The following is a 56917-nucleotide window of genomic DNA, read 5'->3' as shown; positions in this document are numbered from 1 at the left end:
GAAGTCCTCAAGGGGCTGCTGACCGGGGGCGCCCTGGCCGGCACCGGCGTCGACATCGCCTTCGAGGCGCCGACCAAGGACTGGGCCGCCCGGCGCAACGCGCCGACCATCGACGTCTACCTGTACGACATCCGCGAGGACATCCACCGGCGTGAGCGGGGCGCCATCGCCGTCCACGACGACCAGGGCATCGTGGTGCGCAGGCGCCAACCGCCGCGCTGGTACCGGCTGTCGTACCTGGTCACCGCCTGGACCAAGCAGCCGCAGGACGAACACCGCCTGCTGTCGGCCGTCCTGGCCACGCTGCTGCCCCGCGAGGTGCTGCCGCCCGAGGAGCTGACCGGCGCGCTGGCCGCGCTCGGCCTGACCATCCCGCTGACCGTCGCCGGCCAGCAGACCGACTCCCGCTCGTTCGCCGAGATCTGGTCGGCGCTCGGCGGCGAGCTGAAGCCGTCCCTGGACGTCACCGTCACCGCCCCCTTCCCGGCCTTCCCCGAGTACGACGCCGGGCCGCCGGTCACCGAGGGCGCGGGCGTGCGGGTGCGCGGCACCGACGGAACCCTCGAGGGCTCCGCCGAGCGCTACCACCGGCCGCACCACGTCGCCGAGCGGAAGCAGGCGGCCCGCGACGCCGCCCGCGGGGTGCGGCGGGACAGCGCGGAATGACCACCGCGACGGCCGCCGGCGCGGCCACCGCCGCCACCGGGCCCGGCACCGAACCCGGCACCGCGCCCGGCCCCGACGACGCCCTCATCGACCGGCTCGGCGCGCTGCGCGACCGGGTCGCGCTGCTCGTCGAGCACCGCAGCGCCACCGACCCGACCGCCGCCGATCCGCTGCGCGGGCTGTACCTCACCGACGAGGCGGTCCAGTACCTGCTGCGGCCGGCGGCCGAGGACGCCCGCCCCGGACCGGAGGCCGCGCCCGACGAGGCGGTCGGCGAGGCGCCCGGGGAGGACCGGCTGGTCCGGCTCGCCGCCCGGCTCGGCCTGTCCGGGCTGGACGCGCGCATCCTGCTCGCCGCGCTCGCCCCCGACCTCGACCGCGCCTTCGAACCGCTCTACGGCTACCTCAACGACGACGTCAGCCGCCGCCGGGCCACCGTCGGCCTCGTCCTCGACCTGTGCGGGGTGCCCGCGCACCACGCCGAGGGCCGCGCCCGCTTCCACCCGTCGGCGCCGCTGGCCGCGCTCGGGCTGCTGGTCGTCGAGGAGCCCGAACGCCCCTTCCTCAGCCGGTCGCTGCGGGTCCCGGACCGGGTCGCCGCCCACCTCGTCGGCGACGACACCCCGGACCCCGCGCTCGCCGGTCAGGTCACCGCGCTCGCCCCGGCAGCCGCCGCGTCCGCCGCGCCGGACGACCCGCTGGTGGCCCGGCTCGCCGCGCGCCTGGCGGCCGGACCGGCCACCGTCTACCTGCGCGAGCACCGCGAGGGCGAGGGCGTCGCCTGCGCCGCGGCCGCGTTCGGCGCGGCCGGGCTGCCCGCCCTGCACTACACCCCGGCGGCCCTGCCCGGCGGCGGCGGAGCCGACGCCGACCCGACCGGAGACCAGGGCGGCGGGCCCGTCGCCGAGCGCGACCAGATCGCCGCGGCCACTGCCGCGCTCCCCCACCTCCTGCGCGAGGCGCGCCTGCGCGGACACGCGATCCTGGTGGCGCCGGTGCCCGTCCAGCCCGCGGCCGCCGCCGCACTCGTCCGCGCTTTGGCGGTCGGCGACGTCCATGTGGTCATGGCCGGCACCCGCCCGTACGACCCGCAGTGGTCGGAACACGACCCGCTCGTCCTCGACGCGCCCCGGCAGCGGGCCGGCGACCTCGCCACCTGGACCGAGGCGCTCGGCGCGGCCGGCGGACCGGCCGACGAAGCCGAGGGGGGCGAAGGGGCCGCGAACGGCCTCGGGTTCGACCTGGCACCGGTCGTCGCGCCCTACCGGCTCGGCGGCGACCGCATCCGCCGGGTCGCCCAGGTCGCCCAGGACCTGGCCGCCTTCGACGGCACCCCGCTGACCCCCGCGCACCTGCGGCTCGCCGCGCGGCAGCAGTCCGCGTCCGGGCTGGAGCGGCACGCCCGCCGGATCAGGCCCGCCGTCGACTGGGACGACCTGGTGCTCCCCGAAGGCCCGCTGGCGCAGCTGCACGAGCTCGCGCTGCGGGCCCGCCACCGCGACCGGGTGCTCGGCGACTGGCGGCTGAGCGCCGGCGGCGGCCGGGGCCGCGGGGTGCTGGCGCTCTTCGCGGGCGACTCCGGCACCGGCAAGACGCTGTCGGCCGAGGTGGTCTCCGCCGACCTCGGCCTGGACCTCTACGTGGTGCAGCTCTCCTCGATCGTCGACAAGTACGTCGGCGAGACCGAGAAGAACCTGGAGCGCATCTTCACCGAGGCCGACCGGACCGACGCGGTGCTCCTCTTCGACGAGGCCGACTCCATCTTCGGCAAGCGCTCGGAGGTGAAGGACGCGCACGACCGCTACGCCAACATGGAGAGCGCCTACCTGCTCCAGCGGCTGGAGTCCTTCGACGGCATCGCGCTGCTGACCACCAACCTGCGGGCCAACGTCGACGACGCCTTCACCCGGCGGCTCGACCTGGTGGTCGACTTCCCCTTCCCCGACCCCGCGCAGCGCCTCGCGCTGTGGCGGCACAGCCTCTCCCACGTGCCCTGCGCCGACGACATCGAACCGGCCGGTGTGGCCAAGGAGTTCGAGCTGGCGGGCGGCTCGATCCGCAGTGCCGTGGTCACCGCCGCGTACGCGGCGGCCGGCCGCGGCGAACCCGTCGGCACCGACGACCTCCTCGCGGGCGCCCAGCGCGAGTACCGCAAGGCCGGCCGGCTGGTCCTGACCGACGACACCACCTGGTAGCCGCGTCGGCCCGCCCCGGGCGGGGCGGGCCGACGCGGCTTGCAAGCGGACAGCCGGACGGTCAGACGGTCAGACGGATGGCCATGACCATCCCCGACGCGTCGGTGGTGCCGCCGAAGATCCAGTCCTGGTTGGTCTTCGTCGGGTCGTTGCAGGACTTGCCGCCCCAACCGCCGACGTGCAGGTAGGTGTTCTGGCAGATGTCGCCGGTGGAGGCGCCGACCGCGTAGCCGGACAGCAGCAGGCCCTTGCCGGTGGTGCCGACGTAGACATCGACCTTGTCGTCCCCGGACTTCCACGGCACGTTGTTCCAACCGCCGACCTGGCGGAAGGCGTTGGCCGAGCTGCCGCCGACCCCGGAGACGGAGATGTTGATCGCCTCGATGGCGTTGGCGTCGTCGTCGGTGGACCCGGCGGTGACGCCGTCGCAGGACGGCTTGGTCCAGCCCTTGTCGCTGACGTAGACGCGGTAGCAGATGTGCCGGCCGGTCGGGTCGTCCTCGGCGAGCTTCTTCACCGCGGTCGCCGCCGTGGCGGGCTTGGCCTTCTTCTTGGGGGTGCTGCCGCCGCCGCCCGAGGGCGCCGAGGTGGTCGGGGGCGGTGTCGTCGGGTCCGGGGTGACGACCGGTGGCGGCGTGGTCGTCGGCGGCGGGGTGGGCAGCGTGGAGGCGGCGGCCTGCTCCACCTTCGGCTGCGCGAGGCTGGCCACCGGCGGCTTGTAGGCGAACCACAGTGCGACCGCGGCGATGACCAGCCCGATCAGCAGGCCGAGGAAGGTCGCCAGGAACCGCGGCAGCACCCCGCGCTGGACGTAGGTGCCGTCGACCTCGAGCGGGTTGGCGCCGGAGCGCTGGACCGCCAGCCGGAAGGGGCGGTTCTCCTTGCGCCCGAACCAGGTGATACGGCTCGGCCGCAGCGTGGCCTTCACGAACGCGGCCCGGCCCGGCTCGATCTGGACGTTCGCCGGGTGGATCTCGTACGTGATCTGGTCGCCGTTGTCGGTGCCGACGATCGAGGCGGTCAGCTTGGTGTTCCCGAGGTTGTCCACGGCGAGCTTCGGCCGGCCGCGGAACCGCCCCTTGACGGTGTGCGGCACCAGCTCCGCGCGCACCTCGGTGAAGGGCGTGATGGTGATGTTGCCCTCGGGCACCGAGGTCGCATCGGGGTGCTCGGTGGGCACGACCTGGACGCCGTACGGGTTCGGCCCGGCGATGGCGTCCGGGGTGCGCGGCGGCGCGACGGTGAGCTCGACCGTGTCCACGGTGCCCGGGTACAGCCGCAGCGTCGGCGGCTCGACCGTGATGTACGGGGCGAGGTTGCCGACCGGCAGGAACCGGTACTCGTCCACCACGTCGCCCGTGTTGCGCAACCGCAGCCGCACGATCGTGGAACTGCCGGCGTCGACCGTGGCGGACGGGGGTTCGAGGGAGGTCCAGATGCTCACACCGCGACGCTACGGGGTCCGCCCCCTGCCCGTCAGCAACCCGCGAGGCAGCGCGGTTGTCCGCGCGGGCGGCGCGGTTGCCCGAAGATACGGCCACCGGGCCCCCGGGGCACCCGAGTTGGGCCCCGCGTCGGCGCTCCCGACCGGGTCCGGCAACCCCGCGTCGAGGACGCGCTCGCCTTCTTACGACGAACTCACGGCCGTGGCAAGGTCTTTGGGGGCAGACTTGAGGGCAGACCCCATGCGCCCCACGGGCGCCACCCGTCCCCGTGGCACGGCGCACCGGCCCGAGGGGCGCTCCGCGCGGCGCCGGACCCCGGCCCCGCACCTCCCATCAGGGGACACGGCATGACAAGTCGGGCACCACACGGCGTGCCGAGAGCACCACGTGGCGGCACCGCCGCGCCGGCGCTGCCCTTCGGGGGCAGCGGAACTGCCCCCGGAAAGGCACCGCAGGACGTTTCGCCCGGCGCTCTGGCGAGCGAGGGTGAGAGTCGACCCTTTTCTCGTACCCCGAGGAGAACAGCGCATGCCGTCGTATCTGTCGCCGGGCGTCTACGTGGAGGAAGTGGCCAGCGGCTCCCGTCCGATCGAGGGGGTGGGCACATCGGTTGCCGCCTTCGTCGGCCTGGCGCCCACCGGTCCGCTCAACGAGCCGACCCTGGTGACCAACTGGACGCAGTACGTCGCGTCCTTCGGTGAGTTCACCGACGGCTACTTCCTGGCGCACTCGGTCTACGGCTTCTTCAACAACGGCGGCTCGGCCGCCTACGTCGTCCGTGTGGGCGGCCAGGCCGGCGGTGTGTCGGGTTCCGCCGTGGACGCCGACACCAAGCAGCCCGCGGCCGTCGGCGGCGGTACCGCCCCGGCCGCGCTGACCGCCGGCGAGGAGGCCGCCCTCGGCACCTTCAAGGTCGCCGCGGTCGCGCCCGGTGAGGGCGGCGCGCTCAGCGTCGAGGTCGCCGACGCCGACGGCGAGGGCCCGGCCGAACGCTTCAAGCTGCTGGTCAAGGACGGCGGCAAGACCGTCGAGACCTTCGACGTGACCGCCAAGCGCGGCGGCCGCAACTACGTGGTCACCCAGGTGAAGGAGCGCTCCAAGCTCATCGTCGTCACGGAGGCCGCCGCGGCCGGGCAGCTGGCCCGCCCGGAGAACCAGACCGTGGCGCTCGCCGCCCCGGCCGCCGCGCCGGCGGCCCCGGTCGCCCCGGCCGAGGCGACCAACGTCAAGGAGTACCTCGGCGACAGCGCCGACCGCACCGGCTTCGGCGGCCTGGAGGCGGTGGACGAGATCTCGATGGTCGCCGTCCCCGACCTGATGGCGGCCTACCAGCGCGGCGCGATCGACCTGGAGTCCGTCAAGGCGGTTCAGCTCGGTCTGATCGCGCACTGCGAGCTGATGGGCGACCGGCTGGCGATCATCGACCCGCCGCCCGGGCTCAACGCGCGCGAGATCCGCGTCTGGCGCCAGGAGACGTCCAACTACGACTCCAAGTACGCGGCGCTGTACTACCCCTGGATCAAGGTCTTCGACCCGTCCGGCGGCCAGACCCGGCTGATCCCGCCGAGCGGCCACGTGGCCGGCATCTGGGCCCGCAACGACTCCGAGCGCGGTGTGCACAAGGCGCCCGCCAACGAGGTCGTGCGCGGCGCGGTCGACCTGGAGCTGCAGATCACCCGCGGCGAGCAGGACCTGCTCAACCCGCTGGGCATCAACTGCATCCGCTCCTTCCCCGGCCGCGGCATCAGGGTCTGGGGTGCGCGTACCCTGTCCTCCGACCCGGCCTGGCGCTACCTGAACATCCGCCGGTACTTCAACTACCTCGAGGAGTCGATCCTCAACGGCACGCAGTGGGTGGTGTTCGAGCCCAACGACCAGGCACTGTGGGCCCGTATCCGGCGCAACATCTCCGCCTTCCTGGTCACCGAGTGGCGTGGCGGCGCCCTGTTCGGCGGGCAGCCGGACGACGCGTACTACGTGAAGTGCGACGCCGAGACCAACCCGCCGGAGTCGGTCGACCTCGGCCGGGTGATCTGCGAGATCGGCGTCTCCCCGGTGAAGCCGGCCGAGTTCGTGATCTTCCGGCTGGCCCAGTTCTCCAGCGGCGCAGGCGAGTTGGAGGAGTGATCCGACGGCGGCCTGACCGCCCGGACCACCGCGAACAGCAGCAGGACCAGCACGGCATGACGTACGAGCAGCGCGAAGCGAAGGAACAGCGGCGATGAGTCTCCAGCCAGGTGATGCGCTCACCTCACACAACTTCGGCCTCCAGATCGACGGGGTGATGGTCGAGTACCTCCAGGAGGTCAACGGCCTGGACATGACCCAGGACGTCATCGAGTACCAGCAGGTGTCGGCGAACGGCCAGCCGGTCACCAAGAAGATGCCGGGCGTGAAGAAGGCGGGTGAGGCGACCGTCGTGCGCGGCATGACGCAGTCCACCGCGTTCAACGACTGGATCAACGCCTCGGTCCGCGGCGACATGGGCTCGGCCCGCAAGAACGCCAGCATCCTGGTGATGGACTACATGAACAACCCGGTGAAGCGGTACCACCTGCGGCAGGCGTGGTGCAGCAAGGTCTCGGCGAGCACCGTCAAGGCCGGTGAGGCGTCGGCGCTGACCGAGACCGTCACGATCACCTACGAAGAAATGATCATGGAGTAATGCGCCGAGGAACGGCTCCCCGGTCGGGGCCGATGCCCGACGGCGCCGCGACGGCCCCCGTGGCCGCCGCGGCGCCGGCGGCGCAGCCGCCGGCCGCCGAACCCGCGCCCGTACGGCGCCAGTTGCGCACCGAGTTCGCGTTCGAGCTGCCGCGCGGCTACGTGGACGAGGCGGGCACAGTGCACCGCGAGGGGACCATGCGCCTGGCCACCGCCAGGGACGAGCTGATCCCGCTGCGGGACCTGCGGGTGCAGGAGAACCCGGCGTATCTGTCCGTGGTCCTGCTGGGCCGGGTGATCACCCGGCTCGGTACGGTGCCGCACATGCACGACGGCGTGGTGGAGAACATGTTCGCCTCCGACCTCGCCTTCCTCCAGGACTTCTACCGCCAGATCAACGCCGAGGGCCACACCCGCGCCGGCGTGACCTGTCCGCACTGCGAGCAGCCGTTCGAGGTCGAGCTCGGCGGGAGCCGCCTGGGGGAATCGTGACGTACGCGACCGACCGGGTGCACGAGGAGATCGCGTACATCGCCTACCACTTCCACTGGAGCCTGGAGGACATCCTGGACCTCGAACACCGCGACCGCCGCAGGTACGCCGAGCAGATCGCCTCGCTCGTCACGCGTGCCACGGCCGAGCGGTGACCGGGGCGGGGTAACGGCCATGGGAATCCTTGACCGGTGGGCCGGACGGGCCCGCGCACGCGCAGGCACGCAGACGGGCGGCACGCGGCCGGCGGACGCCGCGGCAGCCGGGGCAACGGCCGGCGGCACGCCGGCTGCCGCCCCGGGCCCCGGTGCCGGCACCGGTACGGCGGCTGCCGCCGCGGCACCGGCCGGGCCGCCCGGCTGGTCCGTGCTGCCGCCGATCCAGCGGGCGTTGGCCCGCCCGGCCGGGCCCTCGGTCGCGGCCGCGCACTTCGGCGGCACCCTTTCGGCGTGGCAGAACCCCTCGTTCACCGGGGAGTTGGCGCACGTCGTGCTCGACGACGCCCCGACCGGGGTGATCCGGGACGTGCTCACCCCGGCACCGGCCGCCGCGCCGGGCAGCGGCCATCCGCCGATCTCGCTGCCGGTGGCCGTGGTCGGCGACCACGACCACGGTGGTGACGCCGGCGGCGGCCCGCCGCGGGCCACGCCCGGACCCGCCGTGCAGCGCACGGTGGCCGCGACGCGCGCCGCCGGGCCCCGCGTGGTGCCGCTGACGGCGCCGGCCGCGGCGCCCGCCGCACCCCCGGCGCTCACCCGGGCGCCCGCACCGCCGGTGGCGCGCCGCGCGCTGCCCGCGGTGGCGAAGGCCCCGGCAGCTCCGGCCGCCCCGACTACTTCGGCCGCGCCTCCCGGCGGCGGTACGAGCGGTGGGACCAGCGGCGGGTCGGACGGCAACGGGCCCGGCGCACCGGGCGGTTCGACGGGATCGGGCGGGTTCGGCGGTCCGGGTGGGAGCGCTCCGTCCGGGCCGGCACCCGCACCCGCACCCGCACCGGCTGCCGCACCGGTCCAGCGGCAGGCCACCCGTACGGGCGGTACCGCGGCCCCGGCATCCGGCTCGTCCGCCGTACCCACGGCACCCTCGACACCCGCGGCACCCGCGCCTGCGAGCGCCCCGGCTGCCCTGCCGGTGGCGCCCGTTCAGCGGCAGGCCGCGCCTGCCACGGCGTCCGGCATCCGCCGGGCGGGGCTCGGCGCGCCCGTCTCCGGTCCGGGGGCCGCGCCCGCGGCGCCCCAGGTCCAGCGACGCACGGCCGCCGCCACTTCCCCGGCGAAGCCGACGCCTCCGGCGTCCGCGCCCCAGCGCACGACGACGGCACCGTCGACCTCGGCGTCGGCTCCCGCCGCCGGCCCGCCGGTTCAGCGCAGCGCCACCGCGCCTGCGGCACCCTCCGCGTCCGGCGCCGCGGCATCCGCTCCCCCTGCGGCCACGACGCCGACGACGCCCGGCCGCCCGGCCGCCTCGGCTCCGGCCGGGACCGGACCGACTCCGGCCGTACCTCCGGCGGTCCAGCGCAGCACCACGGCGCCCACGGCCCCGGCGACCAGCCTGGACGCACCCAAGCCCGCGGCGACCGAGGCGACTTCCGCACTCCCCGTCTCCCCGCCGCCCGGCACCCCGTCGGCTCCGGCGAGCCCGGCGGCTCCTCGGGCAGCAAGGGCACCCGGTCTCGGCGCGCCCACGTCGTCGTCCAGGCCCGGCCCGGCTCCCGCCGCGTCTCAGGCGGTCCAGCGCAGCACCACCGCCGGGCCGACGTCCCCGCCGCCCCGGGCCACCGGCCTCGGCGCGCCCACGTCCGCCGCAGCCGCGCCTGCCGCACCGTCCTCGGCCGCGACCGGCTCGACTCCGGCCGTACCTCCGGCGGTCCAGCGCAGCACCACGGCGCCCACGGCCCCGGCAACTGGCCTCGACGCGCCCAAGTCCGCCGCAAACGGGCCGACTTCCACGCTCCCCGTCTCCCCGCCGCCCGGTGCCCCTTCCAACCCTTCGACTTCTTCGACCTCTTCGACCTCGGCAGCAGCGCCAAGTTCCGCCGTCCCGCAGCCTGTTCAGCGTTCCGCCGCCGCGCCCGCCGCACCCAGCGGTGCCGCGCCCCGGCAACGGCCGCTGCTGGGCGCCCCCCTGTCCGCGCCGCCGGCCGGTGCGAAGCCGCTCACCGGCCGTACGGTGCAGCGCTCCGCGACCACGGCCGCGCCCGCGGTCCGGCCGTCCGCGACGCCGCCGGCCGCCCCCAACGCGGCTGCCGCGCAGGTCCGTTCGCCGGGCGCGGCGACCACATCACCCACCGCGCCCGCGCCCGTGACCGCACCCGTCCAGCGCAGCGCCGCTCCACCCGCTCCCCCGGCCCCGGCCTCGGCCGCCACAGCTGCACCGGCCGCCCCAGCCGAACCAGGCACCCCGGCGACTGCGGTCAGCGCCCCGGCAAGCCCGGCGCCGACCACCCCGGTCGTCCAACGCGCCACCGTCGCACGCCCGTTGGCGTCCGCCCGGCCGGTGCGGACCACGCTCCGCCCGATCCAGCCCGCCGGACCAGGGCAGCCGACCGCGCCCGCGGCCGTGCCGCTGCGCCCCACCGGACCGGCCAGCGCCCCCGCAGCAGCCCCCGCCCCTGCGGTCCAGCGCAGCACCACCGCACCCGCATCCGCACCCACCCCCGCACCGGCCGTCGCGACGCCCGCACCGGCCACCGGCCCGGCCGGGCCCCGCACGGTGGTCCAGCGCGCGGCGTCGGCCGCGGCGGCCGCCGCCGTGGCGCTCCGCGCGCCCGCCACCCCGGCCTCCGCGCCGAGCCCGAGCCCGGACCCGCGCCCCACCAGCACCGGCCCGGTGCGGCACGGCGCCGACGCGCTGCCCTTCACAGGCGTCGCCGAGGCGTTCCCGACCGCGGCCCCCACGGCACCCGCAGCACCCGCAGCCCAGCCGCAGGCCCGGTTCCAGGTCCAGCGCACCCCGGCCGCCCCCGCGGCGCCCGGCGCCGCCGTATCGCCGGCCGTGCCGCTCGGGCCCGTACGCACCGCCGCCGCGGCCGCGCAGCCGTCGGTCCAACGCGCCGCCGCCGTACCGTTGCGGTCCGCGCGCCCCGCACCGGCCGCCGTACCCGCGGCGGCGCCCGCGCCCGTACAAGCGCCCACCCAGCCCGGCCGACCCGGTCAGCCGGCCCAGCCCCCCGTCCAGCCGCTCGTCCAGCGCGCGATGGCCCCCTCGGCGCCCGCGGCTCCGTCCGCCGACGCCCAAGCGGTGCGGTCCATCCAGGCGCTCCAGGCCGCGCAGGCCGCACAGACCGCGCACGCCGGCAGCGCCCCGCAGGCCACCGCGCCGCTCAGCCCCGTACGGACCGCGCCCACGGCCGAGTTGCCGGTGCAGCGGGTGCCCGCGACGCCGGCCACCACGTCGCTGGCGAAGTTCGTCAGCCCCCAGCGCACCGCGGAGGCGCGGGTCACGGCCGTGACGGCCCACCGGGACGGCGGAGGCGGCGGGAACAAGGGCGGCGGAGGCGGGGGCGGTTCACACCCTCCGTCCGATCCGCCGCCCGCGTACAGCCCGTTCGACACCCGTACCGCCTCCCCGGCCGGGGACGAGTCGGGTGCCGGCTTCGACGCCCGTACGCTGTCCGATGGCCAGGTCGACGAGTTGACGCACCGCCTGATCGGCCCGCTGTCCCGGCTGCTGCGCACCGAACTGCGCATGGACCGGGAGCGGATCGGCAGGTTGCGTGACTCCCGCCGCTGACCGCGCCGCGGCACCGCCACGTCCGCGGCGCACCCGCGCAGTGCCCGTACCCGCGGGCCCGTATCCGGGCCCACCCGACTCGTCCGCAGAAAGGCAGTGATCGATGGCCAGCGAGCTCGACCCCGGCTCAACCATCTTCTTCAACCTGACCATCGACGGCGAGAGCCTGGGCGTGTTCAACGGCTGCGAGGGGCTGGGCTCCTCCGTCGAGATCCACCAGCACCAGGAGGGCGGCAACAACGGCTTCGTGTGGAGCCTGCCGTCCCGGGTGACGTTCTCGAACATCACACTCACCCGGCCGCTCACCCCGGACACCTCCAAGGTGGCGGCCTGGATCACGTCCATCACCACCGGCGTGACCCGGCCCACCGCGCAGATCGCGGCGCTGCGCGCGGACGGCTCGGTCGTCGCGCGCTGGGGGCTGATCGACGTGCTGCCGGTGAGCTGGCGCGGCCCGTCGCTCGACCCGAACAGCCCGTCGGTCGCCAACGAGGTGCTGGAGATCGCCCACCACGGCTTCACGGATGCGGGGGCGGCGTAATGAGCAGCGTCGGCGCGGGCAAGAGCCTGGTACGGGCCTCGCTCGCCATCCACCAGCCGCCGATCGGCTACAGCACCACGCCGGGCGGCCTGATCAAGAACTTCGACTTCGACTTCAACCCCTCGGAGCTGTCGCTCACCCGGCGGGCGCAGTGGAAGACCACGCCGACCGCGGCCGTCCGGGACGGCTCGCTGCCGGAGTTCATGGGGCCCGAGCCGCGGGAGATGTCGGTCGAGATCTTCCTCGACCGGTCCGACGACCCGAGCAGCAACGACGTGCGCAAGAACGTGGAGGCGCTCTTCTCCTGCTGCGAGGTGACGTCGGCGAGCATCGAGGCGAAGCAGCCCTCGACGCCGTGGGTGGTCTTCCAGTGGGGCTCGTTCTCCACCGCCCGGTTCACCGCGTACGTCTCCTCGGTGGAGGCGTCCTACACCCTGTTCAGCACCACCGGTACGCCGATCCGGGCCACCTGCCGGGTGCAGCTCAACGAGATCCCGAGCAACACCCTCGGCCAGAACCCGACGTCGGGCGCGCTGACCGCCCGCCGGGTGCACCGGGTGGTGTCCGGCGACTCGCTCCAGCACCTGGCCTGGCGGGAGTACGGTGACGCCACCGTGTGGCGCACCATCGCCGAGAGCAACGGCATCGACGACCCGTCGCGGCTGGAGCCGGGCACCGAACTCATCCTGCCGGCCGCCGAGGAGGTCGGCCTGCGATGACCAAGATCGGCTACTCCAACGTCCTGCACGTCACGATCGGCGGCGCGCCGCTGACCCCGACCATGGCCACGCTGCTGGTCGGCGGCTGGGTGGACTTCGGGGCGGGCGTGCCGGGCGCGTTCCAGCTGACCTTCCGCGACCCGAAGCGGAAGGTGCTCGGCCAGGTCGGCGCCAAGCTCGGCGAGCCGGTGGTGCTGGCCCCGGTCGCCGACGGGCAGGGGGCGCAGTCGCCGCTGCTCACCGGTGAGATCACCGGGCTGGAGACGGACTACGACGGCACCGGCACGTTCAGCGTGATCCGCGGCTACGACCTCGGGCACCGGATGCTGCGGCAGCGCCGGGTGGTGGCCTACCGCAACATGACCGCCTCGGACATCGCCCGCAAGCTCGCCGCGCAGGACAAGGTCCCGATCGGCAAGATCGAGTCGACCAAGACGCTGTACGAGTTCATCACCCAGGCCAACGTCACCGACTGGGACTTCCTGAGCCGGCTCGCGGACGAGAACGGGATGGTGATGTCCCTGAGTTCCAAGGGCACCTTCCAGTTCGAGAAGCCGGACCCGGCCTCCGGTGCGCCGCCGGTGAGCACGCCGAGCGACAAGAGCCCGTACGTGCTGGAGGCGGGCGTCGACATCCTGCGCTGCCGGTCCGCGGTGACCTCCGCGGACCAGGTGAGCAAGGTGGAGGCGCGCGGCTGGGACGTGACGACCAAGCGGGACCTGGTGGGGCGGTCCACGGCCGCGGACAACCCCGGTATCAAGATCGGCACCAGCCCGGCGGCGGCGGTCACCGCGTTCGGGCCGGCGACGCTCGTCGAGACGGAGATCCCGTACGACAAGCAGGGCGAGGTGACGAACGCGGCCAAGTCGCTGTCGGACGACGTCACCAGCTCCTTCGCCGAGGTGGAGGTGACGGTGCACGGGAACCCGAAGCTGCGGCCCGGGGTCCCGGTGGCGCTGGCCGACGTCGGCGCGCCCTTCGAGGGCAAGTACACGGTGACCGCGGCCCGCCACACCTTCGGCGCGGGCCGGCACTACGAGACCTGGCTGACCGTCAGCGGCCGGCAGTGGCGGTCGCTGTACGGGCTGGCCTCCGGCGGCAGCGGCGCCGCCCCGGCGGGCGCCTCGCGGCTGCCGGGCGTGGCCAACGCGCTGGTCACCGACATCAAGGACCCGCTCAAGCAGGGCCGGGTCAAGCTGCGCTTCCCGTGGCTGGACGACACGTACATCAGCGACTGGACCCGGACCGTGCAGTTCGGCGGGTACGGCGGCGGCGGGCTGATCGGCCCGGACGTCGGCGACGAGGTGCTGGTGTCCTTCGACCGGGGCGCGCTGGACCACCCGTTCGTGATCGGCGGGCTGTACAACGGCAAGGACAAGCCCGGCAAGTCGGATGTCCAGCCGTACGACGCGACCAGCGGCCGGGTGGTGCGGCACACCCTCGCCGACCGCAGCAACAACCGGGTGGACCTGCTCGACCAGCGGGTCGGCGGCAAGCGCGGGGTGCGGGTGAGCTCCGGTGACGACCGGCTGGTGATCAACCTGGACCGGACCCGCACCGAGATCACCGTGGACAGCAAGGGCTCGGTGAGCATCAAGGGCAGCCGGTCGGTGTCGGTCGAGGCGGGCGCCAACCTGTCGCTCAAGGCGGGCGGCCGGATGTCGCTGAAGAGCGGCGGTGTCCTCGACATCGAGGCGGGCACCATCAGTGCCCGCTCGCTGGGAGCGGTCGCGATCAACGCGCTGGCCGCGCTGGAGCTGAACGCCGTGGGTGTCGCCACCGTCTCCGGCGAGGGCGCGCTGATGCTCAGCTCGCCGCTGGATGTCACGGTGGACGGAACCAACGTCATGCTGCTCGGCGTGGTCACCGCCAACGGGATGCCGGTGGTGTGATGGCAGAGCAATTCGTCGGTACCGGCTGGGCGTTCCCGCTGCGGATCGGCCCGGGCGGCGGCATCGCCATGGTCAGCGGCCAGGCGGAGATCGAGGAGGCGATGCGGCTGGTGCTCGCCACCGCGCCGGGCGAGCGCCCGATGCGGCCGGAGTTCGGCTGCGCCATCCACGAGATGGTCTTCGCGCCGGTCAACGAGGCGACGGCCGGCCGTATCCAGCACGAGGTGTACACCAGTCTGGACCGCTGGGAGCCGAGGATCGAGGTGGAGGACGTGGAGGTCACCGCCGGTGACGCGCAGGGCGTGCTCTACATCGACGTGCGCTACTCGGTGCGGGGCACCAACAACCCGCGCAGCCTGGTCTTCCCCTTCTACACCATCCCCTCGCACGACATCCCCGACCTGCCCGCCTCCGCCAGTTCCTCCCCCGGCCTCCCCGGTTCCCACGCCCTCCCCGAAGGGTCGTCCACGGGCTCCCGGCCGGCCACCGAAAGCGACCGCTGATGGCCCTGCCCTCCCCCAACCTCGACGACCGCCGCTTCCAGCAGTTCGTGGACGACGCCAAGCGCTACATCCAGCAGCGCGCCCCCGAGTGGACCGACCACAACGTCTCCGACCCGGGCATCACCCTGGTCGAGACGGTCGCCCACATGGCCGACCAGGTCGTCTACCGGCTCAACCGGGTGCCGGAGAAGAACCATCTGGCGTTCCTCGACCTGATCGGGATCACCCTCTTCCCGCCGACGGCCGCGCGCACCGACGTGACGTTCTGGCTGTCCGCGCCGGTGGACGAGCCGGTCCGGCTGCCGGCCGGCACCGAGGTCGCCACCTCCCGCACCGAGAACGAGGAAGCGGTGGTCTTCGCCACCGAGGCCGAACTGACAGTGGTGCCGTGCTCGCTGGAGTACCTGGTGATGCAGCACGGGGAGAAGGGCGCGGTGGACCGCACCTCGGACCTGGCCGAGGGCGGCGACCTGCTGTGCTTCAGCCAGTCGCCGCGGCCGGGTGACTGCATGCTGCTGGGGCTGTCGGCGGCCGTGCCGAACTGCGCGGTCGCGCTGACCCTGGACAGCCGGGTGGACGGTGTCGGTGTGGACCCGCGGCAGCCGCCGCTGGTCTGGGAGGCGTGGACCGCGGACGGCTGGGTGGAGTGCGAGGTGGACCGGGACGGCACCGGTGGCCTCAACCGGCCCGGCGAGGTGGTGCTGCACGTGCCCGGCGGCCACACCCCGTCCCGGTCCGGGCGGCGCGAGGCGGGCTGGCTGCGCTGCCGGGTCACCGAGCCGCTGACCGGGCAGCCGTTCTACACCACCTCGCCGACCGTGCGGTCGGTCGAGGCGTTCACCATCGGCGGCACCACCGGCGTGGTGCACGCCGAGACGATCCGCGACGAGATGCTCGGCGAGTCCACCGGGCTGCCCGGCCAGCGGCTGCGGCTGGCGCACTACCCGGTGGTCGGCGACGTGCCCGCGATGCTGCTCCAGGTCACCGACGACAACGGCTGGGTCGACTGGGACGTGGTCGGGCACTTCGCCGCGTCCGGCCCGTACGACCGGCACGTCACGCTCGACGCGGCCACCGGCGAGATCGCCTTCGGCCCGGCCGTGCGCGAGTCCGACGGCACCCTGCGGCAGTACGGCGCGGTGCCGCCGATGGGCGCCGCGATCCGGGTCCGCCGCTACCGCACCGGCGGCGGCCGGGCCGGGAACGTCGCGCGCGGCGCGATCCAGGTGCTGCGCAACTCGGTGCCGTACGTCGCCGAGGTGGTCAACCGCGAGGCCGCCAAGGGCGGGGTGGACGGCGAGACCGTCGACGAGGCCAAGGCCCGCGCGCCGATCACGCTGCGCGCCCAGGACCGCGCGGTGACGCTGCGGGACTACGAGGAGCTGGCCCGCCGGGCCGCGCCGGAGACCGCCCGGATCACCTGCCTGGCCGCCGACCCGGACGAGCACGGCGCCCACGCGGTGCGGGTGCTGGTGGTGCCGCAGGCCGTCACCGACCTCGGCGGGCGGCTGCGGTTCGAGCAGCTGGTGCCGGACGACGCCCTGCTGGAGCGGATCACGAACTACCTCGACGACCGGCGGCTGATCGGCACCCGGCTCGCGGTCGGGCCGCCCTACTACCAGGGCGTCACGGTGGTGGCGACGCTGCACGCCTTCCGCGGCACCGACACCGAGATGGTCCGGCAGCGCGCGCACGACGCCCTGTACCGGCACCTGGACCCGCTCACCGGCGGCGCCGGCGGCACCGGTTGGGCGTTCGGCCGGCCGGTGCAGGCCGGCGAGGTCTTCGCGGTGCTCCAGCGGGTGCCCGGAGTGGAGCTGGTCGACGAGGTGCTGCTGCACCCGGCCGACCCGCTCACCGGCAAGCGCGGCGACCCCACCGAGCGGATCGACCTCGAACCGCCGTCCCTGGTCTTCTCCTTTGACCACCGGGTGCGTGTGATCGGGGGCCAGGAGTGACCGCAGGCGTCGACTTCGGCAAGGCGACAGCGCCCGGGCGGCGCGGCTCGATCGACGGGCTCGGCTCGTCCGCGCCGCTCGGCGCGATGCTGCCGGCCGTCTTCGCCGAGGACGACCTCGCGCAGCGCTTCGTCGCCGGTCTCGACGAGGTGCTGGCGCCGATCCACAACGTGCTGGACTGCCTGGAGGCGTACTTCGCGCCGTCGCTGGCCCCCGCGGACTTCACCCGCTGGCTCGGCGACTGGGTGGGCGCGGAGACCGACGGCGTCGAGGACGTCGCCGCCCTGCGCCGGGCGGTGGCCGCCGCCGCGCGCCTGCACCGCATCCGCGGCACCCGGCGGGGCCTGGCCGAGGTGGTGCGGCTCGCGTTCGGCGTGGAGCCGGAGATCAGCGAGAGCGGCGCCGCGGACTGGGACGCGCGGCCGCTCGGCCCGGTGCCCGGCGAGCAGCGCCCGCACCTGCACGTCGCGATACGGCTGCCCGGCGCCGGCCCGTCCGACCAGGTGCGGCTGGACCGCCTGGTGGCGGCCGCCCGCCCCGCCCACATGCCCTACACGGTCGAGGTGACCGCGGTTGAAAGGACCTCCGAAGGTGACCGGACGTAGCTATGACGCCCAGCCGCCACGGGCGCGGACCTGCGCCGAGTGCGGCACGCAGGCCGGTCCCGACCAGTCGTTCTGCGACGGGTGCGGGGCGGTGCTCGGCTGGGCGGACCGGCCCGCCGCGGCGGCCGCGCGGCGCGCGGAGCCGGCGGCGAGCGCGGCGGGCGGCGGGGGTTCGTCGTCCGCCGGCGGCGCGCCGGGCACCCCGCCGGGCGCGGGCGGCGGCTCCGGCGCGGGCGGCAGCGGGTCGGGGTCCGGGGCCGGTTCCGGGTCTGGGGCCGGGGCCGGGTCCGGGGGTGCGGGGCCGCTGCCGCCGCACGCCGGCACGGGCGCCGGCGGCCGCGGCTCCGGCGGCGGGCAGGACGTGATCGGGGACCCGGGCGACAAGTCCGCCGGCCCGGTCGGCGGCACGGGCGCCGCCCAGGAGGGCTGGACGGCGCCGCCGCAGAGCCCGGCCCCGCCGGCCCGCTGGCGCTCCGCGGTGAGCCTGCCGGGGCAGCCGCAGCCCGACGCGGCCCCGCCGGTCGCGCCCCGGGCGGGCACCGACCCGATGGAGGACACCCTCGAACAGCCTCCGGCGATCCCGCAGTTGCCGCCGCAGCCGCAGCCCGACCAGCAGCAGTACGGTCCGCTGCGCGCCTACGACCCCTACGCCCAGGCCCCGCAGCACGAACCGGAGCCGTACGAGCCCGAGACGTACACGCCCGAGTCCTTCGCGGCGGCCCAGGCGGGGTACGCGGCCGAGGCGCCGTACGAGCAGGAGGAGCAGCCGGAACCGCCGCAGGAGCCGCAGCCGCAGGCCCAGTCGGCGGAGGAGCGGGCCCGGGCGCTGCTGATCCCGGTCGCGGACCCGACCCAGCGGCCGCCGACGGCGCCGTCGGTGGGCGCGGTGATGCCGGGCCGCCCGGTCGCGGCGCGGCCGCTGGTGCGTACGCCGGGCGCGCTGCCCGACGACGACGGCCCGGTCGGCTGCCCCTGGTGCGAGACCGGCAACCGCCCCGACCGGCACTTCTGCCGCCGCTGCGCGATGCCGATGGCGGGCCGGCCGTACGACGAGCGGGCGCGGCGCCCGTGGTGGCGGCGGGTGCTGGACTTCTTCCTGCGGCGCCGGCGGGAGGCGCCGTGGGCCGGTGAGCGGCCGCGGCTGCGCCGCAACCTGGGCCGGGTGGTGACCTGGCTGTTCGCCGCGGCCGCCGCGGTGGCGGTGGTGATCGGCGCGATGCACATCCCCGCCGGGGTGCAGGCCACGAAGGACCACTTCGCCAAGCGGGCGCCGGTCGTCCCGGACTCGGTGCACGCGTCGCGCTCGTTCAAGGACCACGGCCCGAAGCTGGCGTTCGACGAGTTCAACAACACCTGGTGGGGGCCGGGCATCTCGGAGTCCGGGGCCGGCCAGTGGCTCCAGGCGGACTTCCTCCAGCCGGTGCACCTGCTGAACCTCGTCATCACCCCTGGCGAGTCGACGCAGCCGACGGACCTGTCGAAGTCCGCGGAGCCGCACCAGCTGGACGTCACCCTGACCACGTCCGACGGGAAGACCCACGTCCGCCACGTCACCCTGGACCAGGGCAGCGGCGGCCAGACCGTCTCCTTCCGCGCCGACAAGGTCACCTCGGTGCGCTTCACCGTGCAGTCCTCCTACGGGACCGACGCGAAGAAGCAGGTGGCGATCGCCGAGATCGAGTTCTTCGGCCCGAAGCACTCCAACTGACCGCCGGCTGAGGCGGGAAGGCGGGCGGTCGTACGGTCCCCGGGGCCGTGCGGCCGCCCGCGCCGCGTTCAGGTCGCGGGCAGCGGGCGGCGCAGCAGGTAGGCCGCGACCGTGCCGGACATCGCGATCACACAGGCCACGAAGACCAGGCCCGCGGTGCGCAGCCCCACCCCCACGGCGAGCGCGCCGATGCCGACCACCGGCAGCGCGATACCGACGTAGGCGGCGACGAACAGCGCGGAGATCGTCGCGCCGCGCCGCTCGGCGGGCGCGACCCGGCTCACCGCGGCCACCGCGCCGCGGAACGCCATGCCCTGCCCGATGCCGCTGACCACCGCGCCCGCGACCAGCAGGCCCAGGGACTCCGCGAGCAGCGCGCCGCCGATCAGCACCAGCCCCGCCATCAGCACCAGGCTGCCCAGCGGCAGCGCGCGGGCCACCCCGGTCCTGACCACCAGCGACTGCCCCACGGTGGAGGCGAGGAACACCGACAGCACCACGGCGCCGGACACCGCCAGGTCGGTCACCCCCAGGTACTGCGCGGCGAACGACGGGGCGATCGCGGTGAACAGCCCCATCACGGAGAAGCCGGCGAAGGCGGCGAGCGCGGCGGGCGCGAACACCCCCCGCACCTCGGCCGGTACGGCCATGCCCTGCGGGCGCAGCGGGGGCCGCGGGTCGCGGCGGCGCACCGTCTCCGGCATCGCCCACACCACCGCGGCGCAGACCGCGAGCAGGCCGAGGTGCACCAAGTAGGGCAGCCGCAGCGGCTCGGGCTCGTACTGCGCGAGCAGTCCGGCGATCATCGGGCCGCAGCCCAGCCCGCCCATGTTGGCGGCGGTCGCGGCGAAGGAGGCCCGTCCGCGCTGCGCGGGCGCGGCCAGTTCGGTGACGGCGGCGGTGCCGGCGCCGGAGAACAGCCCGGCGGCGAAGCCGGACAGCAGGCGCCCGGCGAACAGCAGCGGCAGCCCGCCCTCGACCACGAAGCAGACCGCGCTCAGCGCGGAGAGCACCAGCCCGGCCAGCAGCACCGGCCGCCGCCCCAGCAGGTCGGAGAAGTTCCCGGCGACGAGCAGCGCGGCGATCACACCGCAGGCGTAGACGGCGAAGACCACGGTCACCATGAACTCGGAGAAGCCGAGCTGCTGGCGGTACAGGCCGTACAGCGGGGTCGGCAGCGTGGTGCCCGCCATGCCCACCGCGAAGACCACGGCGGCCAGCGCGTACCAGGGCCGTACGGGGCGCTGTCCCGCGTCGGAAGGCGTCATCCCTTCACGGTAGGGGCTGCGGCGGCGCGGCGGCGGGACCCGGGCCACCGCCCGCCGTCTCACCGAGGGCGGCCGGGCCGTCGCTCTCCGCGGCGGCCGGGGTGCCGGGCTGTGGGATCGGTCACGGGGGCGGCCGGGCGGCCGGGCGGCGGGCGGGTCCGGATCGCCGGGCGGCGCAGGGCAGTTGCGGGGCGCGGGCGGCACCGGGTCTTCACCCGGGCGAGGCCGGTGGTTTCGCCCGGCTATAGGGAGATGTGCACCCGCTGTCGTACTTTGCCTGGAGGCCAGGAGGCCAGGAGGCCAGGAGGCCAGGACGGCACCAGCAGGTAGAGACGGCCCCGCCCGGGGGCCACGAAGGGAGCAGGCCGTGTCGGAGCGGAGGATTCCGGCGCCCTCGGCGCCCGGAGGGGCGCGGGGCCTGAACCGGCGGGCGCTGCTGCAGGCGGCGGGCATGGGCGCCGGGGTGCTCGCGGCCGGCGCCGCCACGGTGGGCCGGGTGGTCGCGGCGACCGGCGGCTCGGACCGGTCCGCGACGGCCGCGGCGAGCGCCGACCTGCCGCTGACCGGCGGTCCGGACTTCCCGATCGGCCTGTACTGGCCGCCGCACCCCTACGAGACGACGCTCGCCCGCTACCAGGAGATCACCGACGCGGGCTTCACCTTCCTGATCACCGGCAACTACCAGCTCGACGAGGCCAGCGCGAACCAGGCGCTCGGCCTGGCCGACCAGGTCGGCCTGAAGGTGCTGGTGGCCGGCGACCCGCGGGTGAGCGTGGTCGCGCAGCACATGACCGTCACCGACGACCGCAGCGTGCCCGCCTCGATCACCACCGACGACGCCACCGACTGGATACGGTCGGCCACCGGCACCTACGGGCGCCACGCGTCGTTCGCCGGGCTCAGCCTCTACGACGAGCCCCAAACCGAGCGCTTCCCCAACCTCGGCACGCTCACCGGCATCGTCCGCTCCGCCACCCCCGGCCTGCTGCCGTACGCCAACATCAACCGCGGCAACGGCGCGCGCTACGAACGCTTCGTGCGCACTTACCTCGACACGGTCAAGCCCGCGCTGATCTCCTTCGACCGCTACCCGTTCCTCACCGAGGGGCTGGACACGGCGTACTTCGAGACCTGGGCGATCGTCCGCGCCGCCGCGCTCCAGGCGGGCATACCGGCGTGGACGTACATCCAGTCCACCGGCTTCAGCGGGCATGTCACCCCGAGCGCACAGCAGTTGGCCTGGCAGGTCAACGTGAGCCTGGCGTACGGCTGCAAGGGCATCCAGTACTTCACGTACTGGACGCCCGACCCGGCCCGCGGCGAGGGGTACACCCAGGCGCTGGTCACCACCGACGGCAAGCGCACCCCGCTCTACGACGCGGCCGCCGACCTCAACAGCGGCTGGCTCCAGCCCGTCGGGCGCCAACTCAAGCCGCTGGTCTCGGAGTCGGTGCAGCACGTCAACGACACCCCGGCGCCCGTCGGCACCACCGCCTTCGCGCCCGGCAGCCACGTCACCGCGGCGAGCGGCGGCCCCGCGATCCTCGCGGTCTTCAAGCCCGCCGGGGCGGACGACGGCACCCGGCACCTGCTCGTGGTCAACCGCGATCCGGACGGGTCCGGGACGGTGCGGATCGGGCTGGACGCGACGGCGGTGAAGGCGGTCGCCCGTTTCGACGCGTCGAGCGCGACCTATCCGCGGGCGAGCCGGCCGTCCGACCTCACGGTCACCCTCGCGGGGGGCGCGGCGGCGCTGTACCGGCTGTCACCGAGCTGAGGTCCGCCCGGGCGCCGGGGCAGGCGCCGTGGCAGGTGTCGGGGCAGGTGTCGGGGCAGGTGTCGGGGCCTTCGCCCGGCGCAGCTTGAGGGTGTTGTCCGGGCGGGTCCGGACGCGGCCCTCGGGGTCGGTGAACTCCCGCTCGTACTCCGACGCGACCAGCACCTCCCACTGGCCGGGCGGCAGTTCGAGGCTCGCGTGGACCTCGTCCGGGGTCGGGAAGTGCACGTCGAGGTCCGGGTCCGCCTCGCCCGCGGGCCAGCCCGCGTGCCCGACCACCAGGAGCACCCCGCCCGGGGCGACCGCGGCCGCGGCCGACCGCAGGATCGCCTCGCGCGGCATCTCGACCGGCGAGTGCAGGAAGTGCGCGGAGACCAGGTCGTAGCTGCCCGCGGGGAAGTCCGCGGCCAGGTCGTGGCGGCGCCACTCCACCTGACCGGCGAGCCCCGCGTCCTCGGCGTGCGCCGCCGCCCGCTCCAGCGCCTTCCGGGAGATGTCCACGCCGACCACGCGCCAGCCCTGGCCGGCCAGCCAGATCGCGTCGCCGCCCTCGCCGCAGCCCAGGTCCAGCGCGGTGCCGGGTGCCATGCCGCGCACCTCGCGCACCAGGGCCTCGTTCGGCCGCCCGCTCCAGATCCGCTCGCCGCCCCCGTACCGGCCGTCCCAGAACTCCTCGGCCGACGCCGCCTCGCCCATGCGTACTCCTCCGCTCAGTCCGGCAACCGGTTGGCCCCGGTACGGGCGAGCCTGCGGCTTCGCGTGCCGAAACCCCAAGCGGCCTTGCCGTTCCGGCAACCGGGGGCGGTCAGCGGGGCCTGGTCTCCTCGTCCAGCCACGCGAGGTACTCCGCGCTGCCCCGCTCGATCGCGGTCGCGATGATCTCGGGGGTCTCGTAGGTGTGGGCCGCCTTGATCGCCGCCTCCAGGTCGCCGTACCGGTCCGCGGGGGCCTTGAACACCACGCGCCACTCCTCCTCGACCCGCACCTCGCCCTCCCACCAGTACACCGAGCGCAGCGGACCCTCGACCTGCGCGCACGCCGCGGCCCTCCGCTCCACCACCACCCGCGCCAACTCCCCCGCCCGCTCCGCACCGTCCGTCGTCGTCGCCACGCTCACGTATCCGCTCATCAGTCCTCCGTATCCCGCCCGCCCTGCCCCCAACGGCTGTTCCCGGACCACCCGCCGGTCCATGGCTGGTCGCGCAGTTCCCCGCGCCCCCAACACGCACCCTCCACCCACCACACCCAACCCCCCCAGGCCCCCACCGGCAGTTCCCGGGCCACCCGCCGGCACGTGGCCGGTCGCGCAGTTCCCCGCGCCCCCGAGACGCAGCCGCGCAACTCGCCCCGTGCGGGGGCGGGGGCCGTCCTTCCGTGCCGGGCCGCCGGGGGCTACTGCGTGGTGAGGTGGTCGACGAGGTGGAAGAGGGCCGGGAGGGCGGCGCGGACGGCGGCGCGGTCGGCGTCGTCGAGGGCGGCGAGCGCGGCGTCGAGACGGCGTTCGTGCGCCCGGGTCCATGCGGCGAGCTGCTCGCGGCCGAGGTCGGTGAGGGAGACGGCCGCGGCCCGCCGCTCCCCGGGGTCGACATCGCGGGTGACGAGCCCGGAGGTGATCATCTGCCCGATCAGCCCGCTCACCGTGCTGTTGGCAAGCCGCTGCCGGGTGGCGAGTTCGCTCACCCGCGCCGGGGAGCGCTCGGCGAGGACCTGGAGGAGTTCGACCTGCGCCATCGGCAGGGTCTCCCAGGGGTAGTCGGTCCGGATCGACGCGCGCAGCGCGCGGCGCAGGCGGGTGACGGCCTCGGTGAGCCGGCGGGCGTCCGAGGCGTCGGCGGCCGCGGCGAGTTCGGGGGACGGCTGGGACGACGACATGACCCAAGCCTACGGCGCCGTACCTCAACTGACCCGCGAGGAACCGTCCGTACGGGCCGCGGGCCGTTCCCCGGACCAGGCCGCCGCCAGGGCCGCCGCGGCGGCGGCCACCAGCACCGCGAGCGCCCACCGCGCGGGGGCGGTGGAGCCGGGAGCGGCCGAGCCGAAGCGTTCGCCGAGGTGGAGCGCGAGGGTGACGAGGGCGACGCCGAGCGCGGTGCCGAGGCCGCGCGCCATGTTGACCAGGCCGCCGCCGGTCCCGGCGGCCCCCCGCGGGATCGCCGACATGACCATCGTGTTGTTCGCGGGCGTGAAGGTGCCGAGCCCGAGGCCGACGACGGCGAGCAGTACGGCCAGCACGCCCCGCGTCAGCGGCGCCGCCAGCATCGCCGCGGTGGCCGCGGTGAGCACCGCGGCGCCCAGCACGCACCGGCCGCGGTCGGACAGCCCGCGCGGCAGCACCCGGTCGGCGCCGGTCGCGGCCACCGCGAACCCCGCGGGGAGCGCGGTGAGTACGAGCCCGGCGGCCAGTTCGGAGGAGCCCGAGGCGGTCAGCACCACCGGCACCAGCACCAGCGGCCCGAACAGCACGAGGTACCCGCTGAGCGCACCCACCAGCCCGAGCGCGACCGTGCGGCCGCGGACCAGCGCGAGGTCGAGCAGGGGTGCGCGGGTGCGGGCCTGCCGGGCGACGAACCCCCAGCCGGCCGCGAGCGCCGCGGCGAAGAGCCCGGCGACCGCCCATGCGGGCACCGGCAGGCCGGAGGCGGCCGAGACGCCGAGCAGGCCGCAGCCGGTCGCGGCGGCGAGCAGCGCCAGCCCGGGCCAGTCGAAGCCGCCGGTGGCGCGCCGCTCGCGGGTGCGCGGCAGCAGGTAGTGCCCGGCGACCAGCGCCAGTACGCCGATCGGGACGTTGACCCCGAAGACCCAGCGCCAGCCGAGCGTGGAGACCAGCACGCCTCCGACGGTGGGCCCGAGCGCCAGGCCGAGCGCCTGGGCCGCGGCCTGCACGCCGAGCGCGGCCCGCATCCGTTCGCGCGGCGCGCTCGTGGTGACCAGCGCGACGCTGTTCGCCTGCATCAGCGCGGCACCGACCGCCTGCACCCCGCGGAAGACGACCAGCACCAGCAGCGAGGGGGCCAGTCCGCACACGGCGGAGGCGGCCGTGAACACGGCGAACCCGTAGAGGTAGAGCAGCTTGCGCCCGTGGGCGTCGGACAGCCGCCCGGCCGGGACCAGCAGGGCGATCAGCACCAGCAGGTAGGCGAGCGAGACCCACTCCACGGCGGCGGGCGAGGTGTCGAACTGCCGGCGCAGCCCGCCGTAGGTGAGCGTGACGATGCTCGCGTCCAGCTGGCCCATGAAGGCGCCGAAGCAGACCGTCGCGACGGCCAGCCACCAGGCGGACGGGCGGTCCCGTATCGCGTCCGGCCGCGCCCGCTCGCGCAGCAGCAGCGCCGGCCGGTGCCCGCGGCCGGGCCCGGGCCCATGCTCGTGCTCGTGTCCCGGTCCGCCGGTCGCGGGCCGGGCCCCCGTGCGCGTCGTCATACCCCCGACAATACATCGGTTACCGAACTGTTCGGGACCCGTCACGGGGTCGTCCGGTTACGATCCTTCGGGAGTCGATTCGAACAGCCGGACGGGCGGAGGAACGTACGCGTGAGCACCAAACCTGACCTGGTCGGTGTCGTCGGATCGGCCCGGGCGCTGGGCTGGCTCGCGGTACTCTCCGGGGCGGCCGGGGCGCTGCCCGTCCTGCTCGGGCACACCAAGGGGCTGAGCGGCGCGGCGGTCGCCGTGATCGGGGCGCTGCTGTTCGCCGTGCCGTGCGCGTGGTCCGCGGGGCCGCGCCGCGCCTGGTACCGGGCCCGGCTGGAGGCGGCGGCGCCCGCGCCGGAGGAGTCCGTGGTGACCGCGCCGGAGGAGACCTTCGAGCGCGTCACCCGCCCGATGACCTCGACGGTGGTCGTGACGCTCGGCGTCGGGCTGCTCATCGCCTACACCACCGGGATACCCGCGGGGCTGGTGATCACCGGGATCGGCGCCGGCATGCTCAGCCAGGCCCGCTGGGTCGCCCGCCAGGAGCGGGCCCAGGGCGTGCACCTGCTCTGCCCGGCCGCCCCGAGCCGGGTCTCCGCCGACGACCCGAACCTGGCGGCGTACCAGGAGGTCCCCTTCTACACGGTGCCCGCGCGCGGCTGAGCGGTCGTACGCCGCCCCCGCGCACGCCCCCCGCACACTCCCCGCACACGCCGCCGCCCCGGACCGGTCGCAGGACCGGGCCGGGGCGGCGTACGCCGTCGGGCAGGCTCACGCCCCGGCGCCCTCCCCCTTCGTGCCGGTGACGATCTCGCGGATCGTCTCCAGCGGCAGCTTCGGGCGGCCGTCGTCGAAGAGCAGGCCGTTCGTCTCCTGCGCGGTGTCCATGAACTGCGTGTAGCAGTAGCCCGCGACCAGCGGGCTGTCCAGCAGCGGCTTGAACAGCTCCCGCAGCAGCGCCGCGTACTGGGTGTCGGAGTCGGTGTAGGTGTACGCGAAGTCGCCCTCGTGCGAGCCCAGCGACAGCCCGCCGAACTCGGTGACCATCAGCGGGGCGTCCCCGGCGGCGAAACGCTCGGCCTGCCGCGCGGTGAGCGAGAGCGTACGGCCGGACGGGCCCGGGCCGGCGAGCAGCGCGTCGAACCCGGCGGCGTCCCCGTAGCGCGCGGTCAGCAGCTCCGGGTCGGCGGTGTAGTCGTGCACGCCGAGGATGTCGCTGTCGGTGTGCTCCCAGCCCTCGTTGGAGACGACCGGCCGGGTCGGGTCGAGCGCGCGGGTGAGGTTGGCCAGCGCCACCGAGAAGTGGTGCTGCGCCGGGTCGCGGGTGATGTCCGTGATGCCCCAGCTCTCGTTGATCGGCACCCAGGTGACGATGCTCGGGTGGCTGCGGTCGCGGCGCACCAGCTCCAGCCACTCCCGGGTCAGCGACTCGACGGCCACCCCGCAGTAGTCGTACGTGGCGCCGGTCTCGCCCCACACCAGCAGCCCGAGCCGGTCGGCCCAGTACAGGAACCGCGGGTCCTCGGCCTTCTGGTGGATGCGGGTGGCGTTGAAGCCCATCGCCTTGGTCAGCTCGACCTCGCGGCGCAGCTCCTCGGTGCCGGCGTTGGCGAGCAGGGTGCGCGGGCGGTAGCCCTGGTTGAGCACCGACCGCACGAAGTACGGGTGGCCGTTGAGCAGGAAGGCGCCGCGCCCGACCTCGGCGGAGCGCACCCCGACGTAGCTGTCCACCTCGTCCACCGCGGCGGACCCGTCCGCGGTGCGCACGGTGACCCGGGCGTCCAGCAGCACCGGCTGCTCCGGGCGCCACAGCAGATCCTCGCGGTCGATGCCGTTGCGCAGCGCGGGGATCGCGACGTCGATCCGGGCCCGGCGGCCGTCGACGGCCGCCGAGGTCCGCGCGAGCACCCGGTCGCCGCGGCTGATCACCACGTCCACGGTGAGCGGGCCGGCCGGCTGCCCGGCGAGCTCCACCTCGGCGGTCACACCGCGGATCGGGTCGGTGGTCCACGCCAGGTCGGTGACGTGCCGGGCGGGCACGGACTCGGCCCACACGCTCTGCCAGATGCCGGTGGTCCGCTCGTACCAGACCGCGTGCGGCCGCTCCTGCCAGTCCTGCTTGCCGCGCGCCTGCGCCAGTTCGGCCGGGTCGTCCTCGGCGCGGACCACCAGGACGTGCTCGGCGGCGCCGGGGCGCAGCGCGTCGGTCACGTCGGCGGTGAACGGCGTCTGGCCGCCCACGTGTTCGGCCACCAGCGTGCCGTCCAGCCAGACCTTCGCCCGGTGGTCCACGGCACCGAAGTGGATCAGGGCGCGGCGCGCGGCGCCGTCCTCGGCCGCGGTGTCCGGCACGAGGGCGGTGTGCGGGATGCCGCGGCGGTACCAGACCACGGGGTGGCGCCCGGTCTCGCCGATGCCGGACGCCGGGGACTCCGGCGGGAAGGGCACGGTGATCTGCCGGTCGAACGGTGCGCCCGCCCCGTCCCCGCCGGCGCCCGCCGCGAACCAGCCCTCGCGCTCGCCGGCGGCCGCGTCGTCGTAGCCGAACTCCCACGCGCCGTCGAGGCTGGTCCACTGCTCCCGGCAGAGCATCGGCCGCGGGTAGGTCCCGTCCTGCTCGCTCGCCCTCACGGCTCCTCCTTCTGCCTGCCCGACATCGGGCGTCGTAAAATTCGTGTGATCAATGACGGCGTCCAGCTTGAGCGATAATTTGCATCGATGCAAGAGGCAAGGTTTCCGAGCAGGCGCGGCCCGTCCCGACCAGAGGGGGAACCCTGGTGGCCAGAGTCAGGATGCGCGACGTCGCCGAGCACGCGGGCGTGTCGGTGCGGACCGTGTCCAATGTGGTCAGCGGATACGCGCACGTCAGCGAGGCGACGCGGGCCCGGGTGCAGCGCTCGCTGGACGAGCTGGGCTACAAGATGGACTACCTCGCGCGCGGCCTGCGCTCGGGCCGCACCGGGTTCGTCGCGCTGGCGGTGCCGTTCGTGGTCGAGCCGTACTTTGCCGCCCTGGCACAGGCGGTCATCCAGGCCGCGGCCCGGCGCGGGACCACCGTGCTCGTGGAGTCCACCGGCGGCGACCCGGAGGTCGAGCGGCGCATCCTGGCGGGCGGCCTGACGAACGTCGCCGACGGGGTGCTGTTCAGCGCGCTCACCCTGCCGGCCACCGACGCGCCCGCCACCGGGCCGGACTTCCCGCTGGTCATGCTGGGTGAGCACAATGTCGGCGACCACCTGCCGCGGGTCGGCATCGACAACGTGGCCGCCGCCCGCGCCGCCGTGGAGCACCTGCTCGCACAGGGCTGCCAGCGGATCGTGGCGCTGGGCCGCAACGGCAGCGAGAACGGCCGGCAGCGCGCCGAGGGCTACCAGCAGGCGCTGTCGGCGGCCGGGGTCCGCCGGGTGAACTGGCTGGTCGAGCCGGTGGACGACTGGACCAGGGAGCACGGCTACACCACGACCCTGCGGCTGCTGGAGGGCAGCGGGCCGCTGCCCGACGCGATCTTCGCGTTCAACGACGCGCTGGCGGTGGGTGCGCTGCGCGCGCTGGACGCGTCGGGCGTGCGGGTGCCGGACGAGGTCGCGGTGGTGGGCGTGGACGACATCCCCGAGTGCGCGTACACCCATCCCCCGCTGACCTCGATCGCGCCCGACCTGGACGCGATCGCCGAGCGGTCGCTGAGCCTGCTGGACGCGCAGATCCGCAGCAATGCGAACGGGAACGGCAACGGGACCGGCAACGGCAACAGCGGGGCGGCCGCGGAGACGGCCGCCCCGGCAACGACCGGGGCAGCCTCCGAGCCGGCGCCCGGCCCGGCCACCGAGCACAGCGGCGCCGACACGGAAAGTGACGCCGAGGGCGCCGCGCAGTGGTCCGGCGCCTCCGCCTCGACCCCGTTCCGCCTCGTGGTCCGCGAGTCCTCGCGGCGAACCGGCCCCGCGAAGTAGCCCCGCACCACCCCTGGCCTGCCCTCTCGGGCTCCGGGCACCTTCCGGCGGCGGCCGTGCGGCCCGCCGCCCGGGAAGTTGCCACCGGACTATTGCATCGATGCAAAACGTATGCGATGGTCTGCGGCATCGAGTTCACATCGAATTAACGAGGTGAATATGCCCATGAGCGGAGCGTTGGGGCGCCGCCGGTTCCTGGCGCTCGGTGGAGGGCTGGCCATGTCCGCAGGACTCGCGGCGTGCTCCTCCCCGTTGGCCACAGGACTGGCCGGCACGCAGCCGGACACCGCCGACATCATCTTCTGGAACCTGTTCACCGGTGGTGACGGCGCCAACATGGTGCTGATGGAGAAGGCGTTCCGCAAGACCCACCCCGGGCTGTCCGTCGAGGCGACCATCCTGGGCTGGGGGAACCCGTACTACACGAAGCTGGCACTCGCCACGGCCAGCGGCACACCACCGGACGTCGGCATCTCCCACCTGTCCCGGCTGCCGCTGCTGGCGGCCTCCGGGCTGCTGACCCCGGTCGAGGACGCGGGCGTCGGGGAACTGGGCATCACCTCGGACAAGTTCACCCCCGCCGCCTGGCAGAAGGCCACCGTCGGCGGGACCGTGTACGCGGTCCCGCTGGACACCCACCCCTTCGTCCTCTACTACAACACCGACCTGGCGCAGAAGGCCGGGCTGCTCAACGCGGCCGGGGACGACCTGAAGCCGATGAAGAACGCCGCGGAGTTCCTCGACGCGGTCAAGGCGATGAAGGACGCGGGCGCGCAGTACGGCGCGGTCATGTCGATCACCGCCGACCCGTCCACCTGCTGGCGCTTCTTCAGCATGATCTACTCCGGGATCGCCGGGCCGGTCGTCACGCACGAGGGCACCAGGGTCGCGGTGGACGAGGACGCGGCGCAGTCCACGTTCGCCTTCATGCAGAGCCTGACCAAGGGCGGGCTGATGCCCAAGAGCCTGACCGGCTCCGGGGTGAACGCCCTGTTCTCCACCGGCAAGTCGGGCTTCCTCTTCGACGGCGAGTGGCAGATCCCGTCCTACCGGGACGTCAAGGGCCTGCACTTCAACGTGGTGCCCTTCCCGGCGCTGCTCGGCCCCAAGCCGGTGGCGTACGCCGACTCGCACTCGCTGATCATCCCGCACAACGGCAGGCGCTCGGCGTCCCGCACCGCGCACGCGGCGCTGTTCGTCAAGAGCCTGCTCGACAACAGCGCGATCTGGGCGCACGGCGGCCATGTGCCGGCCTGGCTGCCCACCCAGCGCAGCAAGGCGTTCCAGGACCAGTCGCCGCAGCGCAACTACGTCCAGGCCGCGTTCAACGCGGTCTACGACCCGGTCGCCTGGTACACGGGCGCCGGCTCGGACTTCCAGACCACGGTGGGCTCCACGATCATCGAGGTCATCGCGGGCCGGCTCACCCCCAAGGCGGGGGCCGCCCAGCTGCGTTCGGACCTGAAGCGCTACACCACCGCCCGACCGCCGGTCAAGATCGGATAGGAGGCCGCCACCATGACGACCATCGCCTCTGAGCGGCCCGCCGAGCGACCGGCCCGCCGCGTCACCCTGCGCACGGACCGGGAGCGCGCCCCGCGCTCCGAACGCCGGGCCGGGCTGCTGCTCAGCTCGCCCTTCCTCATCGTCTACCTGCTGTTCATGATCGGCCCGCTGGCGGTCGGCATCGTGGTCAGCTTCTTCAACACCACCACCGTCAAGAGCGGCCTCGGCGGCTGGGTGGGCCTGGCCAACTACCGCACGGTGCTACAGGACTCGCTCTTCTGGTCCGCGATGTGGCACTCGGTGCTCTTCACGCTGCTGACCACGCCGCTGCTGGTGGTGCTCGCCCTGGTCTTCGCCATCCTGGCCTCCCGGGTGCGGCGCGGCACCGTCTTCTACCGGCTGGCGTTCTTCGCGCCCTACGTGGTGCCGTCGTCGGTGGTCGTGCTGGTCTTCCTGTGGATGTACACCCCGCAGGTCGGGCTGATCCCCAAGCTCTTCAGTGCGGTCGGGCTCACCTCGCCGGACTTCATCGGCAGCACCTCGGGCGGCTGGACGGCCGTGGTGCTGATGACCCTGTGGTGGACGTTCGGCTTCAACTTCGTCCTGTACACCGCGGGCATCCAGGACGTGCCCACCGAGGTGTACGAGGCCGCCGCCATCGACGGCGCGAGCCCGTGGCAGCAGATCCGCTACCTGACGGTGCCGCTGCTCAGCCGCACCACCAGCCTGGTGCTCATCCTCCAGATCCTGGCCTCGCTGAAGGTGTTCGACCAGATCTACCTGCTGCTGGGCGGCGGACCGAACCAGTCGACCCGCCCGGTCATCGAGTACATCTACGACACCGGCTTCACCTCGTACCGCGGTGGTTACGGCGCCGCCGCCACCATGGTCTATTTCGTCATCATCGTCGCGATCTCGGCGGCCTGGTACGCGCTGCGGCACTACCGGACCGCCGCCGCCGAACGGGCCGCCGAACAGCCGGCACCGCGGGCCGAACGGAGGACCTCATGACCACCCTTGCCCCCGTACAGCGGCGCCGCCGCTCCCCCGGGCCGACCGCGATCGCCGGCCACGCCAACGGCGCGAAGCTCTTCAACCGGCTGTGCACGGTGTGCGTGACGCTGTTCGCGCTGGTCTGGCTGGTGCCGCTGGTGTGGGCGCTGATCACCTCGCTCCGCTCGGACGGGTCGATCACCGCCAAGCCCACCTCGCCCTTCGCGGGCGGCTGGTCCTTCCACGCCTACTCCTACGCGTGGGACAACTACCCGATCGGCTACTGGTACCTCAACAGCCTGGTGATCGCGACGCTCGCGGTCGTCTTCACCGTGACGCTGTGCTCGATGGCCGCCTTCGCGCTGGCGCTGCTGCGCTTCCCCGGGCGCAACGCGGTGATGGCGCTGATCGTCGCCGGGCTGATGCTGCCCACCGAGGGGCTGGTGCTGCCGCAGTTCATCGAGTACCGCTCGCTGCACCTGCTGGGCACCTACTGGGCGCTGGTGCTGCCGTCGGTCGCCGCCCCGGTGTCGGTCTTCGTCTTCCACTCCTTCTTCCAGGGCATCCCGACACCGCTGATCGAGGCGGCGCGGCTGGACGGGGCGAGCTGGTGGCGGGTCTACTGGTCGGTCTGCCTGCCGATCTCCCGCCCGGCGGTGGCCACGGTCGCCATCCTCACCTTCATCAGTTCCTGGAACTCCTTCCTGTGGCCGCTGCTGGTGCTCAGCCAGACCAAGTCCCAGACGGTGCCGGTGGGTCTGGCGTCGCTGGTCAACCCGAGCAACATCCAGTACGCGGAGGTGATGGCGTCCTCGGTGCTCGGCTTCCTGCCCCTGATCGCGGTCTTCCTGATCTTCCAGCGGCAGATCGTGCAGGGCGTCGCGACCACCGGGCTGAAGTAATACGGCGGCATACACACGTACCCACCGCGGTGCGCGCGGGCGGAGCGCCCCGGCGTGGATTCCACGCCGGGGCGCTCCGCTCGAAGCGCGCTCGAACCGCCGTGAATTGTCCGGGAACCTCGCATTGACGAATACCCGCTACTGTGGTCCGCGTGTCCGGGAAAACCCCGGCCGCCCATTCCGCCGCCCGCCGCCCGGCCCCGGCGCGCAGTTGCCCCCACCCGCCCGGCGGGCGGGGGTGGCGTTCGGTCTTTCTGTCGAAGAGATCCGGACAGCCGCGCCCCCGGTGAAGCGCCCTGATCGGCGTCATCGCGAGCACAAGTCCCCCACAACAGGACCACACCGCACATCATTTGAGCTCTTTGACCGCTTTGTCACATTTGCCGCTTTGTTACGCTGTCCCATGGTCTTGAAGGACACTCCGCCCTGATAGGCATGCTGGGGGTAGCAAATGAAGATCGGCATTCTCGGTCCGCTCTTTGTGCAGCCGGACGGCGTCTGTATGACGCCGAGCGCACCGAAACTGCGCAAGGTGCTGTCGATGCTGGTCGTCTATTCAGGACAGGTCGTTCCGGTGTCGTCCCTCATGGCGGAACTCTGGGACGAGAATCCACCGAACAGCTGTCTCACCACCGTACAGACCTACATTCTCAGCCTCCGCAAACTCTTCGCGTCGGGCACCGGCCTGTCCAGCGCGCAGGTGGCGCGGGAGATCCTGCGCACCGAGTCCGGCGGCTACCGCTTCGTCGCCGGCTCCGCGGAACTGGACATCGAACGGTACAACTCGCTCGCGGTGGCCGGCCGCCGCTCGCTCGACGCCGGCGACGACCGCACCGGCAGCCGCCAACTCGGCGAGGCCCTGCGGCTGTGGCGCGGCCCGGCGCTGACCGGCGTCCCGGTCGGCCGCCTGCTGGAGGCCGACCGCTACCGCCTGGAGGAGTCCCGGCTCGTGGTGCACGAGTACTGGGTGGACACCCAACTCCGGCTCGGCGGCTACCGCGACGTGCTCGCGAGCCTGGCCGGCCTCACCGTCGAGCACCCCCTGCACGAGAACCTCCACATGCAGTACATGAAGGCGCTGTTCCTCAACGGGCGGCGCGGCCAGGCGCTGGAGGTCTTCCACCGGCTGCGCCGCAACCTGGTGAGCGAACTGGGCCTGGAGCCCGGGGGCCCCGCCCAGCGCCTCCAGCGGGCGATCCTCACGGAGGACCCGGACATCGCGCGCGCCGCCTGGACCGCGTGAGGCTCCGGCCCGCCCCTGAGGGTCCGCGGCGCAGCCGGGGCGCGGGCCTCAGGGGGCGGGCGGGGGCGGCGGGGACCAGCGGCGGGCGATGGCGGCGAGTTCGCGGGCCGCGCCGGAGAAGTCCTGGCCGGTGCGGCGCGCCACCCGCAGCGTACGGGTCAGGTCCAGCCCGTCCACCGGCACCGCGACCAGGGTGCCCGCCGCGAGGTCGCGCTCGACGGCGAGCGAGCTGAGCACCGCGGGCGCGACCCCCTCGGCCACCGCCGTCTTGATCGCCGTGGTCGAGGAGACCTCGATCACCGGCGCCGCGAGCCGGCGGCCGGATACGGCCCGCAGCGCGCGCTCCAGGTACAGCCGGGTGCCCGACCCGTGCTCCCGGCTGACCAGCGAGGTCGCGGCCAGCTCGTCGGGGGTGAGGGCGTCCTGCGGGCGGCGCCGGGCCCAGGGGTGCCCGGGGTGCACCACCACCTTCAGCTCGTCCCGCCCGACCGGGTCCGCGGTGATGCCGCGCGGCACCGCCGGGCCCTCCACGAACCCGATGGCCGCCGCGCCGCCGAGCACCGCCGCGGCCACCTCGTCGGAGTTCCCGGTGGTCAGGGCCACCGCGGTGCCCTCCACCGCCTGGTGGAAGCGGACCAGCCAGTGCGGCAGCAGGTACTCGGCGATGGTCATGCTCGCGGCCACCGGCAGCCGCGCCTCGGCGGTCAGGTGCAGCGAGGTCAGTCCCGCCTCCAGGGCCGCGGCCGCGTCGAGCGCGGTGCGCGCCCAGTCCGCGACCAGGGCGCCCTGCGCGGTCAGCCGGGACCCCTGCGGCGAGCGCTCCAGCAGCGTGACGCCCGTACGCCGCTCCAGGTACCTGATCCGGGAACTGGCCGCGGGCTGGCTGATGCCGTGCTCGCGCGCGGCGGCGCCCAGGCTGCCCAGCCGCGCCACGGACAGCAGCAGGTCGAACGGGCCCAGGTCGCGCACCCGGCTGGTCAGGGGCATAAGCCCAGTCTATGGCGCCATGCCGTACTGCTCCCTACCCGCGGCGCCGGACCGGCCGGAGGGTGGAGGGCATGACCTCTTCGCTCGCCGCACCGCCGCGCCCCGGCGGCGCCCGGTCCGCACGCCGCCTCCCGTGGGGGCTGCTGCGCGAACTCGACCGCCCCGCCGACCTGTTCCGGCACCTGGGCCCCAACTGGTACGCCTCGGTCATGGGCACCGGCATCACCGCGAACGCGGCGGCGACCCTGCCCGTCCACGCGCCCGGGCTGCGGACGGCGGCCACCGTCGTCTGGGCGCTGGCCGCCTTCCTGCTCGTCGCGCTCACCGCCGCATGGGCCGTGCACGCCACCCGGCACCGCGACCGGGCGAGGGCGCACGCCCACCACCCGGTGATGGCGCACTTCTGGGGCGCCCCGGCGATGGCGCTGCTCACCGTGGGCGCGGGCACCCTCTCCCTCGGCCAGGACCGGATCGGCGCCCACCCGGCCCTCGTCGTCGACGCCGTGCTGTGGACGGCGGGCACCGCGCTCGGGCTGGTCACCGCGGTGTGGATTCCGTACCGGATGATGACCGGCGGCGAGACGGCCGCCGACGGCGCGTTCGGCGGCTGGCTGATGCCGGTGGTGCCGCCGATGGTCTCGGCCGCGACCGGCGCCGCGCTCGTCCCCCACCTCGCGCCCGGCCAGGGCCGGTTGACGATGCTGCTGGGCTGCTACGCGATGTTCGGCATCAGCCTGTTCGCGAGCGTGGTGATCATCACCCAGGTCTGGGCGCGGCTGATGCACCACTCCGTCGGCCCGGCCGCCATGGTCCCCACCCTGTGGATCGTGCTCGGCCCGCTCGGCCAGTCCGTCACCGCCGCCAACCTGCTCGGCGGTGCCGCCCACCTCGCCCTGCCGCGCCCGTACGCCGGCGCGGCCGAGGCGTTCGGCTTCCTCTACGGCGTGCCCGCCTGGGGCTTCGCCATGATGTGGCTGGCGCTGGCGGCGAGCCTCACCCTGCGCACCGCCCGCCGCGGCCTGCCCTTCTCGCTGACCTGGTGGAGCTTCACCTTCCCGGTCGGCACCTGCGTCACCGGCACCAGCGCCCTCGCGGTGCACCTCGGCTCGACGCCGTTGAAGGCGGTCGCCGTCGCGCTCTACGGCTTCCTCGTCGCCGCCTGGCTCACCGTGGGCGCCCGGACCGCCGCGGGCAGCGCCCGCGGCGGTCTCTTCCGCGCCGCCCCGACCCGGTGACGGGCCACCGACGCGGTGCGGGACCGCCGGCTCAGTGGCGGCCGAACGCCTCGCGCACCGAGCCGCCGACGACCGCGCACCATGTGCTCAGGTCCGCCTTGCCGTTCGGGGCGAGGCCGTGCAGGCGCTGCATGCCCCGCACCGCCCGCACCGTGGCGGCGTCGTAGGTGCCGCTGACGGCCACGTCGCCGTACCCCTTGCGGCTGAGCATCAACTGGAGTGCGCTGACCGGCAGTCCGGTGGAGTGCCGGTCCAGGCACGGGGCGAGCGCCTCCCAGGTGGCGGCGTCGAAGGTGCAGTCCGCGGTGACGGGGATGCCGTGCGTGGTCTGGAAGTCGGCGACCGCGTCGTTCATGTCGAGGCCGAAGTCGCCGTCGGTGGCGAGGGAGTAGCCGGCGGCGTCCAGCAGGTACTGCGCCACCTCGACCACCGGTCCGTCGACGAACCGCCAGATGTCGGGCCAGCGGCGGGCGGGTATCAGCGCGTGCGGGGTGCCCAGGGCCCGCAGCACCCGCGCGCGCACCATCGGGAACTGGGCGTAGAAGGCGATCCCGGGGCAGTCGGTCAGGTAGAAGTCCCAGTGCCCGAAGATGTCCCAGGCGTTCAGGCCGAACTTGCGGCAGACCGCGGCGCACAGCTCGACCAGCGAGTCCAGCAGCGCGTCGGGCGGCGTCTGCGTGATGTACGTGCCCTCGTTCTCGATACCGATCGCGTTGCCGTTCTCGCCCGGGCAGTGCGCGGCGACCACCTGGTGCTCGCCCGCCTCCAGCGTCGACAGGCTCTGGTGCCGGCCCTCCAGGACGTAGCCGCCGCGGCTGACCGTGAAGTGCTGGCCGGTGTCCGCCCAGCCGTTGGTGTCCATGTGCAGGTTCTGGCAGTCCTTGGCCAGCTGGATCGCGTGGTCGCGCGAGTAGTCGGTGACGTTCGGGAACGCCATGTGGTGCAGGATGATCTTGTTGGTGGTGTTGCCGGTGATCTGGATCGGGCTCGACGGCGGACGGGCGCCCCAGGTGTCGCAGTCGATGATCCAGGGGAACTCGGCCGAGGGCGTCTCGGGCTCCGCGCCCTCCGCGTGCGCGCTGCCCGGGAAGGCCAACCCGGTGCCGACGACCGCGGCCACCGTCCCGCCCAGCCCGGCTCTGAACAGGGTGCGCCGGTCCACCTCGTGCGGTGTGCGCCGATCCGCCTCGTACGGTGTGCCCCGGTCTGCCCCGTGCCCTGCCTCGTGCTCGTGGACGCCCATGCGCTCTCCCCAGACGAACGCGGCGGCCTCTGCCGGCCGCCGACGGCAAGCGGAGACTATGCGGCCGGCTGACGCACCACCAGAAGCTCTTCGAGATCCTTGCGGCGGGCGCCGCAGGATGTCCCGGAAAGGCCGCTCATGCGGCGCTTCACACGAGGGCGCCGGGTCGTCGGGAGCGCGCCGATGAGCTGACGGTTTTATTATGTAGTGATGCGACTTGTGGCTTGGTGGGCGCTGATCTCGTCGAGCTGTGCCCCTGTGGTGTTGGTCGTGGGCTTCACGACGGCGACCTTGCTGGAGGAGCCGGGGTACAACCCGGTGACGCAGACGATCAGCGTGCTGGCGGCCGGTAACCACCGCGGTTACCTGGTGCTGACCGGCACGCTGGTCGCCGTCGGGAGCTGCTACATGGCGACCGCCTGGGGCCTGCACGCCGCCAAGCTCACCGGGCGGCTGTGCCTGGCCGGGGGCGGGCTGGCCGCGATCCTGCTGACGGTCTTCCCCGCGCCGCGCACGGGGGGCTCGCTGTCGCACGGCGCCGTCGTCGGCGTCGGCTTCACCCTGCTGGCCCTGTGGCCGGTCTTCGCCACCCGCCGCGGCCGCCGCGCGCCGTGGGGGCTGCGGCCGGTGCCGTCGGTGGCGATGAGCGCGCTGATGTGGGCGGGCGCGGCCTGGTTCCTGGTCGAGGTGGAGATCGACGGCGCGGCGGGCGTCGCCGAGCGGGTCGTGACGTCGGTGCAGGCGCTGTGGCCGGTGGTCGTGGTGCTCTCCTGCGTGTGGCACGCCCGGCGCCATGGCCGCCCGCGCCCGGCGGTGGCCGCCGGACCGCGCACGCCGTAGCGTCGGCGGCCGCGGCCGGTGGACGGCCGGGTGGGGCCGGGTGGAGGACAGCACGACCGAACGGGCTGGTCAGAGCGGTCGCCGGCAGTGCTCTCCACCCTGGGGTTGACGGGGGAGGCCCGCAGATCTCCACCCGCGGATCAACCCGTGGGTTGGTCCGCCGGCGGGCTCCGATCGGCAGCATGGAGGTGTCTTCCTCCTCCTGCCGGTGCCTGTCGAAGGGCGGTCCCCTGTGAGTTCCCACGGTCTGGTCAACGTGGCCGTCGCCGCGGTCGTCCTGGTCTGGCTGGTGAGCCGCCAGCTGTCCACCAGGCCGCTGCGCGAGAAGTCCCGGGTCGGTCTCGTCCTGATCGTGGTGGGCGCCGTCGAGACCGTGTCGTTCACCGCCAAGCACCCGCTGCACGGCGGCGAGGTCGGGATAGCCGCGCTGAGCCTGGCCCTCGGCGTGGCGCTGGCCGCCGCCCGCGGCTTCACCGTCACGGTCTGGCGCGAGGGCACGGAGTACTTCCGCAAGGGGAACCTGGTCACCGCCGCGCTGTGGATAGCCGGCATCGGCCTCCACCTGCTGCTGGACGACCTGGCCGGCTCCGGCCTCGGCCCGGCCAGCATCCTGCTCTACGTCGGCGTGGTGCTCGCGGTGCAGAACGCCGTGCTGACGAGCCGCTCGCGCACGGCGGTGGCCCGATGACCGGCTTCCTCATACCTCGCGGCCCGGGTCGGCCGCCCCGCTCCGGCAGCTGCCCGGCGGCCGGACGGTCCGGCCGCCGGACGGTGCGGGTCCGCTGACCCCGGTCCCGGTCAGCTCACCTCGCCCAGCACGGACCGCAGGAAGTCGAGCTGGTGGACGACCTGGTGCTGCCCGCCGCCCTCGTGGCGGTTGTAGGGCCAGACGCGGATGTCCTTCGGCCCCGCGTAGTGGTTGTGGGCGGCGAAGACCGTGGAGGGCGGGCAGATGTCGTCCATCAGGCCGACCGCGAAGAGCGCGGGCGCGGTGGCCCGGGCGGCGAAGTTGACGCCGTCGAAGTAGGAAAGGGTGGTGAACACCTGCTCCACCTGGTCGCGATGGGTGCGCAGGTAGGTCCAGATCTCCCGGTAGGCGTTGCCCTCCACGACGGACAGTGCCCGGCGGTAGTGGCACAGCGAGGGCTGGTCGATGACCGCGGCCCGGACCCCGTCGGCGAGGGCGGCCGCGGCCAGCGCGATGCCCCCGCCCTGGCTGCCGCCGGCCAGCACGATGCGTTCCCGGTCGACAGCCGGGTGGGCGCGGGCGGCGTCCACCGCGCGGACCGCGTCGGTGAACACCCGCCGGTAGTAGTAGTCCTCCGGGCGCTGGATGCCTCGGGTGACCATGCCGGGCGAGGAGGACCCGGCGCTGCCGTGCGGGTCACCGGTCGCGCCGGGCTGGAGCGATCCGCCCTGCCCGCGGGTGTCCATCAGCAGGTGCGCATAGCCCGCGGCGGGCCAGGTCAGCCACTCGTAGGGAAAGCCGCGCCCGCCGCCGTAGCCGAGGTAGCCGACCACGCAGGGCCGGGGGGTACGGGCGGCGGCGGGCACCAGCAGCCAGCCCGCCACCGGGTCGCCGTTGTAGCCGGGGAAGCGCACATCGTAGACGCGCACCTCGCTGAGCCGGGCGTCGTGGGGCGTGAACTCGGCCGGGCGGTCGTGGCTGCGGGCCTCGGCGAGCGTCGCGGCCCAGAAGGCGTCGAAGTCCGCGGGTTCCTGCCGGTCCGGCAGGTAGGCGCGCAGTTGGTCGAGCGGCAGGTCGGTCTCGGGCACGGGGCGGTCCTCCTGCGGGGGCGGGTGCGTTGGTCGGAGTACGGCGGACGGGCTACGGCGGGCGGAAGCCGGCGGTCAGGGCCGGGCGGGCGCCCGGTGGGCGCCGTCCAGGGTGAGGCTGTCGGGGGCGGAGACCTCGACCCGGCCGGCGGCGTCGAGCCGTACGGACAGCGGGCCGCCCGCCACCCGCAGGCCGGTGACGTGCAGCGGACCGAACGCCCCGGCGGCCGCGGGGTCGACGCGCAGCCGGCCGCCGGGCACGTCCGCGGCCAGCCCGAGGGCGGCCTGCACCAGCAGCACACCGGCGGCGGCCGACCAGGCCTGGGGGCGGCAGGCGGCGGGGTAGGGGGCGGGGGCCTCGTCGTAGGCGCTGCCGTGCCCGCCGTACAGCTCCGGCAGGCGGGCCTCGAAGCCGGCGGAGGCGGCGACCAGGCCCTTGGCGAGCGGCACCGCCTGATCCGGGAAACCGGCCCTGACCAGGCCGTGCACCGCTATCGCCGTGTCGTGCGGCCAGACGGAGCCGACGTGGTAGCCGAGCGGGTTGAAGCCGGCGTTGCGGCTGCTGAGGGTGCGTAGCCCGAAGCCGCAGTCGAGGTCGGGCCCGGCCAGCCGGGCGGCGAGCAGCGCGCTCTCCTCGCGGTCGAGCAGCCCGGTGCCGAGCAGGTGCCCGAAGGCGGAGGTGGCGGAGTCGACCGGGCGCTTGTCGGCGTCGAGGGCGACCGCGGGGTAGCGGCCGAGCGCGTCGGAGACCCAGAAGCTCTCCCGGAAGCGGCGCCGTACGGTGGCGGCCCACTCCTCCCAGCGGTCCGCGCCGGGGCGGTCGAAGGCACGCAGCAGGGCGGCGCCGGCGGTGGCGGCCTCGTAGGCGTACGCCTGGACCTCGCACAGGGCGATGGGGGGTGCGGCGAGCCGGCCGTCGCGCCAGCGGATGGAGTCGCCGGAGTCCTTCCAGCCCTGGTTGGCCAGGCCGCTGCCGGTGCTGTCGACGTACTCCAGCAGACCGTCGCCGTCGGCGTCGCCGTGGCGGGCCAGCCACTCCAGCCCGGCTTCGGCGTGCGGCAGCAGTGCGGCGACCTCGTGGTCGGGCATGCCCCAGCGCCAGGCGTCGTGCAGCAGCGTGATCCACAGCGGGGTGGCGTCCACGGTGCCGTAGTAGACGGCGGGCAGCGCGCGGGAGTCGGCCAGCCGCAGCGCCTCGCGGCGCACCTCGTGCAGGATCTTGCCGGGCTGCTCCTCGGTGTGCGGGTCGGTGCGGGTGCCCTGGCGGCGGGCCAGGGTGCGCAGGGTGCCCGCGGCCAGTTCGGTGCCGAGCGGCAGCAGCATGCGGGCGGCCCACAGCGAGTCGCGCCCGAAGAGGGTGAGGAACCAGGGCGCCCCGGCGGCCAGGAAGGCGTCGCCGGGGTGGTCCGGGTCGGTGAGCAGCAGCCGCTCCAGGTCGCCGACGGAACGGGCCACCAGGGCGTCCAGCCGCTGGTCGGCGAAGGTGACCGAGGGCCGGGGCCAGTCCACGCTGCCGGCGGCGGGCGCCGGGAAGAGCACGGGCCGCGGGTCCCGCACGGTGCACTCGAGGTCGGCCTGCCAGGAGGTGCCGGGGGCGAGTTCCAGGCGGTAGCGCAGCTCGCCGTCCGCGGGCCGGAGGGCCGGGGCGGCGGCGTGGGTGACGGGAACGGCCGCCTGGGTGACCGGCTCGGCGGCCGGGCCGGCCGGCGGGTCCTGCGCGAGGCCGGCGGCCGGCAGCGGGCGCAGCACGACGCGCAGGCCGTCCTCGTCGTGCCAGGTCAGGCCGGTGGCCGCGGCGTTCGCGGCTGCCGCGGCGGCCTCGGCGCTGTCAGGTGTGCCGGTGCCGCCGGGAAGGCCGGAACCGCCGCGGCCACCGGGGTCGCGGGGCTCGGAGGGAGCAGGGTGCTCGGGGGGTCCGGAGGGCTCGGCGGGGGCCGCCGCCGCGGGCCGCAGCCGCGGGAAGCGGCCGCTCTTGACGTCGTCCATCCGTGCCAGGTCGGTGCCCGCGGCCACCACCATGGTCAGCGAGACGTGCAGCGCACCGGAGTTCGTGACCCGCAGCGTCTCCCGCAACCGACCGGGCGTCAAGCGCCGGACCCGGTGGAGTGTGACGGCCGGGTCGGCCGTGCTCTCGCCGACGCCGCGCAGCACCGCGCGGTAGGCGGTCTCGTCGGCCGCCCGCAGGGTGTGCCCGACCGGCGCCAGCAGCACCGGCACGGCGCCCGAGCCCGCGCCCCCGCCCGAGCCCTCACCTGAGTCCTCGCCTGCGCCGCCGGTGCCGCCCGCGCCGCCCGCGCCGCCGGTCTCGAAGCGCACCTCCAGCCGGGACAGCGCGCGCCGGTCGCCGTGGAAGAAGCCGTCCGCCCCGCCCGCCAGGTCACCGCTGCGCCGGGACAGCGCCAGGCTCGGCGCGTACACGGTCGTGCAGGCGTCGTGCAGGAACGGCTGGAGCCCTTCCGCTGGGTCTGCGGAGGCGGGGGTGTCGGCGCCGGTGCGCCCCTGGACAGCCATGTTCACGGTGCGGTGCCTCTCGTCGTGGCGACGGTGGGGTCAAGAGGGTCGATGCGTGGTCCGCATCCTCGGATCGAACCTTTGGATCGAACCTTTGGATCGAACCTTTGGATCGATCAAATCGCACCTTACCCCTTGCCAACCAGCACCAGAAGGGGATTTTATCGTTCCACCAAACGCAGCGACGCGTGGAAAACGCGCTGCCGCGGAAGCTCGGACGATGAGGGAGGCCGTAGGTGGCGCGTGGCAAAGCCGCAGGTGGCGGTGGGGGCAAGCCGGTGACGCTGGCCATGGTGGCGCAGCGGGCCGGGGTGTCGGCGCAGACCGTTTCCAATGCGCTCAACTCCCCCGACCTGCTCGCGGGCGAGACCCTGGAGCGGGTCCGCCGGGCCATCGCGGACCTGGACTACCGGCCGAGCCAGGCCGCCCGCTCGCTGCGCACCCGCTCCAGCCGGCTGATCGGCTACGGCGTCGCCCCGACCCCGCCGAGCATCTCCACTTCCGTGCTCGACCGCTTCCTGCACGCGCTGTCCGACTCCGCGGACTCCGCCGGCTACCGGGTGCTGCTCTTCGCCGCACCGGTCGGCGCCGACGACGAGCAGGAGCGCTACGACCAACTGCTGCGCGACCACTCGGTGGACGCGTTCGTGCTCAGCAACACCTACCGCGGCGACCGGCGCCCGGCGTGGCTGGCCAGGCGGGAGATCCCGTTCGTGGCCTTCGGCCGGTCCTGGTCGGCCCGCGACATCGGCGACTGGGTCGACGTCGACGGCGCGCACGGCACCGCCGAGGCGGTGGACCACCTGGTCGCGGCGGGCCATCGCCGGATCGGGTTGCTCGGCTGGCCGCGCGGCTCCGGCTCCGGCGACGACCGGGCGCGCGGCTGGCGCGAGGCCATGGAGCGGCACGGGCTGCCGGTGCGCGGCCTGCGGCAGGCCGCCGAGGACGACGCGACGGCGGCCCAGCAGGCCGTGGCGCCGCTGCTGGACGGCGGCAACGCCGTCACCGCCGTGGTCGCGGTCAGCGACACCCTCGCGCTGGGCGTCTACCGGGCGCTGCGCGAGCGCGGCCGCACGCCCGGCACCGACGTGGCGGTGGTCGGCTTCGACGACTCGCCGGCGGCCGCGCTGCTCTCGCCGAGCCTGAGCAGCCTGCACCAGCCGCTGGAGGAGGTCGGCCGGGCCTGTACCCGGCTGCTGGTCCACCGGATCGAGCACCCGAAGGCCGAGCCGCAGCGGCTGCTGCTCCCCCCGGAGCTGGTGGTCCGGGAGAGCTCCGCCCCGCACCCCGGGCCACCCGCCCACCCGCACCCGGCCTGACCGGCACCGCCCTCCACCCGGTCTGACCGGCACCGCCCCCACCCGGCCTGACCGGCCCCCGTCTTCCGCACCCGCCCGCCACTATCGGCGCCTCCCCTTCGGAGTGATGATGAACGTACGCAGAGCCGCCCCCGTCGCCTTGTGCGGCGCCCTCCTGCTGGCCGGTTGCTCGTCGAATTTCGGCAGCGACTCCAGCAGCAAGCAGGACAGCGGGGGCAAGCAACACCTCACCGTGATGATCGGCTCGTCCGGTGACGCCGAGACCAACGCCGTGAAGGCCGCGGCCGCCGCGTGGGCGAAGCAGACCGGCAACACCGTCACGGTCACCGCGGCCCAGAACCTCGACCAGCAGCTCGGCCAGGCGCTGGCGGGCGGCAAGCCGCCGGACGTCTTCTACGTCGGCTCCAGCACCTTCGCCAACTACGCGAAGGGCAACTCGCTGTACGCGTACGGCGACCAGCTGTCGTACCAGGACGACTTCTCCGACTCGCTGCGCAAGTCCTTCTCCTACGGCGGCAAGTTCGTCTGCGCGCCCAAGGACACCTCCACGCTGGCCCTCGCGGTCAACACCAGGATGTGGAAGGCGGCCGGCCTGACCGCGGCGGACTACCCCACCACCTGGGACCAGCTGGAGAAGGTCGCCAAGAAGCTCACCACCGCCAAGACGACCGGCCTGGTGGTCGACGCCTCCTACAACGAACTGGGCGTCTTCATGAAGCAGGCCGGGGGCTGGATCACCAACGCCGGGCAGACCGAGGTGACCGCGGACAGCGCCGCGAACGTGCAGGCGCTGACCTACGTCAAGAAGCTGCTGAAGGAGGGTGCGCTGAAGTTCCCCAAGCAGGTCGACACCGGCTGGGGCGGTGAGGCGCTGGGCACCCAGAAGGCCGCGATGACCATCGAGGGCAACTGGCTCACCGGCGCGATGAGTTCGGACTACCCGTCGGTCGACTACAAGGTGCTGTCGCTGCCCGAGGGGCCGGCGGGCAAGGGCACCCTGTCGTTCAGCACCTGCTGGGGCATCGCCAACAAGAGCGCCCACCACGCCGCGGCGGTCTCGCTGGTGAAGGCGTTCACCGCGGTGCCGCAAGAGCTGACCTTCGCCGGCGCCTACGGTGTGCTGCCCTCCCGGACCAGCGCGCTCGCCTCCTACAGCGCGAAGTACCCGGCCGACAAGGCGTTCGCCGACGGCGCCTCCTACGGGCAGGGGCCGGTGACGATCCCCGGGTTCACCAAGGTGCTGACGCAGTTCGACACCGATCTGAGCGGGCTGGCGAGCGCCGACCCGAAGACGATCCTGGCGAGCTTGCAGAAGAACGGCGCGGCGGCGCTGAAGTCGGCCGGCTGACGCGGGCGGCGAACGGTTCGTGGGACCGGTGGCACCCGGCCAGCGGGCAGCGGGAAAGGGCAGGAACATGCGCAAGGAGCAGCAGGGCGGCGCCGCGGCCGTCGCACTGCCCGCGGCCGGCCGGACGGGGACGGCCGGACCGGGCGGACCGGACCGCGGGAACGGACCCGGCGGGCCGGGCGGGAGCGGCGGGGCCGGCCGGCGGAGGAAAGCGGCGGGGCCGACCCGCGGCAGCCTCGCCGCCCGCCACCACGGCCGCTGGGGCTGGCTGTTCGTCAGCCCGATGGTGATCGTGCTCGGCCTGTTCCTGCTGCTGCCGATCCTGATGGCGCTGTGGGTCAGCCTGCTGCACTGGGACGGCCAGTCCGACCCGTTCAGCTCGGCCGCCGACTTCGTCGGGGTGCGCAACTACACCGACCTGTTCGGCAGCAGCGGCGGGCTGACCCACCAGCTGTTCATGATCTCGCTGCGCAACAACCTCTACTACGTACTGCTGGTGGTGCCGCTCCAGACCGTGCTGGCCCTGGGCCTGGCGCTGGCGGTCAACAGCCGCCGGCTGAAGCGCAAGGGGCCGCTGCGCACCGCGTTCTTCTTCCCGTCCGTCACCAGCTCCATCGCGATCTCCACGGTGTTCCTCTTCCTCTTCCAGGGCAGCGGCGCGGTCAACGCGCTGCTGAAGTGGGTGGGCATCACCGGACCGAAGTGGTTCACCGACGCGCACGGCCTGGTCTGGTCGGTGCTGGGCGCGGTCGGCCTGGTCGACCCGGACCAGCCGGTGCACGCGCTGGCCGCGCACGGCCTGTTCGGGCTGTCGTGGTGGGACTGGCTGGCCGGGCCGTCCATCGCGATGTGCACGATCATCGTGCTGGCGATCTGGACCACCTCGGGCACCTTCATGCTGATGTTCCTCGCCGCGCTCCAGGACGTGCCGGCCGAACTGGAGGAGCAGTCCCGGGTGGACGGCGCCACCCGCTGGCAGTCGCTGCGCCACGTCACCCTGCCCGCGCTGCGCCCGGTGATCTTCCTGGTGCTCACCCTCGGGCTGATCGGCACCTGGCAGGTCTTCGACGCGGTGTACGTGATGAGCCAGGGCGCCCCCGGCAACACCACCCTCACCCCCGCCTACCTGTCGTACACCTCCGGCTTCCAGGACAGCGACTACGGCCACGCGGCCGCGATCGCGTTCGTCCTGCTGGCGATCATCATGCTGATGACGCTGGTGCAGCGGGTGCTGCTGCGGGAGCGCGGCGAGCACCCCGGCCGCGGCCGCCGACTCCTCGGGAGGAACCGATGAGCGTCATCCACAGGAATCCCGCGCGCAGCCGGCGCCCCTCGCTGGGCACCGTCCTGATCCTGGCCGTGTCCACCCTGCTGGGCCTGGTCTACGTCCTGCCGTTCGTGATCCAGCTGGTCACGTCCTTCAAGACCGACCCGGACGCGGCGGCGCACCCGCTGTCGCTGCTGCCGAACCCCTTCACGCTGGAGTCCTACCGGCGGCTGTTCGGGGGCAGCGGGGGCGAGTCGATCCCGTTCACGCGCTGGCTGGGCAACTCGGTCCTGGTCACCGTCCTGATCACCGGCGGCCGGGTGTTCTTCGACTCCCTCGCCGGATACGCCCTGGCCCGGCTGGACTTCCGCGGCCGCAACCTGCTCTTCAACGGCCTGCTGACGGTCATGTCGGTGCCCGGCGTGGTGCTGCTCATCCCGAAGTTCCTGGTGCTCAACCAGCTGGGCATGTTCGACACCTACGCCGGCATGGTGATCCCGCTGCTGGTGGACGCCGCCGGGGTGTTCATCATGCGGCAGTTCTTCCTGTCGGTGCCGAAGGAGGTGGAGGAGGCCGCGCGGATGGACGGCGCCGGGATCTTCCGCACCTACTGGTCGGTGGTGCTGCCGATGGCCCGCCCGGCGCTGATCACGCTGACCATCCTGTCGTTCCAGTCGTCCTGGAACGAGTTCACCCACTTCCTGGTGGCCACCCAGTCCCCGCAGTACGAGACCCTGACCACGGGCCTGGCCCGCTTCGTCTCCGGCAGCCTCAGCGCTGGCACGCAGTACCCGCTCAAGCTCACCGCGGCGCTGCTGGCGACCATCCCGGTGGCCGTGCTCTTCTTCGTCTTCCAGCGCCACTTCGTGCGCGGCGCCAACTCCGGCTCCGTCAAGGGCTGACCGCCCGGCTCCCCGGCCGTCCGATCCGTCGCCCGGCCGCCCGATCACCCGGCCGCCCGCCGGTCAGCGCGGGAGGATGCCGGCGGCGCCGGCCGCGGTCAGCCAGGCGGGGTACTCCGCCAGGAGGCGGTCGTAGAGGTCGGCGTCGGAGATCTCCTTCGGCGCCGCGCCGACCGGGAAGAAGCCGGCGTTGTCGACGGCGCGGCGGGCGGGCACCGGGAGGTCGTCGAGCCTGCGCAGGAAGCGGAACTCGTCGTCGCCGAAGCCCACGAACTGCCAGAAGACCGGGAGTTCCGCGGCCGCGCACAGCACGCGTTCCGCCGCCGCGCGCGAGGTCGGCGACCCGTCGGTCTGGAACACCACGAACGCCGGGTCCTTCGCCCCGGACGCCCGGTAGTGCGCGATGACCTCCTCCATGGCGAGGTGGTAGTTGGTCCGCCCCATGTGGCCCATCGCGTCGTGCAGCGTGCCGATCCGGTCGCGGTAGGAGTCGAGGCCGATCTCGGCGGTGCCGTCGATCCCGGTGGAGAAGAAGACCACCGGCACCACGCCGTCGTCGTCGAGGTTCGCCGCCAGCGCCAGGGTCTGCTCCGCCAGGTGCTGCACGGAACCGTCGCGGTAGTACGGGCGCATGCTGCCGGACCGGTCCAGCACCAGGTAGACGGCGGCCCGGCGGCCGTCCACGCGGTGCTTGGCCAGCGAGACCGCGGCCTGCTTGTAGAGGCTGACCAGGCCGGGCGCCCGGTCGGCGACCTTCCGCAGGCTGATCGCGGCGCCGGAACCCGCCGGCTCGGCACCCGCGGTGCCGGAAGCGGTCCCGGATTCCGCGGTCCCGGCCGCCGCGGCGGCCGCCCCCTCGGGCCCGGCCGCCCCCTTGCGGAAGCCGATGCGCAGACGTTTGCGGTAGTCGATGGCCATGTGCCGTGATTCTGCTCCAACCGGCCCGGCAGCGCCCGCCGTTCGTACGAAGATCCCACGTACTCCCGCGCCGCGCCGCCACAGCCGCCGCACCGGCCGCGCCCGCCCCGCCCGTCACCGGCGGGGCGGCGCGGGTCCGCCGGCTACTTCGGGGCCGAGAGCCCCGCGGGGAAGGCACCGCTCTGGGCCGCGGCACGGGTCAGGCGCGAGGCGATCTCGGTCAGGCGCGCCGTACCCGCCTCGCCGAGGTGGCGGTAGGGGTCGGCGGCCAGCCGGTCGGTGGTGTCCTCGATCTCCTGGCGCAGCGCGGTGCCCGCCGGGGTGAGGGCGCCGTCCGCGTCGAGCAGCCCGCGCTCGCGCAGCCGCTCGCACCCGGCGTCCCACTCCTCCTGGCTCCAGCCGCGGGTGGCGCGGGCGAACTCCGGGGCGGAGCCCGTACCGGTCGCGGTGTGGGTGATCAGCGCTTCCAGGCCGTCGAGTCCGGCCGCGGCCAGCGCGGTGACGTGGCCGTCCCCGCGGTGCTCGCGCAGCAGGCCGCCGCAGTGCCAGAGCGCCGCCTGCGGCGACTTCGGTATGTCGAGGTCGGCGTGGGCGCCGTACAGCGGCCGGCCGGGCACCGCGCACGCCTCGACGGCGGTGGTCGCCAGCGCTGCGGCCTCGGCTACCTCGGGGTCGTCGGCGGCGTCCGCGCCGAGCACCCGGGTCAGCGCCCCCTCCACCGCGCGCAGCCGCGCGTCGAGCACGGCCTCGGGTGCGGCGGCCTGCCACGCCCGCGGGATGAACCGCGCGATCAGCGCGGGGTTGAAGTTGTAGAAGGCGGCTGCCACGGTGCCGGGGCCCACGGCGCCCATGGCCGCCGCGCGGCTGGCGAAGTAGCCCATGCCGCCGGGTTCCAGACCGATCGCGGTGTACTCCCGCTCGGCCTCGGGCGCGAAGTAGATCAGCGAGTGCAGCGGGTTGAGCGCGTTGTGGCACTGCCGGGTGGCCTCGAGTGTCATGCCGCCATCGTAGGGGCGGCAGACCGGAAATCTACCAGTGAGTACAACCGCGGCCGCGGCCCAACTCATGATCACTGAAAGGAAGTTGGCCGAGCGCGCCGGTCGGGGGCCGGGCACCGTCCCCCGCGCATCACCCCGCGACCAGCGCCGCCACCGCGTCCACGACCACCTTGCGGCGCCGCTCCGCGCCCTCGCCGGCCAGCCGCGCGTCGAACTCCGGGGTGTTGGCGCTCCAGAAGCCCGAGAGGTGCAGGACCAGGCCGAGCAGTTCCTCCGCGCTGAACCGGGTGGGCAGCAGGCCGCCGCGCTGCGCCGCCGCGACCGCCTCGATCTTCGCCGCGTTGCTCTCCAGCAGCACCGGGATCAGGGTGCCGCTGCCGGCCCGCTCCAGCCGGTACCAGGTCGCGAGGCGCTGCACCCACGGCCGCCGCTCGTAGGAGTCGAAGAGCCGGCCGGCGTACTCGGGCAGGTCGGCCGCGTCGATCGGCACGGCGTCGACGGTCTCGCGGCACATGGCGTCGAAGACCGCGTCGAACAGGCCGTCCTTGCTGCCGAAGTAGTGGTAGATCTGCGCCTTGTTGCTCTGCGCCGCGGCGGCGATCCGGTCCACCCGGGCGCCCGCGATGCCGTAGGCGGCGAACTCCTCGGTCGCCGCGCGCAGCAGCCGGCGCCGCGTCGCCTCCGCATCCCTGTTCATGACACCCAGCCTATCTACTAACCGGATAGTTGACAAAGGTCCCGGAGAGGAGTCTCATGGAATTACTAATCAACCGGTTAGTCAGCAACCTTCTCCCGAGCGGAGCCCCGCCATGACCTCCCCGTCGACCCCGTCCTCCCCGTCCGCCCCGTCCGCCGCGGCCCCGGAACCCGCCGCGCTCCCCGAGTCCGCCGTCTTCCTGGTCAGCGGAGCGTCCCGCGGCCTCGGCCGCGAGATCGTGCGGGCCGCCGCCGAGGCCGGCCACCGCGTGGTGGCCGGCGTCCGCTCCCCCGACGCCCTGGCCGACCTCACCGAGCGCTACGGCGACCGCTTCGCCGCCGTCCCGCTGGACGTGACCGACGACGCTCAGGTCCGGGCCGCCGTCCGCACCGCCGTCGACCGCTTCGGCCGGCTCGACGTGCTGGTCAACAACGCCGGGTACGCCAACGTCGCCGCCGCCGAGGACACCGCCTTCGACGACTTCCGCGCCCAGATCGACACCAATCTGCTCGGCGTGGTCCGGCTCACCCAGGCCGCGCTGCCGGTGCTGCGCGAGCAGCGCTCCGGACACATCGTGCAGGTCTCGTCCGTCGGCGGCCGGCTGGCCACCCCGGGCCTGGCCGCCTACCAGTCCGCGAAGTGGGCCGTCGGCGGCTTCTCCTCGGTGCTCGCGGCCGAGGTGGCCCCGCTCGGCATCAAGGTCACCGTGCTCGAACCCGGCGGCATGTCCACGGACTGGGCCGGCTCCTCGATGCGGATCGCCCCGGTCCGGCCGGAGTACCGGGCGACCGTCGGCGTCATGGCCGAGCGGCACGGCTCCGGCGCCGTGACCAGCGCCAGCGACCCCGCCAAGGTCGCCCGCCTGCTGCTGGAGGTCATGGCGATGCCCGAACCGCCGCTGCGGCTGCTGGTCGGCACCGACGCGTTCCGCTACGCCACCGCCGCCGGCCGCGCCCTGCTCGCCTCCGACGAGGAGCACCGCGAGCTGAGCGAGTCCACCGCGGCGGACGGCGCCACCGCGGCCGAACTCGACCCGCTGGGCCACGCGCCGCGGCACGCCTGAGGCCGCGCCGCGGCACGCCTGAGGCCGCGCCGCGGTACGGCGGACGGGCCGCGGTACGGCGGACGGGCCGGCGTACGGACGGGCCGGCGTACGGACCTGGCGGCGTGACGGACGGGCCGTCAGATGCGCAGCCGGTACGGCAGCATGCACACGACGACGTCGGTCCGCGCCCGCAGCACCGTGGCCAGCAGGATGCCGCGCTGGTTCTGGAGGATCTTGTAGCGGCGGTGCCGCGGCTCGACCTCGGGGATGAGCACCGCGACCTGCTGCCCGTCCGCGGCGAGCCGTTTGACGTAGCCGACCACGGGCTCGACCAGGGAGCGGTGCGGGCTGTCCACGATGTCCAGGCGCACCCCGGGCTCCCACTGCTCCCACGCCCGGCGCAGCGCGTCGGCCCGCTCCGGGTCGGCGTGCACCGCGAGCGCGACCACCTCGTCGCCGAGCGAGAGGGCGGCGGTCAGCGCGTACCGGGCCACCTCGCTGACCTCGCCGACCGGCACCACCACCAGCCCGGGGCCGCCGCGCGCCGGGGGCGCGGGCACCTGGCCGAGGCGGAGTTCGGCGCGCACCTCGTCGTAGTAGCGCTCCACCCGGCTGAACATCAGCATCAGCAGCGGCACCACTAGCACCACCACCCAGGCGCCCTCCAGGAACTTGGTGCTGAGCAGCACCACGCCGGCCACCGTGGTGAGCGCCGCGCCCAGGCCGTTGACCCACACGTGGCCCAGCCAGCCGGGGGGCCGCGTGGACCGCCAGTGCCGGACCAGGCCGATCTGGCTGATGGAGAAGCCGATGAAGACGCCGATCGCGTAGAGCGGCAGCAGCCGGTGGGTGTCGGCGCCGACCGCGATGAGCAGCAGCGCGGCGAGGAGGGCGAGCACGACCACGCCGTAGCGGTAGACCGGGCGTTCGGCGCGCAGCCCGAAGATGTGCGGCAGCCGGTTGTCGCGGGCCAGCAGGCTCATCAGCACCGGCAGGCCGCCGAAGCTGGTGTTGGCGGCGAGTCCGAGCACCAGGGTGACCACGAGGTTGGTGGCGGTGTAGGGCCAGCCGGTGCCGTACGCGCCGGCGGTGAGCTGCGCGAGTACGGTCACCCCGCCGCGCGGCACCACGTGGTCGCGGTGGATCAGCACGGACAGGCCCACCAGCATCAGGCCGAGCAGTCCGCCGAGCATCAGCTCGGTGCGCTGGGCCCGCCGTACCCGCGGCGCGCGGAAGGCCGGCACCCCGTTGGCGATGGCCTCCACCCCGGTCAGCGCGGCGCAGCCGGCCGAGAACGCCTTGAGCACCAGCAGGACGCCGAGGGTCTCGGTGACGTGCACGTGTTCACGGCTGCCGACCGAGGCCACGGGGTGGCCGCGGACCAGGCCGACCGCCACGACGCCGAGGATACCGAGCACGAACAGCCCGGCCGGCAGCATCAGCACCCGGGCGCTCTCGGCGACCCCGCGCAGGTTGACGGCGGTGAGCAGCAGCAGGCCGAGCAGGCACACCTCCAGCAGGTGGGAGTGGAGCGCGGGGTAGGCGGAGGCGAGCGCGGCGGCGCCGGCGGCCAGGCTCACCGAGACGGTCAGCACGTAGTCGACGACCAGGCTCGCCGCGGCCAGCAGGCTGGTGCGCGGCCCGAGGTCCTGCTTGGCGACGGCGTAGGCGCCGCCGCCCTCGGGGTGCGCCGCGATCACCTGGCCGTAGGAGACCACCAGCACCGCGAGCAGCACGGTGATCGCCAGGGCGATCGGGGTGGTGGCGTTGATCGCCCCGGTGCCGGCCGTGACCAGCACCAGCACGATCGCCTCGGGCCCGTACGCGACCGAGCTGAGGGCGTCGACGGAGAGTGCGGCGAGGCCGCCCAGGGTGGTGAGCCGGTCCTTCTCGGTCGCGCGGTGCCCTTCCCCGGGCCGCAGCGGAACCCTGGGCCGCAGGTGGCGGCGGGCCAGCCCGTACATCATGAGCACCTCACGGTGGGCGTTTTGGTCGCTTTGCCCGTTCAGTGTGGCCGCCGGGCCCGCCCGGGCACCCCGGGACGCGCGGGGCGCCGCCGCGCACCGGCCGGCGCCGCGTCCGCCGACCGGTGGCCGGAAGGTGTTGTGGGAAGTGGACAGGCCGGTACGGACCGGGGGTTAATCGAAAGAGCACAGCAGTTCGTGACGGCGCGTCGGGGTGGGAGGCGTGTGATGACCGGCCTCAGCAAGGGGATCGAGCGGGTCGAGGTGCGGTTGCGGTGGGACCCGAGCCCGCCGGGCGTCCCGCAGAGCGACCTGGACGCGATCGCGGCGGCCTTCCAGGTCGGCGCGGAGCACGGCGAGCCGGCCTACCTGGTGCACTTCGACAGCCGGGCGCCCGACGGCACCATGTGGCTCAACCGCGACAGCAAGGACGGCAAGGGCCTCGGCTTCGACGAGGTGATGACCCTGGAGCTGGACCGGCTCGGCGCGCAGTACCGCAGGGTCGTGGTCGGCGCGATGATCCAGCAGCGCTACGGGCGGCTGGAGTTCGGCATGGTGGACGACCCCGGCTACCAGATCGTCAGCGGCTGGACGGTGCTCGCCGAGGGCGACCTCGACCACCTGGGCACCGCCACGGCCGCGACCTTCGCGGAGTTCACCCGCGCCGAGTCCGGCGCGTGGAGCTTCCACCCGCTGCTGTGCGGCTACGCCGCCGACCCGGACACCTTCGGCCACCTGATGGGCCGCCCGCCGGCCTGACCGCCCGTCACCGCCCCTCGCCACCCCCGCCTCCGCGCCTCACCCGCGCGTCGCGATGTCCATACAAGCCGTACATACGACCGTAGATACGTATGCCTGTACGGACGTATGCGCACAGCCGCGATCCCCCGCGCCACCCGCGCCGACGTGGCCTTTTGCCTTCCCGCGGCACCGAACTGCCCGGCGCCGCTCACCCGTACGGCCCCACGGGAGTGACCGTGATGCCCCGCGCGTCCAGCGCCGGAGCGCCGCATCGCTCTGGTCAAATGGCGCATATGGGGCACAAGGGAAGCAAAGCCACACCCATGGAGGCAGTCATGCGGGACGCCGGGCACAGCGCGCGGGGGCGGAACGGCGTACGGAAGTCGGCACTGGCGATCGGATGCACGGCGGTCGCGCTCGCGGGAGTCCTGGCCGCGCCCGCCGGGCCGGCCGACGCGATCGGAGGCGCGCCGCACGTGCGCGGCGCGCTGCTGCACCCCGAGCGGGACTGGATGGGCTCGTCGATCGCCGCCCACGAGGGCCGTGTCGGGACCGCCCCGGTCGCCGCGAGCACCACGGGCACCCGCACCCCCGGGTTCGACGTCAGCAACTGGCAGGGCACCGTCGACTGGCCGGCCCAGTACCGCAAGGGCGCCCGGTTCGCGTACATCAAGGCCACCGAGGGCACCACGTACAAGGACCCGAAGTTCAACGCGAACTACACCGACTCCTACTACGCGGGCTTCATCCGGGGCGCCTACCACTTCGCCCGCCCGGACAACTCCGGCGGCAAGGCGCAGGCGGACTACTTCGTCGCGCACGGCGGCGGCTGGTCCAAGGACGGCAAGACGCTGCCGCCCGCGCTGGACATCGAGTACCCCTCCGGCGCCGCCTGCTACGGCCTGAGCAAGAGCGCGATGGTCAGCTGGATCAAGGCGTTCGTCGACGAGGTGCACGCGAAGACCACCCGCTGGGCGACGATCTACTCCACCACCGACTGGTGGACCCGCTGCACCGGCAACACCCCGGTCTTCGCCGCCAACGACCCGCTGTTCGTGGCGCGCTACGCCTCCAGCGCGGGCAAGCTGCCGGCCGGCTGGCCGTTCTACAGCTTCTGGCAGCACGCCGACTCCGGCACCTTCCCCGGCGACCAGGACTACTTCAACGGCCCGCTCAGCGGTCTGCGCAACCTCGCCGACAACACCTGAGGTCCACCGAACGTATCCGGGCCCGGGGTGGCCCGACACCGCTGTCAGGATGGGCGGTTCACCCGGGTCCGACCGCATTCGACCGGGCGCCGATCGTCGGTTTTCGGTAAAGCGGCACCGCTGAGCGCCCATACGCTATTCCCACAACGCTCACGTGGCGTGCACACTACACCGCGGGTGTGGGTCGTGAACGAGCGTGCGGTACAGGGCCCGTGCCCGCCGTTCCCTGCTCACGGACCATCACGTTGGAGTCGTCATCACCCACATACACGCACCCCGCAGCGGCAGAGGCCGCGCCGGAGTGGTCGCGGCCGCCTCACTGGCCCTGCTCTCCGGTTCGCTGCTGATGGCCGCGCCCTCGCAGGCGTCGACCCCGGCCGCCTCTGCCAAGACCATCACCGGCTCGCACCCGGCGTGGGCCACCGCGTCGGCCGACGCCGGCGCGGTCCCGGCCGCCACCGAGATCACCGGCACCGTGTACCTCGCCGGCCAGGACCCGGCCGGGCTCACCGCGTACGCGACGGCCGTCTCGGACCCGGCCAGCGCGAGCTACGGCAAGTTCCTCACCGCCGCGCAGTACCAGGCCCGGTTCGGCGCCACCAAGGCGCAGATCGCCGCCGTGCAGAAGTGGGCGGAGGACGCCGGCCTGAAGGTGGTGGGCACCACCTCGCACGCGATCACCGTCAAGGGCACCAACGCCGCCCTCACCAAGGCGTTCGGCACCGGCGAGCGCCAGTACAAGGTGTCGGGCGAGCTGCGGCACGCGCCGGCGAAGGACGTGAAGGTCCCGGCCTCGGTCTCCAGCGCGGTCCTCGGCGTCAGCGGCCTGGCCTCGACCGGCAGCAACGTGGCGCAGCCGGACTCGCACAAGGTCACCGCGGACACCGCGACCGCCAAGAGCACCAAGACCACCGCGGCCGGCAAGGGCGACACCACCCTGCCCACCACGGCGACCTGCTCCGCGTACTGGGGCGAGAAGACCGCCAAGGGCGCGCCGGCCGGCTACACGAACAAGGACGTGCCGTTCGACCAGTGCTCGCTGTACCCCTCGCAGATCCGCAAGGCGTACGGCATCACCGCCACCGGGCTGACCGGCAAGGGCGCCACGGTCGCGATCGTCGACGCCTACGGCAGCTCCACCATGGAGGCGGACGCCGACCAGTACGCCACCAACCACGGTGACAAGGCGTTCAAGAAGGGCCAGTACACGGAGTACGTGGACTCCTCGCAGTGGACGAACCAGGACCTGTGCGGCGGCCCCGACGGCTGGGCGCCGGAGGAGGCGCTGGACGTCGAGATGGCGCACGGCCTCGCGCCCGACGCCAACGTGGTCTACGTCGGCGCCAACTCCTGCACCGACGACGACCTGCTGGCCGCGATCACCAAGATCGTCGACCACCACCTCGCCGATGTCGTCTCCAACTCGTGGGGCGAGATCATGCACACCACGGACGACGCGGACGTGACCGCGACGGAGATCGCGGCGTACGAGCAGGTCTTCCAGCAGGCCGCGATCGAGGGCATCGGCATCGGCTTCTCGGCCGGCGACTGCGGTGACAGCAGCCCGCTGGCGGCGGCCACCGGCGCCAACTGCCAGACCGACACCTCGCGTGCCCAGGCCAACTGGCCCGACTCCGACCCGTGGGTGACCTCGGTCGGCGGCACCGCGCTGGCGCTTTCGGACAAGAGCGGCAAGTACGGCTTCGAGACCGACATGGGCACCACCCGCTCCTCGCTGTCGGCCGACG

50 protein-coding genes (2 of these 50 running past the window's edge) are annotated in these 56917 nt (G+C 74.2%); 32 read left to right on the top strand and 18 right to left on the bottom strand.

Features of this window, described 5'->3' with window-relative positions:
• Together WA788_RS05475 and WA788_RS05470 are read left to right on the top strand one after the other, a co-directional pair.
• On the top strand, positions 1-666 hold the 3' portion of the coding sequence (locus tag WA788_RS05475) for a DUF4255 domain-containing protein (protein ID WP_335972164.1). The gene continues 18 nt to the left of window position 1, outside the view; the window shows 666 of its 684 coding nt (coding positions 19-684); its start codon lies beyond the left edge, outside the window; its stop codon occupies positions 664-666.
• Positions 663-2861 (top strand): ATP-binding protein, encoded by a 2199-nt coding sequence (locus WA788_RS05470; protein ID WP_335972162.1) that lies wholly within the window; start codon positions 663-665, stop codon positions 2859-2861. The genes WA788_RS05475 and WA788_RS05470 overlap by 4 nt, the downstream gene beginning before the upstream one ends.
• A gap of 61 nt (positions 2862-2922) precedes the next feature.
• Here WA788_RS05470 and WA788_RS05465 read toward each other — a convergent pair whose 3' ends face one another.
• A complete protein-coding gene (locus tag WA788_RS05465) occupies positions 2923-4305 on the bottom strand; it encodes a COG1470 family protein (protein WP_335972160.1) in 1383 nt (460 codons plus the stop codon).
• Positions 4306-4834: 529 nt separating this feature from the next.
• Between WA788_RS05465 and WA788_RS05460 the strand changes: the two genes are divergently transcribed.
• The 4 genes from WA788_RS05460 (at position 4835) to WA788_RS05445 (ending at position 7617) form a co-directional block, all read left to right on the top strand.
• The gene (locus WA788_RS05460; protein ID WP_335972158.1) at positions 4835-6433 is read left to right on the top strand and encodes a phage tail sheath family protein; all 1599 of its coding nucleotides are present in this window, start codon (positions 4835-4837) and stop codon (positions 6431-6433) included.
• Between the two features lie 94 nt (positions 6434-6527).
• Positions 6528-6971, top strand: coding sequence for a phage tail protein (locus WA788_RS05455; protein ID WP_202234991.1), 444 nt, complete (start codon positions 6528-6530; stop codon positions 6969-6971).
• A complete protein-coding gene (locus WA788_RS05450) occupies positions 6971-7462 on the top strand; it encodes a hypothetical protein (RefSeq protein ID WP_335972156.1) in 492 nt (163 codons plus the stop codon). Before WA788_RS05455 ends, WA788_RS05450 begins: the two co-directional genes overlap by 1 nt.
• Positions 7459-7617, top strand: coding sequence for a DUF6760 family protein (locus WA788_RS05445; RefSeq protein WP_202234989.1), 159 nt, complete (start codon positions 7459-7461; stop codon positions 7615-7617). Before WA788_RS05450 ends, WA788_RS05445 begins: the two co-directional genes overlap by 4 nt.
• A 1206-nt stretch (positions 7618-8823) precedes the next feature.
• On the opposite strand, the gene WA788_RS05440 is transcribed toward WA788_RS05445, so the two are convergent.
• The 3 genes from WA788_RS05440 to WA788_RS05430 form a co-directional block, all read right to left on the bottom strand.
• Positions 8824-9147, bottom strand: a complete 324-nt coding sequence (locus tag WA788_RS05440; protein ID WP_335972155.1) for a hypothetical protein — start codon at positions 9145-9147, stop codon at positions 8824-8826.
• Positions 9148-9183: 36 nt separating this feature from the next.
• Positions 9184-9354 carry a hypothetical protein gene (locus tag WA788_RS05435; RefSeq protein ID WP_335972154.1) on the bottom strand — a complete coding sequence of 57 codons (171 nt, stop codon included), beginning with the start codon at positions 9352-9354 and terminating at the stop codon, positions 9184-9186.
• Between the two features lie 159 nt (positions 9355-9513).
• Positions 9514-10236 carry a hypothetical protein gene (locus WA788_RS05430; RefSeq protein ID WP_335972152.1) on the bottom strand — a complete coding sequence of 241 codons (723 nt, stop codon included), beginning with the start codon at positions 10234-10236 and terminating at the stop codon, positions 9514-9516.
• Between WA788_RS05430 and WA788_RS05425 the strand changes: the two genes are divergently transcribed.
• From WA788_RS05425 to WA788_RS05390, 8 genes are all read left to right on the top strand, one after another.
• Positions 10214-11194, top strand: a complete 981-nt coding sequence (locus WA788_RS05425) for a hypothetical protein (protein WP_335972150.1) — start codon at positions 10214-10216, stop codon at positions 11192-11194. The two genes, WA788_RS05430 and WA788_RS05425, sit on opposite strands and share 23 nt — an antisense overlap.
• 103 nt (positions 11195-11297) lie before the next feature.
• On the top strand, positions 11298-11735 hold the full coding sequence (locus WA788_RS05420; RefSeq protein WP_335972148.1) for a phage tail protein: 438 nt from the start codon (positions 11298-11300) through the stop codon (positions 11733-11735).
• Complete coding sequence (locus WA788_RS05415; RefSeq protein WP_335972146.1) at positions 11735-12454, top strand: CIS tube protein; 720 nt, start codon at positions 11735-11737, stop codon at positions 12452-12454. Before WA788_RS05420 ends, WA788_RS05415 begins: the two co-directional genes overlap by 1 nt.
• Complete coding sequence (locus tag WA788_RS05410) at positions 12451-14346, top strand: VgrG-related protein (RefSeq protein ID WP_335972144.1); 1896 nt, start codon at positions 12451-12453, stop codon at positions 14344-14346. Before WA788_RS05415 ends, WA788_RS05410 begins: the two co-directional genes overlap by 4 nt.
• A complete protein-coding gene (locus WA788_RS05405; RefSeq protein WP_335972143.1) occupies positions 14346-14849 on the top strand; it encodes a GPW/gp25 family protein in 504 nt (167 codons plus the stop codon). Before WA788_RS05410 ends, WA788_RS05405 begins: the two co-directional genes overlap by 1 nt.
• Complete coding sequence (locus WA788_RS05400) at positions 14849-16807, top strand: putative baseplate assembly protein (RefSeq protein ID WP_335972141.1); 1959 nt, start codon at positions 14849-14851, stop codon at positions 16805-16807. The genes WA788_RS05405 and WA788_RS05400 overlap by 1 nt, the downstream gene beginning before the upstream one ends.
• Positions 16808-16893: 86 nt before the next feature.
• Positions 16894-17412 (top strand): phage tail protein, encoded by a 519-nt coding sequence (locus WA788_RS05395; RefSeq protein WP_335972234.1) that lies wholly within the window; start codon positions 16894-16896, stop codon positions 17410-17412.
• A complete protein-coding gene (locus WA788_RS05390) occupies positions 17399-19120 on the top strand; it encodes a zinc ribbon domain-containing protein (RefSeq protein ID WP_335972139.1) in 1722 nt (573 codons plus the stop codon). Before WA788_RS05395 ends, WA788_RS05390 begins: the two co-directional genes overlap by 14 nt.
• Before the next feature lie 68 nt (positions 19121-19188).
• Here the strand turns inward: WA788_RS05390 and WA788_RS05385 are convergent, their stop codons facing one another.
• Positions 19189-20388 carry an MFS transporter gene (locus WA788_RS05385; RefSeq protein ID WP_335972137.1) on the bottom strand — a complete coding sequence of 400 codons (1200 nt, stop codon included), beginning with the start codon at positions 20386-20388 and terminating at the stop codon, positions 19189-19191.
• Between the two features lie 367 nt (positions 20389-20755).
• Here WA788_RS05385 and WA788_RS05380 point away from each other — a divergent pair, with 367 nt between their 5' ends.
• On the top strand, positions 20756-22165 hold the full coding sequence (locus WA788_RS05380; protein ID WP_335972135.1) for a hypothetical protein: 1410 nt from the start codon (positions 20756-20758) through the stop codon (positions 22163-22165).
• On the opposite strand, the gene WA788_RS05375 is transcribed toward WA788_RS05380, so the two are convergent.
• The 4 genes from WA788_RS05375 to WA788_RS05360 form a co-directional block, all read right to left on the bottom strand.
• Positions 22154-22861 (bottom strand): class I SAM-dependent methyltransferase, encoded by a 708-nt coding sequence (locus WA788_RS05375; protein WP_335972133.1) that lies wholly within the window; start codon positions 22859-22861, stop codon positions 22154-22156. The two genes, WA788_RS05380 and WA788_RS05375, sit on opposite strands and share 12 nt — an antisense overlap.
• A 109-nt stretch (positions 22862-22970) precedes the next feature.
• Positions 22971-23294 (bottom strand): divalent-cation tolerance protein CutA, encoded by a 324-nt coding sequence (gene cutA, locus WA788_RS05370; protein ID WP_335972131.1) that lies wholly within the window; start codon positions 23292-23294, stop codon positions 22971-22973.
• Between the two features lie 263 nt (positions 23295-23557).
• Positions 23558-24037, bottom strand: a complete 480-nt coding sequence (locus tag WA788_RS05365; RefSeq protein WP_335972129.1) for a MarR family winged helix-turn-helix transcriptional regulator — start codon at positions 24035-24037, stop codon at positions 23558-23560.
• Between the two features lie 24 nt (positions 24038-24061).
• Positions 24062-25492 carry an MFS transporter gene (locus tag WA788_RS05360; protein WP_335972233.1) on the bottom strand — a complete coding sequence of 477 codons (1431 nt, stop codon included), beginning with the start codon at positions 25490-25492 and terminating at the stop codon, positions 24062-24064.
• Positions 25493-25696: 204 nt separating this feature from the next.
• On the opposite strand from WA788_RS05360, the gene WA788_RS05355 reads away from it, so the two are divergent.
• The gene (locus tag WA788_RS05355) at positions 25697-26239 is read left to right on the top strand and encodes a hypothetical protein (protein ID WP_335972128.1); all 543 of its coding nucleotides are present in this window, start codon (positions 25697-25699) and stop codon (positions 26237-26239) included.
• 108 nt (positions 26240-26347) lie between these two features.
• Here the strand turns inward: WA788_RS05355 and WA788_RS05350 are convergent, their stop codons facing one another.
• Entirely contained in the window at positions 26348-28207 is a 1860-nt protein-coding gene (locus WA788_RS05350; RefSeq protein ID WP_335972125.1) for a glycoside hydrolase family 2 protein, read from the bottom strand.
• A 146-nt stretch (positions 28208-28353) separates the two neighbouring features.
• On the opposite strand from WA788_RS05350, the gene WA788_RS05345 reads away from it, so the two are divergent.
• The 5 genes from WA788_RS05345 to WA788_RS05325 all read left to right on the top strand — a co-directional run bounded on the left by WA788_RS05345 (position 28354) and on the right by WA788_RS05325 (position 34170).
• The gene (locus tag WA788_RS05345) at positions 28354-29526 is read left to right on the top strand and encodes a LacI family DNA-binding transcriptional regulator (protein ID WP_335972123.1); all 1173 of its coding nucleotides are present in this window, start codon (positions 28354-28356) and stop codon (positions 29524-29526) included.
• 165 nt (positions 29527-29691) lie between these two features.
• Positions 29692-31032 carry an extracellular solute-binding protein gene (locus tag WA788_RS05340; RefSeq protein WP_335972121.1) on the top strand — a complete coding sequence of 447 codons (1341 nt, stop codon included), beginning with the start codon at positions 29692-29694 and terminating at the stop codon, positions 31030-31032.
• Positions 31033-31044: 12 nt separating this feature from the next.
• On the top strand, positions 31045-32043 hold the full coding sequence (locus tag WA788_RS05335; RefSeq protein ID WP_335972119.1) for a carbohydrate ABC transporter permease: 999 nt from the start codon (positions 31045-31047) through the stop codon (positions 32041-32043).
• Positions 32040-32927 (top strand): carbohydrate ABC transporter permease, encoded by an 888-nt coding sequence (locus WA788_RS05330; protein ID WP_335972118.1) that lies wholly within the window; start codon positions 32040-32042, stop codon positions 32925-32927. Before WA788_RS05335 ends, WA788_RS05330 begins: the two co-directional genes overlap by 4 nt.
• 502 nt (positions 32928-33429) lie before the next feature.
• A complete protein-coding gene (locus WA788_RS05325) occupies positions 33430-34170 on the top strand; it encodes an AfsR/SARP family transcriptional regulator (protein WP_335972117.1) in 741 nt (246 codons plus the stop codon).
• Between the two features lie 48 nt (positions 34171-34218).
• Here WA788_RS05325 and WA788_RS05320 read toward each other — a convergent pair whose 3' ends face one another.
• Complete coding sequence (locus WA788_RS05320; RefSeq protein ID WP_335972115.1) at positions 34219-35157, bottom strand: LysR family transcriptional regulator; 939 nt, start codon at positions 35155-35157, stop codon at positions 34219-34221.
• A 71-nt stretch (positions 35158-35228) separates the two neighbouring features.
• On the opposite strand from WA788_RS05320, the gene WA788_RS05315 reads away from it, so the two are divergent.
• Positions 35229-36392, top strand: a complete 1164-nt coding sequence (locus WA788_RS05315; RefSeq protein ID WP_335972113.1) for a TDT family transporter — start codon at positions 35229-35231, stop codon at positions 36390-36392.
• A gap of 31 nt (positions 36393-36423) precedes the next feature.
• On the opposite strand, the gene WA788_RS05310 is transcribed toward WA788_RS05315, so the two are convergent.
• On the bottom strand, positions 36424-37635 hold the full coding sequence (locus WA788_RS05310; RefSeq protein ID WP_335972111.1) for a peptidoglycan recognition protein family protein: 1212 nt from the start codon (positions 37633-37635) through the stop codon (positions 36424-36426).
• Between the two features lie 210 nt (positions 37636-37845).
• Between WA788_RS05310 and WA788_RS05305 the strand changes: the two genes are divergently transcribed.
• Together WA788_RS05305 and WA788_RS05300 are read left to right on the top strand one after the other, a co-directional pair.
• Positions 37846-38475: a DUF998 domain-containing protein gene (locus WA788_RS05305; protein ID WP_335972109.1), complete on the top strand. Its 630-nt coding sequence runs from the start codon at positions 37846-37848 to the stop codon at positions 38473-38475.
• Positions 38476-38707: 232 nt separating this feature from the next.
• Positions 38708-39163 carry a hypothetical protein gene (locus tag WA788_RS05300; protein ID WP_335972107.1) on the top strand — a complete coding sequence of 152 codons (456 nt, stop codon included), beginning with the start codon at positions 38708-38710 and terminating at the stop codon, positions 39161-39163.
• A 110-nt stretch (positions 39164-39273) separates the two neighbouring features.
• Here the strand turns inward: WA788_RS05300 and WA788_RS05295 are convergent, their stop codons facing one another.
• Both WA788_RS05295 and WA788_RS05290 read right to left on the bottom strand, forming a co-directional pair.
• On the bottom strand, positions 39274-40251 hold the full coding sequence (locus WA788_RS05295; RefSeq protein WP_335972105.1) for an acetylxylan esterase: 978 nt from the start codon (positions 40249-40251) through the stop codon (positions 39274-39276).
• Positions 40252-40326: 75 nt separating this feature from the next.
• Entirely contained in the window at positions 40327-42762 is a 2436-nt protein-coding gene (locus WA788_RS05290) for a glycogen debranching N-terminal domain-containing protein (protein WP_335972232.1), read from the bottom strand.
• Between the two features lie 236 nt (positions 42763-42998).
• Here WA788_RS05290 and WA788_RS05285 point away from each other — a divergent pair, with 236 nt between their 5' ends.
• From WA788_RS05285 to WA788_RS05270, 4 genes are all read left to right on the top strand, one after another.
• On the top strand, positions 42999-44081 hold the full coding sequence (locus tag WA788_RS05285) for a LacI family DNA-binding transcriptional regulator (protein WP_335972104.1): 1083 nt from the start codon (positions 42999-43001) through the stop codon (positions 44079-44081).
• 109 nt (positions 44082-44190) lie between these two features.
• The gene (locus tag WA788_RS05280) at positions 44191-45429 is read left to right on the top strand and encodes a sugar ABC transporter substrate-binding protein (RefSeq protein ID WP_335972102.1); all 1239 of its coding nucleotides are present in this window, start codon (positions 44191-44193) and stop codon (positions 45427-45429) included.
• Positions 45430-45496: 67 nt separating this feature from the next.
• Positions 45497-46723, top strand: a complete 1227-nt coding sequence (locus WA788_RS05275) for a carbohydrate ABC transporter permease (protein WP_335972100.1) — start codon at positions 45497-45499, stop codon at positions 46721-46723.
• Complete coding sequence (locus tag WA788_RS05270) at positions 46720-47598, top strand: carbohydrate ABC transporter permease (protein WP_335972099.1); 879 nt, start codon at positions 46720-46722, stop codon at positions 47596-47598. The genes WA788_RS05275 and WA788_RS05270 overlap by 4 nt, the downstream gene beginning before the upstream one ends.
• Positions 47599-47661: 63 nt before the next feature.
• On the opposite strand, the gene WA788_RS05265 is transcribed toward WA788_RS05270, so the two are convergent.
• The 3 genes from WA788_RS05265 to WA788_RS05255 all read right to left on the bottom strand — a co-directional run bounded on the left by WA788_RS05265 (position 47662) and on the right by WA788_RS05255 (position 50211).
• The gene (locus tag WA788_RS05265) at positions 47662-48516 is read right to left on the bottom strand and encodes a vWA domain-containing protein (protein ID WP_335972098.1); all 855 of its coding nucleotides are present in this window, start codon (positions 48514-48516) and stop codon (positions 47662-47664) included.
• Positions 48517-48659: 143 nt separating this feature from the next.
• Positions 48660-49514: an SCO6745 family protein gene (locus WA788_RS05260; protein ID WP_335972097.1), complete on the bottom strand. Its 855-nt coding sequence runs from the start codon at positions 49512-49514 to the stop codon at positions 48660-48662.
• Positions 49515-49644: 130 nt separating this feature from the next.
• Positions 49645-50211 carry a TetR family transcriptional regulator gene (locus WA788_RS05255; protein WP_335972096.1) on the bottom strand — a complete coding sequence of 189 codons (567 nt, stop codon included), beginning with the start codon at positions 50209-50211 and terminating at the stop codon, positions 49645-49647.
• Between the two features lie 112 nt (positions 50212-50323).
• Between WA788_RS05255 and WA788_RS05250 the strand changes: the two genes are divergently transcribed.
• Entirely contained in the window at positions 50324-51274 is a 951-nt protein-coding gene (locus tag WA788_RS05250; protein ID WP_335972095.1) for an SDR family NAD(P)-dependent oxidoreductase, read from the top strand.
• 119 nt (positions 51275-51393) lie between these two features.
• On the opposite strand, the gene WA788_RS05245 is transcribed toward WA788_RS05250, so the two are convergent.
• Positions 51394-53223, bottom strand: a complete 1830-nt coding sequence (locus WA788_RS05245) for an APC family permease (protein WP_335972094.1) — start codon at positions 53221-53223, stop codon at positions 51394-51396.
• 138 nt (positions 53224-53361) lie between these two features.
• Here WA788_RS05245 and WA788_RS05240 point away from each other — a divergent pair, with 138 nt between their 5' ends.
• From WA788_RS05240 to WA788_RS05230, 3 genes are all read left to right on the top strand, one after another.
• Positions 53362-53979, top strand: a complete 618-nt coding sequence (locus WA788_RS05240) for a TerD family protein (RefSeq protein ID WP_443033974.1) — start codon at positions 53362-53364, stop codon at positions 53977-53979.
• A 317-nt stretch (positions 53980-54296) separates the two neighbouring features.
• The gene (locus WA788_RS05235) at positions 54297-55169 is read left to right on the top strand and encodes a lysozyme (protein WP_335972092.1); all 873 of its coding nucleotides are present in this window, start codon (positions 54297-54299) and stop codon (positions 55167-55169) included.
• Positions 55170-55470: 301 nt separating this feature from the next.
• On the top strand, positions 55471-56917 hold the 5' portion of the coding sequence (locus tag WA788_RS05230; protein ID WP_335972090.1) for a S53 family peptidase. 569 nt of this gene lie beyond the right edge of the window; only the first 1447 of its 2016 coding nucleotides appear in the window; it begins with the start codon at positions 55471-55473; its stop codon lies beyond the right edge, outside the window.

The organism is Streptomyces sp. CA2R106 (assembly GCF_037034245.1).
In the GTDB taxonomy this organism is placed as follows: Bacteria; Actinomycetota; Actinomycetes; order Streptomycetales; family Streptomycetaceae; genus Actinacidiphila.
Note: the sequence above shows the minus strand (reverse complement) of the source record. Positions and strands in the feature narration are given on the sequence as shown.

What these genes read in the sequence shown, in the direction of transcription:
- WA788_RS05470 (WP_335972162.1), top strand. Translation starts at nt 663, where the DNA reads ATGACCACCGCGACGGCCGCCGGCGCGGCCACCGCCGCCACCGGGCCC.
- WA788_RS05460 (WP_335972158.1), top strand. Translation starts at nt 4,835, where the DNA reads ATGCCGTCGTATCTGTCGCCGGGCGTCTACGTGGAGGAAGTGGCCAGC.
- WA788_RS05455 (WP_202234991.1), top strand. Translation starts at nt 6,528, where the DNA reads ATGAGTCTCCAGCCAGGTGATGCGCTCACCTCACACAACTTCGGCCTC.
- WA788_RS05450 (WP_335972156.1), top strand. Translation starts at nt 6,971, where the DNA reads ATGCGCCGAGGAACGGCTCCCCGGTCGGGGCCGATGCCCGACGGCGCC.
- WA788_RS05420 (WP_335972148.1), top strand. Translation starts at nt 11,298, where the DNA reads ATGGCCAGCGAGCTCGACCCCGGCTCAACCATCTTCTTCAACCTGACC.
- WA788_RS05415 (WP_335972146.1), top strand. Translation starts at nt 11,735, where the DNA reads ATGAGCAGCGTCGGCGCGGGCAAGAGCCTGGTACGGGCCTCGCTCGCC.
- WA788_RS05410 (WP_335972144.1), top strand. Translation starts at nt 12,451, where the DNA reads ATGACCAAGATCGGCTACTCCAACGTCCTGCACGTCACGATCGGCGGC.
- WA788_RS05405 (WP_335972143.1), top strand. Translation starts at nt 14,346, where the DNA reads ATGGCAGAGCAATTCGTCGGTACCGGCTGGGCGTTCCCGCTGCGGATC.
- WA788_RS05400 (WP_335972141.1), top strand. Translation starts at nt 14,849, where the DNA reads ATGGCCCTGCCCTCCCCCAACCTCGACGACCGCCGCTTCCAGCAGTTC.
- WA788_RS05395 (WP_335972234.1), top strand. Translation starts at nt 16,894, where the DNA reads ATGCTGCCGGCCGTCTTCGCCGAGGACGACCTCGCGCAGCGCTTCGTC.
- WA788_RS05385 (WP_335972137.1), bottom strand. Translation starts at nt 20,388, where the DNA reads ATGACGCCTTCCGACGCGGGACAGCGCCCCGTACGGCCCTGGTACGCG.
- WA788_RS05375 (WP_335972133.1), bottom strand. Translation starts at nt 22,861, where the DNA reads ATGGGCGAGGCGGCGTCGGCCGAGGAGTTCTGGGACGGCCGGTACGGG.
- cutA (WP_335972131.1), bottom strand. Translation starts at nt 23,294, where the DNA reads ATGAGCGGATACGTGAGCGTGGCGACGACGACGGACGGTGCGGAGCGG.
- WA788_RS05365 (WP_335972129.1), bottom strand. Translation starts at nt 24,037, where the DNA reads ATGTCGTCGTCCCAGCCGTCCCCCGAACTCGCCGCGGCCGCCGACGCC.
- WA788_RS05340 (WP_335972121.1), top strand. Translation starts at nt 29,692, where the DNA reads ATGAGCGGAGCGTTGGGGCGCCGCCGGTTCCTGGCGCTCGGTGGAGGG.
- WA788_RS05335 (WP_335972119.1), top strand. Translation starts at nt 31,045, where the DNA reads ATGACGACCATCGCCTCTGAGCGGCCCGCCGAGCGACCGGCCCGCCGC.
- WA788_RS05330 (WP_335972118.1), top strand. Translation starts at nt 32,040, where the DNA reads ATGACCACCCTTGCCCCCGTACAGCGGCGCCGCCGCTCCCCCGGGCCG.
- WA788_RS05325 (WP_335972117.1), top strand. Translation starts at nt 33,430, where the DNA reads ATGACGCCGAGCGCACCGAAACTGCGCAAGGTGCTGTCGATGCTGGTC.
- WA788_RS05320 (WP_335972115.1), bottom strand. Translation starts at nt 35,157, where the DNA reads ATGCCCCTGACCAGCCGGGTGCGCGACCTGGGCCCGTTCGACCTGCTG.
- WA788_RS05315 (WP_335972113.1), top strand. Translation starts at nt 35,229, where the DNA reads ATGACCTCTTCGCTCGCCGCACCGCCGCGCCCCGGCGGCGCCCGGTCC.
- WA788_RS05310 (WP_335972111.1), bottom strand. Translation starts at nt 37,635, where the DNA reads ATGGGCGTCCACGAGCACGAGGCAGGGCACGGGGCAGACCGGGGCACA.
- WA788_RS05305 (WP_335972109.1), top strand. Translation starts at nt 37,846, where the DNA reads ATGCGACTTGTGGCTTGGTGGGCGCTGATCTCGTCGAGCTGTGCCCCT.
- WA788_RS05290 (WP_335972232.1), bottom strand. Translation starts at nt 42,762, where the DNA reads ATGGCTGTCCAGGGGCGCACCGGCGCCGACACCCCCGCCTCCGCAGAC.
- WA788_RS05280 (WP_335972102.1), top strand. Translation starts at nt 44,191, where the DNA reads ATGAACGTACGCAGAGCCGCCCCCGTCGCCTTGTGCGGCGCCCTCCTG.
- WA788_RS05275 (WP_335972100.1), top strand. Translation starts at nt 45,497, where the DNA reads ATGCGCAAGGAGCAGCAGGGCGGCGCCGCGGCCGTCGCACTGCCCGCG.
- WA788_RS05270 (WP_335972099.1), top strand. Translation starts at nt 46,720, where the DNA reads ATGAGCGTCATCCACAGGAATCCCGCGCGCAGCCGGCGCCCCTCGCTG.
- WA788_RS05265 (WP_335972098.1), bottom strand. Translation starts at nt 48,516, where the DNA reads ATGGCCATCGACTACCGCAAACGTCTGCGCATCGGCTTCCGCAAGGGG.
- WA788_RS05260 (WP_335972097.1), bottom strand. Translation starts at nt 49,514, where the DNA reads ATGACACTCGAGGCCACCCGGCAGTGCCACAACGCGCTCAACCCGCTG.
- WA788_RS05255 (WP_335972096.1), bottom strand. Translation starts at nt 50,211, where the DNA reads ATGAACAGGGATGCGGAGGCGACGCGGCGCCGGCTGCTGCGCGCGGCG.
- WA788_RS05250 (WP_335972095.1), top strand. Translation starts at nt 50,324, where the DNA reads ATGACCTCCCCGTCGACCCCGTCCTCCCCGTCCGCCCCGTCCGCCGCG.
- WA788_RS05245 (WP_335972094.1), bottom strand. Translation starts at nt 53,223, where the DNA reads ATGATGTACGGGCTGGCCCGCCGCCACCTGCGGCCCAGGGTTCCGCTG.
- WA788_RS05235 (WP_335972092.1), top strand. Translation starts at nt 54,297, where the DNA reads ATGCGGGACGCCGGGCACAGCGCGCGGGGGCGGAACGGCGTACGGAAG.